The following is a 54,903-nucleotide window of genomic DNA, read 5'->3' on the forward strand; positions in this document are numbered from 1 at the left end:
CGCGCGGCATCACCGAGGGATCGGCCGGCGCGTGGACGGAATAACAGGCGGTACTGCGTTGGGGGAAGGCCCCGGTCTGGGCGGATGCGGACATGATAATAGCGACTTCCTATCCTGGAGGCGAAATGGGCGCGCGTTCCCGGACCTCAAGCGAGGGCCGGGCCCGTAATTCGCCGAATTTCGATCGCCAGGATGGTCAGTCGCTTATTCATGCCCACATCATAAGCCGCTTTTTTCGCCGCGGTCAAGCCGGCGGCATGGCGCCGCTTGTCACGGCAACCCGCCTGTGCCAGCCTGTCCCCAACCGCCCGACGAAACAAAACGGCGTGAGGGAAGCCATGAAGATCAGCGTTGAAAAGGCGCCGCAGGGCGGTGTCACGCTCGCCTTCGACGACACCTGCGTCGCGCTCAACGCCGCCGAAACCAAAACCCTGCTGTTGGAGTTGACCCGGGCCCTGGTGCCGGGCCCGGCCGTCGCCGTCACGGCGCGCAAGCTGGCCGAACGGGTGGCCGACCTGATCAAGGCCGGCGGCGACATCGGCATCCAGCGGCTGCTGCGGGTGGCCGAGCACGACGACCTGCTGGTGCTGCTGAAGTTCGGCGAGGGCGACGCCAGGCTGCTGGCCCGCATCTACGGCAACATGACCGAAAAGTCGCGCCGCATCTACGCCGAGGACTTGGCCTACCGCTTCAAGGACGGGGTGCCCGAGGACCTGCTGGGCCGTGCCGCCAACCGCCTGGCCGTCGCCGTGCGCGACCTTGAGGAAGAAGGCGCGTTTGCCACCGGTCCCCAGCCGAACGGGTGACGACGGCCTTCCGAGCTCAACAAGCTGTCATGGCCGCGACGGATAAATTGGCGTTGAAGCTTAGGCCGCCTCGGTTTCCTTGCGGTCCTTGCCGCTGACGTAGGCCTTGGCGCAATGCTCGGGGCAATAGGGCTTGCTTGGCACCGCCGTCTTGCCGCAGAAACGGAACTCCGCGGTGCCCGGCTCGCCGATCGGCCAGCAGCACATCCCGGCGCGAAGCTCGTTCAGGCGGATGACGCGGGAGATCTCGGGCTTTTTGCGGATGGGCGATTGGCGTTTGGAAAGGCCCATGCGGTGGGCCTTGCCCACCACGGCGTTCTTGGTCGTGCCCAGCAGACGGCCGATTTCGCTGGTCGGGAGCCCTTCGTTCCAAAGGCGGATGAGGTCTTTAATCTGCTCGTTCGTCCACTCGATGGTCATCTTTTTTCAACGTCTTTTCGTGGGCCGGACCGTGCCGGAAATCCGGCACCCCACAGAACTACAATACTTGGCAGAGGGTGGCAAGGGGTGCCCCGGGCCGACCCCGCCCGGCCCTCCGAAATGCTTCGGAAATTCCCCGATTTCGTGGGCCGGCGAAAGATTATTCGCGAGGCCGCCGCAGTCTTCTATACTGGCCCCAGGCAACCCTAGGGAGCGCGGCAATGACGGGTTCCAGCAAGGAAAGGTTGGCGGCGTGGCGCGAGCTGGCGGCCCGCGAGTTGGGCGGGCGGGCGCCCGAGGACCTCGCCTGGATGACCCCCGAGGGCATCGCGGTCAAGCCGCTCTATACCGCCGCCGATCTCGAAGGCATGGCCGATATCGACACCCTGCCCGGCCTCGCCCCTTTTGTGCGAGGGCCCTATGCTACCATGTTCGCCAACCGGCCGTGGACGGTGCGCCAGTACGCCGGCTTCTCGACCCCTGAGGAAACCAACGCCTTCTTCCGCGCCAACCTGGCGGCCGGCCAGAAGGGCCTGTCGGTGGCCTTCGATCTGGCCACCCACCGCGGCTACGATTCCGATCATCCCCGGGTCGAGGGCGACGTCGGCAAGGCTGGCGTGGCCATCGATTCCGTCGAGGACATGAAGATTCTGTTCGACGGCATCCCGCTGGATCGGATGAGCGTGTCGATGACCATGAACGGCGCCGTGCTGCCGGTACTGGCCGGCTTCATCGTCGCCGCCGAGGAACAGGGGGTGCCGGCGGAGAAGCTCACCGGCACCATCCAGAACGACATCCTCAAGGAGTTCATGGTCAGGAACACCTACATCTATCCCCCCGCCCCCAGCATGCGCATCGTCGCCGACATCATCGCCTATACCGCCCGCCACATGCCCCGCTTCAACTCCATCTCGATTTCCGGCTACCACATGCAGGAAGCCGGCGCCACGGCGGTGCAGGAGCTGGCTTTCACGCTGGCCGACGGTCTGGAATACGTGCGGGCCGCCCTTGGGCGCGGGCTCCATGTGGACGCCTTCGCCCCCCGGCTCAGCTTCTTCTTCGCCATCGGCATGAACTTTTTCATGGAGGTCGCCAAGCTGCGCGCCGCGCGGTTGCTGTGGGCCGAGATGATGGCGCCGTTTGCGCCCGCCGACCCGCGTTCCTCGATGCTGCGCACCCATTGCCAGACCTCGGGCGTGTCGCTAGCCGAGCACGACGCCTACAACAACGTCGTGCGCACCACCATCGAGGCGATGGCCGCCGTGCTGGGCGGCACCCAGAGCCTGCACACCAACGCCTTGGACGAGGCGATGGCGCTGCCTACCCCGTTCTCGGCCCGGATTGCCAGGAACACCCAGATCATTCTCGCCGAGGAGACCGGCATCCCCCACGTCATCGATCCCCTGGGCGGCAGCTATTACGTCGAGAGCCTGACCCGCTCGCTGGCCACCGAGGCGAGGAAGCTGATCGCCGAGGTGGAGGCGCTGGGCGGCATGACCAGAGCGGTCGAGGCCGGCATGCCGAAAAGCCGCATCGAGGAGGCGGCGGCACGGCGCCAGGCGCGCATCGACAAGGGGCAAGACGTGGTGGTGGGGGTCAACAGGTACCGCCCCGAGAAGGACGAGCCGATCGCGCTGTTGGAGGTCGACAACACTGCCGTCCGGGAATCCCAGATCGCCCGCCTGAAAAAAGTGCGGGCGGGACGCGACGAGGCGGCCTGCCAAGCGGCGCTGGCCGCCCTGACGGCGGCGGCCGCCTCGGGCGAGGGCAACCTGCTGGCGCTCTCGGTGACGGCGGCCCGGGCGCGGGCCTCGGTGGGGGAGATCTCCGACGCGCTGGAAAAGGTGTTCACCCGCTATCGGGCGCGCGTGCGCTCGGTCTCGGGGGTCTACGGCGCTCTTTTCGAGGACGACGCTGCGTTCGGGGAGATCAGGAGGAGGGTGGCGGAATTCGCCGAGGAGGAGGGAAGACGGCCGCGCATGCTGGTGGTCAAGCTGGGCCAGGACGGCCATGACCGCGGCGCCAAGGTGATCGCCACGGCGTTCGCCGACATCGGCTTCGACGTCGACGTCGGCCCGCTGTTCGAGACGCCGGCCGAGGCGGCGCGCGCAGCAGCCGAGAATGACGTCCACGTCGTCGGCGTCTCGACCCAGGCCGGCGGCCACAGGACTCTGGTGCCGCAACTGATCGCGGAACTGAAGAAGGCCGATGCCGCCGAGATCGCGGTGGTCATCGGCGGCATCGTGCCGCCCCAGGACCACGCGGCGCTGAAAGCGGCGGGCGTCGCCGCCATCTTCGGCCCCGGCACCCACATCCCGACGGCGGCGGCGGAGATTCTGGAGATCCTGCGCAAGCGGGCGGCGGCGTGACGACGGCGCCAAGACCCGATATGCCGAAGGAAATCGGCCCTCACGAAGGCCGGGAATTGGGGCTCATGCTGGCCGGCGAGAAACCGCTCGCCATGTTTTCGGATATCGTTCCATCGAGTTACGAATGGCCGGACGCGTTATTCGAGCCCTATGTTTCGTCCGGCGTCCTGCTGAAAAGGGACAGTAGTCGTGATCTGGCATCGCCGCCATTCACGACCCCCGACACCTACGTCCCAAGTGCAACGGTGGCGTCAGTTGTCGGTTTGACGGAACCATTGGCGTTCCATTTCAGCAAGCCGGTCATGTAACGGATCGGACGAAGGTCTCCCCATCCGTTCCAGCATAACCGTGCGGACGTCGCCCGGTGTCCATTGGGAAACCGGCCGGGTTATGACGTCCGCGGCAGCAGATTTTTGCCGTCTCGACGAAACCGGCAACAGTTCTGCGACCACATCGACCGCCGTCCCCAGGGGTTCCCCCCTGAACCGCACTCGAATGTTGTGGGCGTAGTTGCCTGTGACGAACTGAGTGATCCCCGGGAAAAATGGTTCACGAAGGTTGCCGCCTTCGTCGTAGTAGCGGGCTTGGCATTGGATGGCCGTACCGCCCAGGGGCGTCGCCTCGATCGTCACCAGCAATGGGGTGATCTGATAGGTCAACGTGACCCAAGGCCCGAAAATTCTTGGCCCTGCGTATGCTTTTGCATAGATCTGAGCCATGTTTCCCTCGACTTTGCTCTCGGTATCGACAGATCGTGCGTCTCCATCGGCACGTTCGAAATCGCCCGCGACTAACCTTGAAAAAACACTTCTTATAAGAGATAATAATAACTAACTGTTACTAAAAGTTGTATGCGGAGGCGATCGTGAAGTTCCTCGGTCTCGTCGTGGCGGTCCTGATGTTGACCCCGGGATCGACCAGCGCGGCAGGACAGGATTGCGCCGGCCCCGACGAAACCTCCTGTTTTCTCGAATCCGCTCTCATCCATGCCCGCGTAGCCTCCCTTGACGCGCGGATCAGCACGCTCATCGAAATCGCCGCCCTGCACGCCGCGGCCGGCGACCTGGAAGGGGCCAGGCATCTCTTCGGCGAGGCGCTGGCCGGCCTGCCTGAGGGGGGCGAACCGGTGAGCCGCTTCACCACCCTTCGGCACCTCGCCCGGCGACAGGCCGAGAGCGGCTTCAAGGAGGAGGCCACCACCCGCCTTCGCGAAGCCGCGGCGATCGCCCGCAAGGCTCTGGAAGACTCCAAGGATCCAGCATGGCTGGGCTGGGGACGATCGCTGCAATCCGTCGCCCTTTCCCTCGCCCGGCAGGACGACCGGCACTCCGCAATGGCGGCGTTGCAAACGATCATAGCGACCATCGCGGAGATCGACGATGTGGGTCGGCGCTATACGGAATACGTCGTGCTCGCCGGCCCAGCAGCGAAGCACGGATTGACGGAGGCCGCTACGGCCGCCTTCGCCGCTGCCTGGACCGAGGGAGAGCGGATGACGGATGCCAGGGAGCGCCTGTTTTCGCTGCTTGCCGTTGCCGAGGAGCAGTGGAAGGCGGGTCTCCTGCCGGAGGCTCGACGCAACCTGGAGATCGTGAAATCGCGCGCCTTCACGGAAGACGGTATCACCGACCGGGAAGGCCTGCTGGCCCTGGTCAACCTGAGGCTCTATCAAGTCGCCGCCGGTGTGCGCTTCGACTGACGCTGGCAGCCCCGGTCCCTCACTCATTCTCCTTCCACACCTTCACGCCCTTCTCGACCGAGCGGCCCAGCACGTAGCCGCCGACACCGAGTTTCAGAAGATCCCACATGTCGGGCGGGATGTCGGCCGATGGCGTGCCGAAGAGGGGTACCACCAGGTAGTTGTTGGCAATGATGACGCCGAACAGCAGCATGAGCAGGGGCCGCCAACTGCGGGCGATCCAGCTTTCGGACTGCGCCTCGGCGACGATGATGGCGGCGGCCGATTCGATCTCCTTCATCTGGCCGGTCAGCACCATCTCCTGGAGCCTGGCCTTGATCTTGGCGGCCTCGTCCTTGTCCTCGATGGCTTTGTCGATGACGGCAAAAAGGCCGCCGATCAGCGGCCCCAGGATGGCGGAAAACATGGTCTACTCCACGTCGTTGTAAAAGCTGTGCCGACCGATGACGGCCGAAGGTTCGCGCCCCACAGCCCACAGCGGCGCCCGGCCGTTGGCGTGGTAATGGGTGGCCCCGATGGTGGGGTCGGCCAGCGTGCCAGCCACCGCCCGGCGGGCGATGCGCAGGCAGGTGGCGAAGTTGCGATCCTCGGCGGCAACGGCGAGGATCTTGGCGCGGTTGGGGTCCCCCTCGTTCCAACAGGAAAACTGAAAAGCCTTGAGGCAGACGCCCGCTACCGTGCCGCCCCACCAATAGCCGCCCCGCTCGCGGGCCCGGCGCACCCGGTTGACGACAACGGCGGCCACCGCCTCCTTGCCGCGCACCGGTTCGCCGCGGGCCTCGCCGTAGAGGGTGCGGGCCAAGATGTCGATGGCCTCGTCGCGCACTGCCGGTTGCCAACCCGTCGCCCGCAGGGCTTCGGCCGGCAAGCCAGCCCGCGCCGCCTTGAGCGGCGCGTTCATGCCGCACCCCCACGCCGGGTGCTGACCGCATCCAGCTTGTCCTCGATGCGCAGAAGATGCTCGGTCAGCCGCTTCTCGACCTCCCGCAGATAGGCGATCGAGGCGTAGGACTTGGCGACCTCCAGCTTATAGGCGGCGAGGTTGTCGCGCAGGCGCGCGATGGCCGCCTCGCAGGCGTTGCGCCCGTGATCGACGACAATGTCGAGATCGCGCCGGTTGCGCCAGATCAGCCAGTAGAGCCCGGCCAGCGCCGGGATTTCCACCGCGGTGATCCACCACACCACATCGACGGCCCAGGGATTCCCCATGACCAGATCCTTCCTTGTCTGTGAAACGGAAATGACAGTTGAACGGCCGTCAGGCCGGGCGCCCGGGCCGGGCAGCCGCACCTTCCCAGCCCTCGCCGGTGGCGAGCACGCAGGCAAGACCATCCGGTCGCGTCGCCAGGATGGTGAAGCTGCCCGACGGGGTGGCGAACACCTCGATCAGCAGGCCGCCGGCGGCGAGTCCTCTCGCCACCGGCGTCTCGGCGTAGTCGCGTTCGAGGTTTTCGGCGATCTCGTGGCGCTCGGCGCAGATGGCCGGCGCCTGGGCACGCGCGGGCAATGCCGTCAGGATCAAGGCAACAGCAATCGCCGCGCCCACCAGGCAACGCGTCATGGCGGTCTCCTTCAGGACTTGGAAAAGCCGGCTATGGCCGGCCAGGATCTAAAGCGGAAAGTCGGTGTCGGCGACGAAAGAGCCGGTGCCCGAGCGCCAGCGTCCCGGCTCGTTGAAGCCGGACGGCGGCGGCGCCACGCGCGACAGATGCACCGGTTCACTCAAGAGGCAGCCCGATACGGCGTCCAGGCCGTCGTCGCGGGAACGGCCGCCGGGCCTCCATTCCCGCATCTCGGTGACGAAGGGGGTGTCCCAGACGCCACGGTGGGCATGCAGGCGGCCGGCCGCCAGAACGGCGTCGAAGGCCTCGACGATGCGCAGGTCCTTGCCGCGCCGCGACGTTTTCTCGATCACCGAGCAGGCGAGGCCGGCCGCTGAAATCTCGCGGCGCAGCAGGCCGGGCAGGAAGCGGCCGAGGCCGTTGGTCTCCAGCGCCACCGCAGGCAAATGGTTGCGGGCAAGGAAATCGGCAACCTGGCTGCAGAGCTGCGTCGCCTCGTCGGTTTCCTCCACCCTGGCCGGATCGTGAGTCAGGTAGGCGACCCGGTGCAGCCAGTGATCGCCCCCCTCGTCGGTGAAGATGGCGGCGATGACGCTGGCATCGCCGGTATCCGGCGAGCCGTAGGATGGGTCCCACCAGCAGGACGCCGACACCAGCCGGCGCGATCCCAAGCGCAGCAACGCCTGGCCGTTACCCTCGCTGTAGCTGAGTTCGTCGTCATACAGGCGGAGGCGGTCGGGGTCGAGCCGGCCCTCGGCGGCGTTCACGGGGCGCAGCAGCATCTGGCTCAAGAACTTGTTGGGCCCTGCCCGCCGGCGAGTCGCCTCGATCTTGGCAGCCGAGAAGCGTTCCGGCCAGCGGCTCTGTCCTCGTTCGTCGAGCAGCGGCAGTTCGAGACGTTTGAAGCCATCGAGGAAAGAGACCTCCTCGGCGCCTTCGTGGCGGAGCTCCGCCGCATAGATGCTGTAATAAGTGTGCGGGGTGCCGACATAGAGCTGCAATCCACCCGGCACCAGGACGTAGTCGATCTCGCCCAACCGCTCGCGCAGGTCGGCACGTTTGGGCGCCGTGTCGCAGGTGTTGGGAACCTCGACGTCGTCGCAGACGATGACGTCGGCCCGCGAGCCGGTGATGTTGGCGCCGATGCCGTGGGCCAGCATGGAGGGATCGCGCAGTTCGGCCCGACGCTCGACAGTAAACTGCGCGGCCGCCCACTGATCGCGCCGCGGCGGTTTGAGGCCGGCGGTCTCTGGATGGCGCTCGATGATGCGCTTGACGTTGCGCACCATCTTGCGGGCGAGGGCGAAGTCGGCCGCCAGGACGAGGATGCGCAGGTCGGGGTTTTGATGGAGCAGCCAGGCGCTGAACAACCCTACCAGGGTCGACTTGCCGCTGTCGCGAAAGGCCAGCAGCAGAAGCTCGCGGTCGCCCGCCGCCCAGCGCTCCGCCAGCCAATTGCAGATCTGGCCATGGAGCGGCGGCGTAGCGAGCCCCTGGCTGCCGTTCCAGGCGGTGACGAAACTGGGAAAGTCCACGGGCCGCATCCGCTCTCGGTCACGCTCCGGCGACCGGCCAAGCCGGATGGGTGGCCACGACGACGGCATCCACCGCCGCCCTATCACCGTCCGCCACTGCGGCATCGAGGGCACCCTTGATCACCCACGATGCGGCATAAATGTCGGCGATGTACCGGCGGACCGCCTGACCGACCTGGACCATCTCGGCCGGCGTCAGCTCCCGCGTCATGTTGTCCGCACCGCGGAGAGCCAGGACCGTGCCCGTGACACCCTGACCGTCGAGCACCATCGCCTCCAGGGCGAGGCCGCCGATGTTGGCCTCGTCCCGACCATCTCGGAAATCGACACTCCAGCCGAGACCGGTGTCGATGGCGCCGGGATGACGGCGGCGGTCGCGCTCGGCGTCGACAGCCGACTTCTTCGCTGCGGCCCATTCGGCGAGTGGCGGATCGTATCGTTCCCGGGTGACGATCCACGCTTCGCCGTCAAAGCCTTCGCCGAGTACCCGCTCGAGGGTACCCGCGCCCGCGACAGCATCTCGACAGTCGACCACCCTTTCCATTCCGCGCACGAGACCGGCCTTGGCCGCATGGGTCATGGCTCCGTCCGACCAACGGGCGATTCCACCCGTTACCGCACGGACCTTGGTTCCATTTTCGGTGTTAACGATGACGAGCATTAGCGTGCCCTCCCCTGGGCGACATTCGCACCACCAAAGTAATGCTTGAGAAAAGCGAGATAGATGTAGGTCCCACCATTGGCATTCTGGCCTCCATGCGCGTTCCTGATTTTGAATCCGCTGGCCATAAAGTCCAGAAGGCCGTTGCCGTCAGAAGTTTCAGCGACCGCTTCGTTCGGAAATAGCCGCTGATCTGTGGGATTGAAAGGACTCCTGACGCCGTCCTGCATCGCCCACAAGAAACCTGCCGCATCAGTTCGCTTCGTGATCATCCACAGCGGCTCCCCGCCAAGGTCCACGAACGGACCATCGGCGCTGCCATTACCAATATAGGAGCCGACCCTGATGGCATCGGTGGCAGCGAAGAGATAGGCAATGCAAGGGACGCCAGCATAGTTGGTCATGTAACCGGTGGGGCCGATTGAGAAAATGCTTGAGGTGGGCACTGTATTATTGAAAGCAGCGTGACTCCGGTGCCCTCCGGCATCGTTCAAAAGGACGCAGTAAGCCGCCGAGGGCAGTCCTCTGTGCCAGACTGGCCAATCCGCAGTCGCGGTCAGAGCCTTTATGATCATCATTGCTGGAGCTTGCCCGAGCGAATGTGGGATTGTCGCCCCCGCGACCCCGTTCCCGGTGTATTTGATGATTGAAAAGCCAAGCGCTGCGTCGTAGCGTTCCTCGATGGGGATGATGGTGCCGCCCACCCAACCGGAAGTCTTCTGGGTCAGGCCCCCGACAAACCAACCGACGTAAGTCGTTCCCATCAGGTTTGTGTTCCCGTAACCTCCGCCGGCAAGCGTCAAGCCGTCTGTGTCGAAGCTGATGATGCGGGCCGTCGTTTCTTCTGCGGCGGAAAGGTTGGTCGACAGGTTCTTGTCCAAACCGCGAACCGCGTCCACGAGGTTGTGGTCCCGCGGCGTCGAAGATCGCTGCTTGATCCATGCAAAATCCGGCTGGAAGCCTAACCCTGTCAAAGCTCGTTCACCGCTGGTCCCCGACCACGTCAGCACCCCGATATGGGCTCCTGGCTTCTTCGGTGCTTTGGCTGGAAGGTAGGCACTACAGAGGGGTTCGTAGCCGCCATTCGGCGTTCCCCACCACTCATCGGGCGAGAAATGGGCTTTGACGGTGCGGGCCGACGTGCCATGGACCGTCGCCGTGAAGATGCCGTGTCCGCCGAAGGTTATGCCGTCAGCGGCCGTTAGCTTGCCGCCCTGCGACGTGCGGGCGCTGTTGCTTTGGACAATAAAGAATTCAACTTCGTCGTTCGCGAAATCGACCTCAATGCCGATGCGATTCGAACTCGGCGCGGTTTGGGCGTCAGTGGAGTTGTTGTAGGCCCTCACTCCAGTATCCGAATAATACGCGCCACCGTAGTTGTGGGCGTAGCTTTCCGCCAACCCGCTATTCCAGGCCGCGCGAACAACGCCGGGCCCCGTCGCGCCGGAAGTGCCATCCGTCACGCGGAACTCAGCGTAGTGCCTACCTGGCGAGGCAGCCGTCGTACCGGTGTGCGAGACTACGCCACTTTGTCCGGCAACCTTTGTTGCGGCTTCACTGAATATCGGCTTGTAACTACCGGTCCGACGAAAGAACAGAGAGTTCCATCGGGCGTAATTCCCCGCGTCGGCAGGCGCATTGTCGCCGGGGCTGTCCAGGCATTCGGTAACACCGTTCACTGTCCAGTGATTATCATTTCCGCTCTTGTCGAGCGCCAGGCCGCCGGAAATCTCGCCGTCGAGCCAGAAGCCATTGGCACCCCATGAAGAAACGGAGGGTCTTTTCGGTACCCACACGCCTTCGGCCCCCTCCTCTGCAAAATCGGTGGGAGCCAGGACCTGGCCGTCGACCAAGACGACATCGCTCAAAACGCCGTCGAAATATCGGGCCGACATCCCATTCTGCCCGATATAGTGCGCGACGGCATCGTTCACCTTGCTGTCGGCATTGAGCGCCACCGATGCCGATCCTATGAGTTTGCCATTGTAATAGAGCCGCGTGACCTCCCCGGGGCTGTCGTATTGCCAGACGATGTGCCCAAAAGCGGCAGGATCGCGAAACAGCGCCGTCGTGACGATCCTGGCAACCCCGGCAAGATCAACTTCCAGTGCCGAGTTGACATATTGGAGCGTGTCGGCCGAAGACGCGTCGGCTCCCAGAAAGACTCGCGCGGCCGCGGATACGTCTGCACATTTTCCCCACACCGAAAACGTCCACGTCCTCCGATTGCCAGCGCCTGCCGGCATGCGCGTCAATTGGTCTCCGGCCGTCGCCCCGAATTGCAGAGATCTCCGGGGAGCGTATGCGGCACCGCGCCGGCCGCCCATGAGCCCAGCATCGAACGACATGGTCAGGCTCCCCTCTGGTCGATCGTGAGATCAACCGTCGTGCCGTCACTTTCGAACAGCATGAGATTGACGACATCGTTCATCCCGACGAATGCGCCGCTACCTTCGGTGAGCGTCGCCCCGACGAAGGTGAGCGCGCGCGTTCCAACGTTGGTGGCGCGGATCAGCACCGCTCCCGCCGCCATGGTGGAGACATCGATGGTGCCGTCCACGTCGACCGTCAGTGTCTTGCGGTTGGACCCAGTAATCGCCTTAACCGTCAGGATGTCGTTTGCCATGGCGTCGAGCGAGCCGAGGGGCTGGTAGCCCTGCCCGAAGGCGGCAGCCAGAACATCATCGGTGTCGGCCCTGAGGATGTCGGAGTCATGGGGCTCGACGTTGACACCAATTTCCAGGCCCATCAGCGCACGTGCCACGGCCGTGGTCGCCGCCTGTACTACCGCCTCCATCGGCGCCGAGATCGGCACGCCGGTGATCCCGGATGCCGAAACCAGCCCGCCCGTCTCCGGATCGAACCACAGGAACTTGCCCTTGCGCATCTCCTTGGCGGGCAGTTCCAGGCTGGCATCCGGATCGGTCGCCGGCAGGCGCAGGGTGCGAGCTACGTCATCGGCGATCTGCTGGATGATGGCGGTCTGATAGTCGAGTTCGTCATTGAGAACCCGGGCCCGGAATTCGCCGGACTCCTGGAAGTCGGAGGTGCGCTCGATGGCCAGCCGCCGGCGGATGGTAACGACGCAACTGGCGACGGCGGGGTCGAACACCACGCTTCCCCCTTCCGATGCCCCGGCGCCGAGGACGGCATACCCGGCCAGCCGCCGCTCGCCGTTGACATAGACCTCGACGTCGGCTGCTTTGAAGACCGGGAAGTGGAAAGGAAAGACGCTCTGTCCGGCCTCGGTGACCTGGTACTGCTCCCAGGGTCGCCTATCGCCGATCTGAATGTGGTCCGGCATCTCTGAATGCCTCCCCTATTTCATGTACTGGTTGTATCCTTTGTTCGCCAAGCTGAGCATCGAGTTGAGCTGGCTATAGCGCGCATCGAGCAGGTTGCGTTTTCGGGTGTGGGCGAGGTTGCCGTACACGTCGTCGATCTGCAGCAGGTTCGTCCGGCGTACGTCGTTGAGATCGCGCTCCGTTTCGTTGGAAAGGCCTTGCAGCAGGGCCTCCGACGAGCCGCCCGCATCACCGACGCCGGCAGCACCGGCCCGCGCCCGCTGGGCGGCCAGGTTCCGGATCAATTGCTCCTGGCGGCGGCGTTCCTCGATCGCTTGGCCCTCGCGGATTTGCCGGGCCTGGGCATCCGCCTGGGCCTGGGCCGCTGAGGTCGCCGCCTTGGCCTGGCTTCGCGCCTGCTGCATCGACAGGGCCGTGGAGGCGGCCATAATGACGTAAGGGATAGCTGCGGCTGCCATGACTTGGTCTCCGTGATTGTCGACGTTTCGCCGTCGGTCCTCCGCGGGAAACGCCTTTGAATTTCAGTCGTTGGTGCTGACGAGCGAACTCACCGACAGCAGCGTGAAGGGCAGCGGCGTGTCCTGCGCGATGCGCCAGAGCGGTGCCGTTCCGGTGTTCCGCCAGCCGAAAGCCCGCACCGTCTTGTCGCCCGTGAAGACGGACAGCGAGAAATCCAGGGTGGCGCCGCCAAAACGCTTGAACGGCACTTCGGTATAGCCGCGCCCGGTATCGAGCCTGAGCGCCGAGGTCTCGTGCAGACGGAAAGTCGATTCGACATGGCGGATCCTGCCGCCCTGGCTGGCGCCGCCCACGTCCATCGGGGCCGGCGGCAGCGGCTCGATAACGTGGGCGAAGCCCAGTCCGATCTGGACCGAGCGGGCCGGCGGATCGATGGAAACGGCCCCGGCGCCCACCTCGGCCTCGGCCCGCACCGCCCCGTCGGCCACCACCTTGACGATGCGCCCCTCGAGATGGGCGAGACCGCTCCATTCGTCCTGCGGTTCGCCGGCGATGCCGGTGATCCCGGCGTCGACCGCCAGCGAGGCGTCGAAGACCTCGATGAAAAAGGCGCCGTCCCGTTCGACCAGTACGTAGGTTTCATCGCCCACCACGGCAACCGAGCGGAACGCCCCCTGCGTCTCCTGCACGCTCCAGGCCGTCACTTTTTCGGCCCGGTAGATGGTGACGGTTCCCAGTCGGCCGTCGCCCATAACAACATGCATCAGGCGCCTCGCCTTGTCGAAGTCCTGGTCCCTGGGCGCCGTCACCAGGTGGCGGGCCAGCATCGCCAGGTCGTCGGATTGATAGGCCTGTTCGATGTCGGCGAACACGAACTCGCGCAGGTCGCCGAGGCTTCGCGAAACGAACAGCGTCGCTCCGTCGACGTCGCGCGGCGGAATGGTGCGATCGACCGGCGAGCCCACCCGCGTCTGCCGATTCAACTGGATGTTGGCCGGCGTCAAAGGATCGCCGGTCACCATCCACTCCGCCCCCGAGGTGAAGACCTGCAGGTGCCGGCCGGAGAAGACGGCGCGAATGGCGTTCACCTGGTCCGACAGGATGGCGAACTCGATGGCCTCGTCGTCCAGCCCCTCGCCGAGATCGAAATTGAAAAGGTCTGCCGACTGCGAAAGCCACAGCCGGTTCGGCAGGTCGCGCGAGCCGCCGATGACCATGCGGTCCTGGTGGAACACCACCGATGTCGGCCAACCGCGGAGGGCGGAGAACGCCTGCTCCTCCCATTCCTTGGTGGCACCGGTCGAGGATAGGGTCTCCTTGGTCGCCGCCTGCACCTGGGTCGCCGAGGTGAAGGCGGTGATCTCTACCTCCTTCTCCTGGATGTGCAGGCGCGTTCCGACATGCCCGGCCGCGAACACCGCCGTCGAGGCGGTCAGGGTAATGGCGCCCGAGGTGGCACTGGGCGTTACCGTGACCTCTTCGCCGGCGAACTTGTGGTACGGTTGGAAGATCTTGCCGTCCTTCTCGAAGAAGGCCCAACCGGCGATCGTCCAGGTACCGTCGGCGGTACGCGTAATTTTCCTGGGCGGCACCTCGGGATGAAGCACCAGCAGCGTATCGGCGCTTTGCGTCCAGGTGATCTGGCCGATCTGCGCGGCCGTCCATGGGGTATCGAGGGATCGGTGACCGCCGCTTTCGGGATCGGGATAGATGTCGACCTTGCCGTCGGTAAAGACCAGCAGATAAACCTGCTCGGTATTGAACTCGAAGGCCACCAGCCGCCCGTCGCCGCGCGCCGTTTCCACATAGCGCAGGCCGGGCCGGCGCGACACGCCGCCGGTCGGATGAATGAAGACGTTGCGCAACCGGGCCGCCCCGTTGGCATAGGCCGAAAGATCGCCGCGACCGAGCAGGACGGGGGAAATTTCGCCGCCCGTGAAACTGGTCTTCTGGGTGCGCAGGTTGGGCATCACTGCCTCGCGTCGATCAGCGTGAAGTCGTCAAGGCCGGTCGGCGTGTCCTGCTGGGCGTCGATCAGCTTGGCCCGCCTGAGTTCCATGTCGGCCAGCTTTTCCAGCATTTCGGCCCGGCTGGTGCTTCCCGTCAGGGGAATGCAGAATTCGGCGGCCAGGCGGGCGATCAGCACCTGGTCGAAGAACGGCGGAAAATCCGGCTCCTGCGGCCGGAAGATATAGGTCAGCACCACCTCCGGCGCGTCGGTGTGGAGCCGCCGCTCGGCGATGCGAAACGGGATACCGCGACCCCGCCCTGCCCCGCCGGCCGAAACCGCCCGCAACAGGTCGGAAGGCAACTGGTAGGCGTAGGCGAAATCGGCCACCGGTTCCGCCGTCAGGCGCGCCAACGTCGCCTGTCCGGTTGCGAAGCGCCACGGATGAACGGACAGCAGGGCGTCGCGCGTCGTCGGATACAGGTTGGCGGCGATCTCGGCCTCAGCCGTTCCCTCGTCGAACGAGGTTATGGTGTCGCCGCCGATCTTGAGAAGCGCGCGCGAACTGAGCGCGATGCCGCTGAGAGCCATCACCCATCCCCTTGCCAAAAGGAAAAATAACTGAAATTAAGTGAATTTATGTTACTCCCGATAATTAACTTATAAACAAGTAACTTCGGGGTGGAGAAGCCCCGCGAGCGAGAAAGCCCGCGGGGCGCCCCCGCCGTCAGTCGGTATCGGCGGCACCCACCGCCGTCAGGTCGGCGACGTCGACTACGCCGGCCGCGCTGGCGTTGACCAGGAAGATCCCGGCCGCCGGCGCGCCGCCGGTATTGACGTTGGCCATGAGCATGTCGCCGGCGCGCAGCATGTCGCTGGCCCCATTGAAATAACCCTGGGTATCGACGTCCGCGGCGACATCCGCCGTAGTGTAGTGCCAGAGGGTGAAGCCGTTGGCATAGGCCAGCACGCTCAGGTTCTTGGATTGGAAGGCCATGACGGTTCTCCCCCTAGCTTTCCAGGCAGCGCATGGCGACCACGCCCGAGGGATCGATCAGGCAGGCACCCTGGCTCATCATGTTGTTGACGAAGTGGGCCGCCCGATCGCCGTGCCAGGTGATGTCGGTCTTCACCTCGGCCGCCACCGCGTGGCCGATGGCGGTCTTGTGGTACCAGTAGCAGTGGCGCACCCCGCCCTCGTCCTTGGTCAGGCCGGAATGCGGGATCCACAGGGCACCCAGCCAGCGCTTGGCCTGGGTGCCCTTCCACGGCAGCTGGTCGTCGCCGATATAGTCGGCGTTGGCGAACTCCTCGATCCCCAGAAGGTCGCTCCACTGCTTCCAGCCGACGATGGCGTAGCGTTCGCCGTCGTCCGGCACGTCGGCCTCGCCCAGGATCTCGAAGGCGGCCAGGACCTTGGCCTTGGTTAGACCGTCGGTATCGCCGCCGGCATAGTTGGTACTGGCATCCAACCTGGCGATGACCAGCTCGTCGGTCTTGCGGCCCAGGGCGTAGGCGCCGGCCTTGGCGACCACCTGCTGCTCGTTGATGTTGGTCTTGAGCTCGTCCAACTTGTCCACCCAGTCGCCGGCGTAATAGTCGAACAGCTGGCATTCCACCGGCGTGTGGTCGACGTTCATCACGGGCACCTTGCCGTGCCGCGCCTTGGTGCTCGCCGTGCCCTTGCCCACCTTCTGGAAGGTGGTCGAGGCGCCGACGATGTTGTCCTTGGTCCGCACCGTGTTGCGCAGCTTCGAGCCCATCTGCTGGTACTGCAGGTGGACTTCGGCCTGGAAATGCCGGACGAACGATTCATCAACCGTCGTCGACATGCGTCAGTCTCCTTTCCGAAAAGGATGATGTGAAGGATCGGCCCGCCCTCGCCACAGCCGATGAACGGCCGCATGCGAGCGGGCAGTGCGCCGGCCCGCCGGTTCCGGCGCTGCCGCCGGGGGATGTGCGCGAAAGCCCCGCCGGGCCGTGGGCCACGTCACGGCCCACGGTTGTCCGAGAGGGATGATGAAATCGGGAAAATGAATGAGGGGGCAGAAGCCGAAAAAAGACCGTTCGGCTCTCGTGGAATCGCGGCGCCCCGTCACCGGCCCCAGGAACGCCCGCCGCCCACCGATCCGGGCACACCCGTGGCGTTCACAGGCTTTACTATACAGGTATTTTTGCCAATGTCAAGTATATTTTCCTAGATATACTGTCAATCAACAGTCCAGCCAGCCCGTGAATTGGCCGATGGCGTTTGACGCTCATCGCGTTTACCGACGCCGCTTCCGGCGTGGCTTGCCTCTGGGTGATGCGGGCGGGAACCCCTCGTCGTCCATCATCCAGGACCAGTCGATCTTTTCACCTTGCCAGACCCACCAACGGTTGGGCAGTGGCCAGCCGGCCTGCTCGTACATGCGCACCAGCGGCCAACGGCTGAGGTAGAAATCGTGAGAGAACAAGCGGCCGTAAGGTAGCGAGCAGCCATCATCGAGCTGAAAATACAGATAGCGCGCCCGCACCGCCCGCTCGCCGCCGGCGATGCGATAGAAGGTGTCGATGAACTCGGGCGTGCCCCCGAGCATGGTAAGGGCATCGAAATCACAAACCAAACCCCAGGAGCCGTCACGACTGAAGACGCCCATTGGCTCAAGAGGATCCAAGTGGTCGCTTACATCGATCATCGCCTCCACTGAGGGGTACACCTGCAAACGGCAGTAGTCGGCCTGGCCCCAAAGATCGCCGGAGCGTCGGCTCATGATCCCGTCCACGATCATGTGGTCGATGCCGAATTCCGCCAGCGTCAGGAACAGAGGTTCGTAATAGCTGGCGAAATAGGGCTCGACCGGCGGAAACTCCTTCGAACGCTTTAGGCCGGGACTGTGATTGAGGCAGTAGAGCGGATTGAAGGGTATCGGCAAACTCCGCCACGACGGGTCCGCAAATGGGCTTTCCTCCGCCCCGACCTCGGCGATCGGCTTGATGATGCGATCCCTGATGGGCCGCCAGTCCCGCTCGAATTCCGCGTCCTCGATGATCTTCCATGTACCCATGGTAGCAACATATCATGGGCTAAAGCGCTTTTTAAGCTCAAAGTATTTGCCCGGCCGTTTGACCTGGACGACCAGGGTCGGTTGCCCTTTCGACGAGAACTCCCGCCAGACGACCTTGTGGTCGGTTTGCGGATTCTTGTACGAGTATAGCCGTTTGTCATCTACGATTTTCGGTTTGATATTTGCGGGATCGCCGCCCCAGGCCCTGACGACGCGATCGAACACATCCTTGCCCTCGCCCTTCCCCTCCGTGATATGGGCGCCCCGCCAGTCCGCCTCGTTCTGGATGCCGTCCTGCAGCATCAACTCCTCGACTGGTTGGCGCAATCGGGGCGGCAGCCTGTTCAACTCACGTTGCGTGACCGGGTCCGGGCGTTCCCCGGCACCGAAATCGTTGGGTCGAGCCAGCTTCTTATACGAGACGATATCGGTCATCGGCAATTCGCTGGACTGGTCGGGGAACATTTCGATCTCCGGCTTTCTCGGGCGCTCCGGAAGGGTCTGCGTGCGGTCGGGAAGATCGGTGGGATCGGCCGGCGTCTCGATGCGCCCGGGCATCCTCGGCGACTCAGCCGGGGTTTCGGTATGGCTGGGCAGCGGCCGGTCGATGGCGTCGAAGCCGCGATCATCGGGATCACCGTCCCCGGCTCCGCCAGCCCGACGGAACAGGTGCTCGACGAGGTTGGACAGGCCGCCCGCCCCATAAAGTTGCAACGTCACCTCCGGGGGGAGGGGGGGCATCCCGGACGTTGCCTTTCCGTCAGGCGCTGCCGCCCCTGGCGCCGGCACCTTGCCGTACTTGTCGTAGAGCTGCTTGCCGACGATGCCGGCGCCACCGCCCCCCAAGGCCCCCAAGGCCCACGGAACGAGTACCGCCGGGGCGACAGCCACCTGCGACTCGCCGGGGTTGGGCCGGCGGCCGCCGGATCCGGCGGCCGGCTTGCCGCCTGTCTGCGGATAGCCGACGGGCTCGTCTGCGCGGATCGACGAAGTCGGCACCTTCCGCCAGTCGATGCCAGCGCGGTCCATGGCCTGCAAACCGTCGACAATGCGGGCCACCTGGTCGGCCTGGCGGCTTCCGTCCGCCGGGCGCGGCGCGGTTCCGAACGCCGGCAGTTCGACGCGCGGCGCCGACACGCCGGAGAGAGCCTCGGGTTCGGCGCGCTTCCCCACCCTGTCGCCCAGCGCGCGGATGGTCCCGCCACCGGGATTGAGCACGCCGTCGACGACAAGGTTGTTCTCTGCCTGGAAGCGCTCGATGCCCTTTTTCAGGCGCGCCCCGTAATAGCCGGTGGGACCATCCGTTTCCCCGAGGTCGAGGTGTCCGACGGCCCCCAACAGGCGTTCCACCTTGGCGACGTCCTCCGGTCGGTTGGCGTCGGCCGCGCCGCTGCCCACCGGACCGAAGAGAGTGATGCCGACATCGTCGTCGGGGCGAAATAGCCCGACCTTCCAATCGGGCGTCCGCAGCCGGCCAAAGGGGTCGGGGCGCCGCCCCCAACCTCCTCGTCCCAGGCGGCCCAGGGGATCGGGAATGTAGACATCGCCGTCAGCGCGCCCGGACGGCGTCACGCCGTCCAGCCATGAATGCAGGCTCATCGCGAAACTCTCCGCTATTCGGGAAGCAGATACAAAAAAGCCGCCCCTCGCAGGGCGGCGTTCATCAGGTGCGAGCGGAAGCCCTAGACACCGGCGGGCGGATCGAAATCCAAAAAGGCGACCGGCACCGCCTCGGTCAGCCAGACACCGTTGGCCGAAAGGAAGAAGACGTGTCCGGCGGCATGTATGGCTCCGGCGCGCACCCGCAGGACGACCGGCTTGCCGCGCCGCCCACCGACGTGGACGGCGGTCTCGTAACCGCCGCTCAGATGAACGTGAGACGAGCCATGGCCCGCAATCCCTGGCGCCGGATGCCCTCGACGGCAGTCCTTCGATCAAAAGGGGCGGGTGCCGGGGCCCGGGCCCCGGCACCCTGGGGGAGCGGCGGGAGGAAGGGACCGCGCTCACCCCCGGCCCGGGAACAGCCTTTTGAAGCCGTCCCGGACCTTTCCGACCACCGCCGGATCGCGCTCCCGCCAATAGCGGGGGTCGCGCATCATTTCCTTGATATCCCCTTCCGAGAAGCCGAGGCCGGAGGCATCCCCGCCCGCCCCCAGGAGGGGCTCACCGTGGCCCATCATGCGTTCGAGCGCCAGCACTCCCTCATAGGTGCACGAAAGTGCCTCGAACACCTCGCCCGGCAGTTTTTCGCGGCCCCAGGTGGCAAGCTGGCGGGCGGTCTCGCGCCAGCGCTCGGGCCCGCCGTAATGGCGAACCAAGCGGTCGACCTGATTGCGCGCCTCGAACTCGCCCGCCACTTGGCCGACCAGGGCCGGCAGGTAGGTGTTGGCCAGCTCGTAGACGAGCTGCGCCTGGTCCTGGCTGAAGCCGGCCTCATGGAGGCGGGCGTTGACTTCAGGATCGGGGCCGATGGGGCCTTTGCCGGGATCAATCTCATAGGCCTCGGCGGTGTCGGGAACGCCGCGGCCGGCCAGGCCGCCCAGCTTGCGCTCCAGTTCGCCGTAGGATTTGGCCAGGGCCTCCAGCCGCACTTCGCCGGCTTCCTCGTCCCAAAACTTGTCGGGAATGACGGCGGGCCGCGCCATGCGGATTTCGGCCGCCGCACGGCCAGTCTCGGGAGCTTCTTCCTCGATCGTCGGGGCATCGTTTTCGATGTCGGTCATCGTCGTGTCCTCCTCTCGGTCTGGACGGGGGGTCAACCGGCTTGGCGGCCCCGTTCGATCAGGGCGTTGACATAGGCGACCAACTGGCGCTGGCCCTCGGCGTGGCGGAGCTGCGCATCCGAAGCACCGGGGCCATGCGCGCGGCCGAGCGTGATGGCCCGGAGGTGGTCCATCACCCGGCCGCCGTCGTCGCCGCGAAAGCAGCGGGCGAAGGCCTTCGCCAGATCGGGATCGGCGGGCTCGCCATCGCCGGCCGGCATGGCGCCCGCCGGCTCGAACCAAGCCCAACCGGGATCATGAAGGGACATCCTGGCCTCCCTGCGCCATCGTCACGGGATCGGCCGGCCCGGCCGCTGGCAGCACACTTCCTCCCGCCGCGGCGGCGCCCTGGCCGAAAAGAGCCATGAGCGACGCGGCATCAGGCATTGCGCCGCCGGCCGCGGCAACTTCGCCCTCGGGCCGCAGCAGTTCGGCCGGAACCCCGAAGGCGCGGGCCAGCCAGCGCACGGTTTTCGGCTGATCGATGGCGGGCAGCGCTTCCGGTCCCAAGGCGCGCACCGCATCCAGCCACATCAGGGTGTTCTGGGCGTCCTGCTGGGCCTGGTTGCGGGCGAGCGGCGATTTGTAGCTGAGATCGACCAGGCGGCCATCGACGCGCAGATCCGCAACCTCGCCCCGGCGAACCAGGATGGCCAGTCCCCGCTGTACCAGCGGCGTCAGCAGTTCGGATTGCAGGCGGCCATAGGTGGCACCCAGCACGCGGGCCATTTCAGCCGCCCGCTCGAGCACTTCCGTGGCGGTCATGCGGGGCGATTCGACGGGGCCCAGCTTGTCGACCAGCAGGGCCGAGCGGATGCGGCCGCGCAACTGGTCGAGCACAAGCTCCGACACATCGAAACGTCCCGGAGCCTCCAGCGGCGTCAGGCCGGACGACCCCACCGCCTTGGGGATGATGGTGCCCGGTACCAGCTTGATGGTGGCCGGGTTCAGCACGCCGTCGTCGTCGGCCTGCCAGATGCCGGTCACCGCGATGGAGGCGTTTTTGAGGACCAACTCGACCACCTTGTTGGCGGTCTTGATGTCGGGCAGCGCTTTCATCACCGGCGAACGACCGTAGGCCTCGCCAGGCGCCTTCAGCCAGCGGAAGTTGATGAAGGGCGACTGGTGGAAGCGACCGCGGGCCAGCACCGCCGGCTCGCCGACCGGTGCCGGATCGGTTTCCAGCACCGCCAGGTAGGTATACCCGCCCTTCTCCGGCACCACCGCCTCGATCACCGTGGCCCGCGCTTCAGCGTCCCGCTCCAGGCGTTCGGCCACGGCACCGGGGATCGGCGCCTCGGCGAAGCGGTCGCGCAACTGGGCATGCGTCAGCTCGCTGCGCCGGAAGCTGGTGTCCAGGCGGCCGGCGGCGCCCTCCTCCAGCACCACCTGGGCCAGCGGCACGGCGGTGAAGCGGAAGGCCGAGGGCTCGCCCGGCGGCGCCTCCTCGAACATCAGCGACGCCGTGCCCGCCGTCACCAGGTCGAGGAAGCATTGGTGCATCTCGACGGCGAAGTTGGCGCGGTCGAAGTGCGATTGCAGAATGGTTTCGGCGCGTTCCAGTTCAGCCGCGAGCATGTCCTGGTCTTCGGGGGCGACGTCCTTGCCAACGTCGAAGCCGAACCACCGTGCCCACGGTGGCGTCAGTTGGGCGAGCAGGCTGGCCGCCAGTTGGTCGACGGCATCGGGCGCCGTGCCGTCGAACAGCTTGTCGGTGCGTTTGGCCCCGGGGGTCATCGTCTGCATTAAGCCGCCGCCCCGCTGGGGCAGGGCGAAGTCGTAACACTCCTGCCAATGAGCCTCCCAGACGGCGCGGCGGTCCTTGGCGCGACGGAAACGCTCGATCAGGGCCTTCGGGTCGATCTCGCTCATGGTCATTCCCCCAGAAGGGATTTGCGTTTGGGCGCCCAGTCGGCCGCCGCCAACAGGCCGCGGGGCGAGGTGGCGACGGTGGCTTCCCGTCCGCGGCGGCGGCGCACCAGCGCCTCTATCCTCTCCTGGCGCTCCTTGGCTGCCGTGTCGTCGACCGGCTCCGGCGGCGGAGGCGACGGCGTCGAAGCCGATCCGAAAAGTCCACCCATGGCCGATGTCCTCCTTTCCTCTGCGGCAAACGAAAACCGCCGCCCAAAGGGGGCGGCGGTCGGCGGACATGACTTTCCCGTCCGCAGATCTGTTTGTACTCCTAATAAATCCCTATGTCAAGTTTTTTTTCCTATTATTAAGATAACAGTAGAGTTGCCACGGCGTGAACACCCACGGCACGCGGAGCCCCAGCAGGCGGATCACCGCCTCGACGCAGGAGTGGGGCCGCCACGGGGCCGGGCGGAGGGGAGGACGGCGGGTGCGCGTCACCACCACCGTCAGGCCGCCCCCGCGCAATCCTGCCGCCAGTTGCTCGGCGCCGAAGCCGCCGCAAACCTCGACGTGGGTATAGTGGGACAGCGGGTCGATCACCACCCAGCGGTCGCCGCATTCGAGGGCGACGAAACAGTGACGGAATCCCTTCCTTAACAGGCGCAGCCACGGCAAGCCGACTTCCCCGGAAAAGGCCACCAGGGCGCGCCGTCCCTCGCCCGCCGTTTTCTCCTCCAGAAGGCTCATGAAACGATGGCTTTCCCGCGCAGAACCGTGGTCAGCCGGTCCAGCGATTCCGTCCACAGGCGGGCGGCCTGGATCTCCTCCGGGCTGCGCGCGTCGGGCGGCGTCTCCCGCAGGCCGAAATGGGCGAGCACGCGAAGATGGCCCTGCCCGATGCGGCCGGTTCGCGCCAGATGCCTGACGGCGCGATAGATGTCGTCGGGATCGCACGGCCGAACGGTATCGACCGGTCCGCCCGACAGGCGCGCGCCCTCGCGCCGGACCCGATGGCAGCGGACAAACCAGAACCAGGCCTCCTCGGCGTTTGCGAACGGCACGCTCGACGCCCGGGAAAGGATTTTGGGAACGTAGCGGAACCTTGGCATGGGACCCTCTCGTCGCGCATTTACGGAAAATCAGTCTATTATAGGTATAAAATCTTTCATGCAAAGAGTCAACGGCTGACGTTCCTATTGCAAAAAAACCTGTCTGATATGACCATGTTCCCATGCTGAAGCATGCACAAGTATGGCGGGCGATCGATCGCCTCGCGCAGGAGCATGGTTTTTCCGCGTCCGGACTGGCGCGGCGGGCCGGGCTCGACCCGACGACATTCAACAAAAGCAAGCGCATGACCCGCGAGGGCAAGCTGCGCTGGCCCAGCACGGAAAGCGTGGCGAAGATCCTGGGGGCGACCGGGGCGACGCTGGGCGAGTTCGTGTCCTATATGGAGGAGGGGCCGGACGGCGGTGTCTTCCGCAACATTCCGCTCATCGGCATGGTGCAGGCGGGAGCCGATGGCTATTTCGACGACGCCGGCTATCCGACCGGCGGCGGCTGGGACGAGATCCCCTTTCCCGACGTCGGCGATCCCCACGCCTATGCCCTGGAAATCTCGGGCGACAGCATGGAGCCGGCCTATCGCGACGGCGACGTCGTCATCGTTTCGCCGACCGCCAGCGTGCGCCGCGGCGATCGGGTGATCGTGAAGACCCTGGGCGGCGAAGTGATGGCCAAGGAACTGCGCCGCCGCACCGCCCGCAAGATCGAGCTACAGTCATTCAATCCGGCCCACGGCGAGCGGGTCCTCAACGTCGAGGACATCGAGTGGATCGCCCGCATCGTCTGGGTCAGCCAGTAGCGGCCTGTCGCCGTTTGGACCACAGAGACACAGAGGCACAGGGAATTTCGAAAGCGCGGGTTACACCTGCGCAGGCTTTTCTCCTCTGCGTCTCTGTGGTGACCCTCTTCCTTACTTCCCCAGGTCTTCACCGGCCAGCGCGCGGCGGATCAGGTCGGTCGTTTCCTTCACCCCGTAAAGGGCGATGAATGAGCCCATGCGCGGGCCCTGGCTTTGGCCCAGCAGCACCTCGTAGAGGGCGGTGAACCATGCCTTGAGGTCGGGGAAGGGGTGGCGCTTGCCGATTTCGTAGACCTCGGTCTGCACGGTATCGGGATCGGCCCCGGTCGGCATCTTGGCCAGCGCCTCGGCCAGCTCGGTCAACGCCTTGCGCTCGATGTCGGTCGGTGCCCGGTAGGCCTTGGCCGGCTTGACGAAATCGCGGTAGTAGTTGACGGCGTATTCCACCAGCTTGTCCAGGATCGGCGCCCCGGCCGGCGTGGCGTCCGGCTTGTAGCGGACGATGAAATGCCAGATCACCGCCTTGTCCTCGGTATGACAGACGCTGGCCAGGTTGAGCAGCACGTTGAAGGTGAGGTGTGCGTCTTCCCTGGGCGGGTTGCCGCGGTGGATGTGCCAGACCGGGTTGTCGAGACGCTTGGCGGCGTCCTGCTCCGGGTAGGCGCCGAGGTGGGCCAGGTAGTCGTCCACCGTGCGCGGGATGACGTCGAAATAAAGCCGCTTGGCCGCCTTCGGCTTCTGGAACATGAAGAGGGCCAGGCTTTCCGGCGGCGCGTAGCGCAGCCATTCCTCGACTGCCAGGCCGTTGCCCCGCGACTTGGAGATCTTCTCGCCCTTCTCGTCCAAAAACAGCTCGTAGGTCAGGCTGACCGGCGGATGGCCGCCCAGAACGGAGCAGATCTTCCCGGAAAGCCGCACCGAATCGATGAGGTCCTTGCCCGACATCTCGTAGTCGACGTCGAGCGCCTTCCAGCGCATCGCCCAGTCGGCCTTCCATTGCAGCTTGCAGCGCCCGCCAGTCACCAGCGTCTCAACCTTGGCCCCGTCCTCGTCCTCATAAACGATGGTGCCGGCCTTGGCGTCATGGGCAATCACCGGCACCTGCAGCACGCGCCCGGTCTTCGGGCACACCGGCAGGAATGGGCTGTAGGTGGCTTGGCGCTCGGCCCCCAGTGTCGGCATGATGACCGCCTTCACCGCCTCGTAGTGGGCCAGCACGCCCAGCAGCGCGGCGTCGAAGTCGCCCCGCTGGTAGCACTCGGTGGCGCTGACGAATTCGTACTCGAAACCGAAGGTGTCGAGGAACGAGCGCAGCATGGCGTTGTTGTGGTGCCCGAAACTCTCGAACTTGCCGAACGGATCGGGCACCGAGGTCAACGGCTTGCCGAGGTGCCGGGTCACCATCTCCTTGTTGGGAATGTTGTCTGGCACCTTGCGCAGCCCATCCATGTCGTCGGAAAAAGCGAAGAGGCGCGTCGGGATGTCGGAAAGCAGCCCGAAGGCGTGGCGCACCATCGAGGTGCGCGCCACCTCGCCGAAAGTGCCGATGTGCGGCAACCCCGAGGGGCCGTAGCCGGTCTCGAAGAGGACATAGCCTTTTTTGGGCGTCTGCCCGCCGACCCGTTTCAGAACGCTGCGCGCCTCGGCGAACGGCCAGGCGTTGCTCGTTTCGGCATGGGCGCGGAGATCGGACATTCTGAAACCCTCGTTTTTCATCTTGCTTGCAGGAAAGTGAGGCGCCGGACCCTAAAAGCCCGCCCGCCCGCCGTCAACCGCTGTGATACCTCCCCCCTGAAGGGCGGAGGGTGTGTCTGGGCTGGAGCCGCGTTCGCGGGCGCCGCATTGGTCAGGACAGGCGATGGCGGAGATCGCTGAGGCGGCCATCGCGCTGCGGTGTGTGCATCCAGGCGATTACCGCCGGCAAGCGTGAGCCATCCGTTTTTTTGGGGGCGTACGGTCAAGCGCGCATTCGTGGTATGGTGCCCCCTGCGCAAGACCTTACCGGAACCAACGGGCACCCCATGGCTTTCAAGGTTCGCTTTCAGGTCAGCATCGCGGTCGCGGTTGTGGCCATCGTCGTCGCCTTGACGGCGGCAATCATCAGCAGTCTCTATGTGGTGAGTTCGCGGGTGGCCAAGGAAACGGCCAGCCAGTTGTTCGGCGCGGTGGCGCATGGGCTTTACGAGCGGATCGACAACCAAATGGGCTGGACTCTTACCCTGGCCAAGCTGGGGGCGAGCCAACAGGGGCTGGACGCTGTACGCGGCGACGGGCTGGGCGCTCCGATCCTGCCATTCATGTTTACCGTGCTGGCCGAAAGGCCGTCGCTCTATTCCCTTTACTATGGCCTGGAAGATGGCGACTTCCTCCAGGTGATAGCCCCCCGAGACGAGCCTCTCGTCCTCTCCGCCCACGGCGCGCCCGCCGGAACCCGCTGGATCGTTCGGGCGGTTTCGGTCGAGGGTTCCAACCGCACCGAGAGATGGTCGTTTCTCGACACCTCGCAAGCCATCCTGGGCTCGGTCGTCGAGACAGAGCCCGCGTTTGATCCTCGCCAACGCCCCTGGTACGGGGCGGCCAAGGAGAGCGACGACGCCGAATTGTCCTCCGCCTACGTCTTCCATTCCCTGGCGCGATTGGGCATCACGGCATCCAAACGCTTTGCCAACGGCGTGTTCGGCGTCGACATCACGCTCGACGGGCTCGACGCCTTCGTCAAGGACCAAGTCGTCTCGCCGGGGGGCGGTATGGCGATCTTCGATACCTCGATGCAGGCGCTTGCCATGTCGGCCAGCCTGGCTCCCGCTCGGCGGCCCCTGGCCGCCCTCGGCGAAATTGACCAGCCGATGATCCGGGCGCTTGTCAGGCTCAAGGGAGAAGGCCAAGCCCCGGGTCGGGGCCTGATCGTCACCGAGCAGGACGGCGTTCGGATGATGTTGCATCTGAGCGAATGGCGAACGGGCCTTCACCGGTCGATCGGCATCGCGGTGATGGCGCCGACCGCGGACTTCACGGGCCAGATCCGCACCTTGCAGGTCGAGGTCGTGGTGCTGGCCGTTGCCTGTCTCGCCGCTTTCCTGATCGTCGGCATGATGTTCGCCCGCGGCATGTCTGTTTCCGTGCGGGCCTTGGCCGCCGACGCCCTGCGCATCCGCAACCTCGATTTCTCGGGCAAGGGGCCGCGACCCTCGCATATCATCGAGTTCAATGACCTGAGGGATGCCTTTTCGCTGATGAAGCAGGCCCTTTCGGCCAAGACCCGCGCCCTTGAGGACGCCCAGGAGAAACTCACCCGGCTGGTCGATCTGGGCATCGCCATGTCGGCCGAACGCGATGGTACCCGGCTGATGGAAATGGTGCTGCTGGGGGCCAAGGAACTGACCAACGCCGACGGCGCCACCCTTTATACGCGCGGCGACGACGACCTCATGCATTTCCAGATGCTGCTCAACGACACTCTGGACCTGACCCTCGGCGGAGCCGCGGACAACGCGCTCGTCATGCCGTCGGTCCCGCTGTTCGATGCCAGGGGCCGGCCGAACCACGGCAATGTCGTCAGCTACGCCGTGCATCAGCAGCAGACCGTCCTTATCGATGACGCCTATGATTCCCTGCTCTTCGATTTCTCGGGCACGCGCGCGTTCGACGAGCGCAACGACTATCGCTCGAAGTCGTTCATGACCGTTCCGCTGAAGCCGCGCGGCGGCGATTTCATCGGCGCGCTGCAGCTGATCAACGCCCGCGCGCCCGGTTCCGGCGACATTGTCCCCTTCCCGCCGGGTCTCCAGCGCTTCATCGAGGCGCTGGCGGCGCAGGCGGCCACCGCGCTTTTCAATCGCGACCTGCTGTCGGCGCAGGACCGGCTGGTGGAATCAATGATCCAGCTGGTGGCCAGCGCCATTGACGCCAAGAGCCCCTATACCGGGGGTCACTGCGCGCGCGTGCCCGAACTGGCGATGATGTTAGCCGACGAAGCCGTGAGGACATCCGAAGGACCTTTGGAAGCCTTCCGATTCGATACCGAGGAGGAATGGCGGGAGTTCCGGATCGGCGCCTGGCTGCACGACTGCGGCAAGGTGGTGACGCCCGAGCACATCGTGGATAAGGCCACCAAGCTGGAAACCATCTACAACCGCATCCACGAAGTGCGCATGCGCTACGAAGTCCTGCTGCGCGACGCCGACATCGCCCGGCTGGAAGCGGTGGCGGCGGGCGGCGACCCGGCCACAGCCCAGGCCGCCTGCGAGGCAACCAAGGTGCGGTTGCTGGACGACTTCAGCTTCATCGCCGAATGCAACGTCGGCGGCGAACATCTGCCCCCGGAAAAGGTCGATCGGCTTCGCGAGATCGCCAAGACCACCTGGCTGCGCCACATCGACGACCGCAAGGGCTTGGCCCACGCCGAGGTTCGGCGCCTTGCCGATCATCCGCCGGCGGCTCTTCCAGCCATCGAGTCGGTTCTGGCCGACAAGCCCTGGCACGTCATTCCCCGCGACGGCGGCCTCGCCCATGCCTATGAAAAGCTGGGATTTAAGGTGAACGTGCCGAAGAACCTCTATAACCGGGGGGAAATCTACAACCTGTCGGTCACCTATGGAACGTTGACCGAGGAGGATCGCTTCAAGATCAACGAACACGTCATGCAAACCATCGCCATGCTCGAGCGCCTGGCCTTTCCCAAGCATCTGAAGCGGGTGCCGGAATACGCCGGAACCCATCACGAGGCGCTGACCGGGACCGGTTATCCCCGCAAGCTCGACGCCAGCCAGCTTTCGGTGCCCTCGCGCATCATGGCGATCGCCGACATCTTCGAGGCCCTGACCGCCTCGGATCGCCCCTACAAGCGGTCCAATACGCTCTCAGAGGCGATCCGGATGCTGCATTCCTTCAAGGTCAAGGGGCACATCGATCCCGACCTGTTCGATCTGTTCCTGACGTCGGGGGTGTACAGGCGCTACGGCGAGCGGTTCCTGAAACCCGAGCAGATCGACGCCGTCGCCATCGAGGAGTTCGTCCGCGCGGCGTAATGCACATTCCATTGGAAAGAGAACTCCCCGGGCCCCACCTTGCGGTGAAGAACACCGCCAAAGATTCCACCGTCGACACCTAGCCGCCGGCCCGCCGGCTGGGGCGCACCGACATGGCGACGTCCCTGGCTGGGGCGCCGGCCGAAAGCTGACGCTTGCTTGCCGTTTTGAGCGGCCGGTGCGAGAGTAGCTTGGTTCCCAACGTGTTGCGGGCGCAGAGGAGGCTTCCATGCTCAGGGAGTTCAAGGAATTCGCCCTTAAGGGCAACATGCTCGATCTCGCCATCGGCATCATCATCGGCGCCGCCTTCGGCGCCATCGTCTCGTCGCTGGTTGACGACATCATCATGCCGCCGATCGGCCTTCTCCTAGGCGGCGTCGATTTCTCCCAAATCTTCGTCGTCCTCAAGGGCGAGGGCGACTTCAACACGGTTGCGCAGGCCAAGGAGGCTGGCGCCGTCACCTGGAACATCGGCCTCTTCATCAACGCGGTGATCAAGTTCCTGATCGTCGCCTTCTCCGTCTTCCTGCTGGTCAAGACGATCAACAAGCTGACCCGCAAAGATAAGACGAAGGCGCCTGCGCCACCGCCGCCGGCCGAGGACGTCTTGCTGCTGCGCGAGATCCGCGACCTTCTCGCCAGCCCCAAGCCGCGAGACTGCTGACTTCAGGGAACCCTCGAGGGCTCCTGCCTTCGATCAGGCCGCTTCGACGGCGAGGGAGACGATCCCTTTGCCGATTACAATGGCCTGGGGGCGGCGACCTGCACCGCTTAAGCGACGCCGCTCGGGCCTCATCCTGAAGAGCCGGCGCGGCCGCCGCCTCGAAGGAGGCCATCCCACCCTATTTCCAGATCGGCTTGCCTCCGCCCGGCAGGCCGTAACGGGGCCATTTACGGGTGACTTCCTCGATCACGTCGTCGCTCATGCGGATCCTGCGGCCCCACTCGCGTTTCGTTTCCGGCGGCCATTTGGCGGTGGCGTCGATCCCCATCTTGCTGCCGAGGCCGGATTCCGGCGACGCGAAGTCCAGGTAATCGATCGGCGTGCCCTCGATCAGCGTCACGTCGCGGGCCGGGTCGACGTTGGTCGAGATGGCCCACACCACGTCCTTCCACTCCCGGGCGTCGATGTCCTCGTCCACCACGATGACGAACTTGGTGTACATGAACTGGCGCAGGTAGGACCAGACGCCCATCATCACCCGCTTGGCATGGCCCGGATAGGCCTTCTTCATGGACACCACGGCCACCCGATAGGAACAGCCCTCGGGCGGCAGCCAGAAGTCGACGATTTCCGGGAACTGCTGGCGCAACAGCGGGATGAACACCTCGTTCAGGGCCTCGCCCAGCACCGAGGGCTCGTCCGGCGGCCGGCCGGTGAAGGTCGACAGATAGATCGGCTTCCGGCGCATCGTCATGGCGCTCACCGTGAACACCGGGAAGCGCTCGATGGCGTTGTAATAGCCGGTATGATCGCCGTACGGCCCCTCGTCGCTCTCCTCGTCCGACACGTGGCCCTCCAGCACGATCTCGGCGGTGGCCGGCACCTTCAAGGGCACCGTCTTGCACTCGACCAGATCGACCTTCTGGCCGCGCAACAGGCCGGCGAACTGATATTCCGACAATGTGTCGGGCACCGGCGTGACGGCGGCCAGGATGCACCCCGGATCGGCACCGATGACGGCGGCCACCGGCATCGGCTCCTTGGATTTCTGCTTCCAGCGGGCGAACTGCTGGGCGCCGCCGCGATGGCGCAGCCAGCGCATCAAGGTCGTGTTGCGCCCGGTCACCTGCATGCGATAGACGCCCAAGTTGTAGTCGTCGCGCCTGTCGCCTCCCGGCCGCTCGGCCTCCGGCCCTTTGGTCACCACCAGCGGCCAAGTGATCAGCGGCGCCGGCTCGCCCGGCCAGCACGTCTGCACCGGCAGCCGGCCCAAGTCGACCTCGGCCCCTTGCAGCACCACCTCCTGGCACGGCGCGCGGGTCACCGCCTTGGGCTTCATCGACATCACGGTCTTCAGCATCGGCAGCATACCGAGCGCCTCGCGCCAGCCGCCCGGGGGCTCGGGCTGGCGCAGGAAGGCCAGCATCTCGCCGATCTCCTTGAGCTGGCCGGGCTCGCGGTTCATGCCCCAGGCCACCCGCTCGACGGTGCCGAACAGGTTGACCAGCACCGGCATGTCGAAGGCTTGCCCCCCCGCCTCGCGCACGCTCTCGAACAGCACCGCCGGCCCGCCCTCGGCCAGCAACCGGGTCTGGATCTCGGTCATCTCGAGCACCGGGGACACCGGCTCGCCCACCCGGACCAGCCGCCCGTCCCTTTCCAGGCGCTCAATGAACTCGCGAAGGCTGGCGTAGGCCATACTTCCTCCCCCCAACGACCCACCCATTTGTCCCGCTCCCCTCACGAACGTCAAGGGATTTGGGCAATTGCCGGTCATCGCAGGCCGAGAAGCCGCACGAGCGGCCGTTCTGCATCCGCGGACTTCGCTGGGCGAAGGGAAGCCGCCGACATCAGGCGCCCAGTGGCGTCATAAGGCGCCGGGCCGTCGCCATAGAGCCGGCGGAAGAATTCCCGTTCCCGTGCCGCCATCGCCTGCCGCTCCGCCTCGCTCACGGGCTTGCCGATGCGCGCCGCCATCACCGCCCGCGCGTCGTCCTCAGTCCAGGCGGCTACCGGCTTCGCCATTGCTTCCTCGTGCGGCGCCCCTGGCGCCCGGATACGTCGCCGCGGATCTCCTACCGGCAAACCAGCTTCTTTGATTCCCTCCTGGCGCGAGGGCGGCAATCCCGAAATCCCGGCCTTCCGGCCAGATGAGTAGCCCTTCTGGGCCCCACCTCCTGGACTGCTTCTTCCGTCACGCCCTCCCATGCCGGACATTTCGTCGATGCGGTCGTAGGGGGCCGACAGATCATTGTCAAAACCCGGCAGACCGTACTTCGTTATCGCGGGAGGCAGAGCCTTGCTGGCTTCGATCCGACCGGCCTTCAGAACGGCCCGCGTGACCGAATTGCTGTTCTGATAAACCGGGACAAAGTCGTAATCCATCTGGCCTTCATGGATCCGCTTGGCCTCCTTCATCATGTCTGCCCAAACCTCTTCCTCCGACCGCCCCCCCAAGATCGAGCTTTCTTGACGGACGGGATCCGCGCACTTCATCAGGCGCGTACTTGTCCCTGCTGTGCTCGAGCGGAACGTCGATCTCCACCTTGATGTCGCCACCGCTCGCCGCATCCCACCACGAGTAGGGACCGCCGCGGATGACGCGCTCATTTCCCTTGCCATCCCGGTAAACCAGATAGGAATGCATTTTTCCGTGCGGTGCCGTCGGGTTCGGCAGTGCGGTCGCAACTGGAATTCTTGCAGCCTCCAGATAGATGCCCTTTTCCATTACTGCCACCTCCCGATGATTACAATTTTCAATTGTACATATCAAACAACAATGCTATCATAACAGCGTATTGTGCATTAAGCTGGACGGCGCGGCCGATTTGGCTCGTCGCAAGGGAAAACGGCAATGTCGACGGCAAAAGCGATGGCCGCACCCCTTTTCGGGGCGGTTTTTATTGCCTTTACAATGTATTTGATCGGCACATTGTACGATAATATGCGTACATTTGAATATTTTGATGCAAATATAACGATATATAGATACACGATAATCCCGTTTTTTCTTTTATTCTTGTTGGTTTCTTTTTCAGTTCATCTTACTGTATCTGCATGGAAGTCTGGAAATGAATTTTTGCATTATGTCAGAGGCGTTTCCATTGCGCATTTTGGATTAATCATCCCCACACCGATCATCGTCTTTTCCGGCACGATCTACATTCAGGATATTGCCTTGGATAACAGCGGGATCGCCGCCAGCCTCGGGTTTGCCGCGATGGCAGCGGGATTCGCGTGGGGTGGCGTTCGGCTGTTACGATCTCGTTTTTTCGCGACCGTTGCCGGTCCCCGCCCGTGGGCGTGGGTGCTGCCGACCCTGGTCATGGGAGCGCTCTCCGCGTGGTCTGTCGGGGTTCTGATCTTGATGGGAATTTTTGCCGGAAAATAAAGAGACGCCAGGATTGGCCCCGTCGTTGCGACGGGCGCGCCCCCTCGTTCAGAGGCCAGCATCCTAGACGACTTTTTCCAGCCCGTCAAGGATTTTAAGCATATTATATGTTTTTTGGCCTTTACAGCCCGCTCGCGGACCGGCAAGGCTTGCAGAACAGCCGCGTAGCCGGGTTGCAATCCCCCCCGCTCGACCACACGTTAGCCGGGAGCCGGCAGCGGGGGTGCCTGCCGGCGTGTGGCGTTAACCTTTGCGCAACCATTGTGCGGGATGCTTTTCGCCGCATGGGGGACATGCGGGGCCGCTGGGGTCCCGCCGGCGCGGCAGACTTGGGGGAAGTGGCCATGACCGGCACGGCGGCGACGGCGCAGTCCGTCGCCCGGTTCGAACGGCTGATCGAGATCGGCATCGCGCTGTCGTCGGAGCGCGACCACGACCGCCTGATGGAACGGATACTTCTCGAGGCCAAGGGCCTGTCGAACGCCGACGGCGGCACGCTCTATCTCAAAACCGAGGACAACCGGCTGCGCTTCGAGATCATGCGCACGGATTCTCTGGGCATCGCCATGGGTGGCACCACCGGCAAGACCATCCCGTTCCCGCCGCTGGCCCTTTTCGATGCGGAGGGCGCGCCCAACCACAGGAATGTCGCCACCCACGTGGCCTTGACCGGCGCCGCCATCGAGATCCCCGACGCCTACGCGGCGGCAGACTTTGATTTTTCCGGCACCCGCAAGTTCGACGAGGGCACAGGCTACCGCTCGAAATCCTTTCTCACCGTGCCCCTGAAGAACCACGAGGGCGACGTCATCGGCGTTCTGCAACTGCTCAACGCCCGGCATCCCGGGAGCGGCGCCGTCGTCCCCTTCGGCGGCGACGTGCGCCCGCTGATCGAGGCGCTGGCCTCGCAGGCAGCGGTCGCGCTGGACAACCGCCAACTGATCGACGCCCAGCGCCGTTTGATCGATTCCTTCATCACGCTGATCGCCAAGGCGATCGACGCCAAGTCGCCCTATACCGGCGGCCATTGCCAGCGGGTACCCGAGTTGACCCAGATGCTGACCAAGGCCGCCTGCGAGTCGACCGAGGCGCCGTTCGCCGACTTCGCGCTCACCGAGGAGGAATGGTACGAACTGCACATCGCGGCCTGGCTGCACGACTGCGGCAAAGTGACGACGCCGGAATACGTGGTCGACAAGGCAACCAAGCTCGAGACCATCTACAACCGCCTGCACGAGATCCGCACCCGCTTCGAGGTCATCAAGCGCGACGCCGAGATCGACTGCCTCAAGGCCGTTGCCGCCGGTGGCGACGAGGCGGCACTGCGGGCCGAGCGCGACCGCCGGCTGGCCGAGATCGACGCCGATTTCGCCTTCATCGCCGAGTGCAATATCGGCGGCGAGTTCATGGCCCCCGAGAAGATCGAACGCGTCAGGCGCATCGCCGGCACCAACTGGCGGCGTACGCTGGACGACCGCCTCGGACTGTCGGTGGCCGAGCTGAAACGCCTTTCTTCCATCCCCGCCCGGCCACTGCCGGCCGAGGAGCCGCTGTTGGCCGACCGGCCCGAGCACATCGTGCCGCGCGAGCCGGGCGACATCCTCGATCTCGACAATCTCCACGGCTTCAAGCTCGACATGCCGCCCCACAAGTACAACTTCGGCGAGGTCTACAATCTCTGCGTGGCGCGCGGCACCCTGACCGCCGAGGAACGCTACAAGATCAACGACCACATCGTGCAGACCATCGTCATGCTGAGCGAGTTGCCCTTCCCCAAGCATCTGCGCCGGGTGCCGGAATACGCCGGCGGCCACCACGAAACGATGATCGGCACCGGCTACCCCAAGAAGCTCCGCAAGGACGACATGTCGCTGCCAGCCCGTGCCATGGCCATCGCCGACATCTTCGAGGCCCTCACCGCCTCGGACCGCCCGTACAAGAAAGCGAAATCGTTGAGCGAAAGCCTCAAGATCATGGCCTCGATGCGCGATACCCAGCACATCGATGCCGACCTCTTCGCGCTGTTCCTGAAATCCGGCGCCTACCGCAAATACGCCGAGACCCACCTGAAGCCGGAACAGATCGACGCCGTCGACATCGCCCCGCTGCTGGCGGGCAAGGCCTGAGCACGGCGGCCCATCCCTACCCCACCACCCGCGCCGCAACAACGGTGATAAAGACGATCAGCGCGAAGTCGCGGTTGGATTTGAACTTCTTGAGACAATCCTTGGGGTCGTCGGGATCGACCGTCGCCGCCTGCCAGGCGAGATGCGCCGCTCCCGCCGCCAGGCCGGCGTAATAGGGCCAGGCGAGGCCGGCCGCGAAACCAGCCGCAGCCAGCAGGGCGACGGTCGCGGCAAAGAAGCCGAACAACCACGGCCGGGTGGCCTTCCCTAAGCGCAGCGCCGTCGATTTCACCCCCACCAGCAGGTCGTCCTCTTTGTCCTGGTGGGCGTAGATGGTGTCGTAACCCAGCGTCCAGAAGAAGCCAGCGGCATAGAGGATGAAGGCCGGCGCCGCCAGCCCGCCCGTCACCGCCGCCCAACCCACCAGTGCCCCCCAGTTGAAGGTGAGGCCCAGCCACGCCTGCGGCCAATAGGTGATGCGCTTCATGAAGGGATAGACCGCCACCAGCGGCAGCGAGGCGATGCCGACCCAGATCGCGAAGGCATTGAATTGGATCAGTACGGCGAAGCCGATGGCCAGCAGCAGGCCGAGAAACGCCAAGGCGCCCTTGAGGCCTATGGCGCCGCTGGCCAGCGGCCGGTTGGCGGTGCGCGCCACCCGAGCGTCGAAATCGCGATCTGCCATGTCGTTGACGACACACCCGGCGCCGCGCATGACCACGGCGCCGACGCCGAACAGCGCGATCATGACGGGGTCGGGCCATCCCCCGCTCGCCAGCGCCGCCCCCCACCAGCAGGGGATCAGCAAAAGCCAGGTACCGATGGGGCGATCCAGCCGGGCCAGCCGGAAATAGGGCCTCGCGTCGGCCGGCACGTAGCGGTCGACCCAGTTGCCGAGGGGAATGTCGCTGGCGCCGGGCACGGGGCTCTTCATGGCCCGAAAGATAGCCGGAGCCCCGCCGCCCGGCAATGCCGTCGCCCCCCTCTTGCTCCGGCGGCAGGGGTGCCTATGATGGCGACGAAGCGACCGAGGGGGCATCATGGGGTACGCCAAGCCATCCGCCAGGATATTCACTGCCGGCGACCTCGGCCCCGGGCTCGCGATGGTCCTGGAGCGTCAGCAAAGCCATTACCTGACCCACGTCATGCGCCTGAGAGAGGGCGACGCCGTGGCGCTGTTCAACGGCCGCGATGGCGAGTGGCGGACGGTGATCGCCGCGGCGGCGCGCAGCATCGTTACGCTCCGCTGCGAGACGCAAACCCGCCCGCAGCGGGCCGAGCCCGACGTCTGGCTGGCCTTCGCGCCGCTCAAGAAGACGCCGACCGATTTCCTGATCGAGAAGGCGACCGAGCTGGGGGTGGCCCGCCTGATCCCGGTGTTCACCCGCCACACCGCCGCCGAGCGGGTGAAGGCCGAGCGCCTGCGGGCGCATACCATCGAAGCCGCCGAGCAGTGCGAGCGGCTCTCCGTGCCCGAGGTGGCCGAGGCGGTGATGCTGGAGCGCCTGCTGGCCGAATGGCCGGCCGAACGGCGTCTGCTGGTTCTCGACGAGACCGGCGTCGGTGCGCCCATCGCCACCGTGCTGGCGGAATGGGCGGGCGGCGTTTCTCCCGCTCACGGCCTTCTGATCGGCCCCGAGGGCGGTTTCGCCATCACCGAGCTTGACGCTCTGCGCAAACTCGCCTTTGTTACGCCGGTGGGGGTTGGTCCGCGCATCCTGCGGGCGGAAACGGCGGCCCTCGCCGCGCTCTCCTGTTGGCAGGCGCTGGTGGGGGACTGGCGCTGAGCCGACCGAGCGACCATTTCCTCCTGGAACTTCCGCCCGCCTGAACCTTCACACGACGAGGCCCCCGAATGCCGGCAAGAAAAACCGAACGCGCGGAACCGATCACCGACAAGCGCGTGCTCGTCGAATACCTGGAATCCGGGTGCAAGCCCCGCGAGAAATGGCTGATCGGCACCGAGCACGAGAAGTTCGCCTATACCCTCGACGACCTGCGTCCGCTGGATTACGAGGGCGAGCGGGGCATCCGCGCCATCCTTCAGGGTCTCACCCGCTTCGGCTGGAAGCCCGTGCTCGAAAAGGGCAACGTCATCGCGCTGATCAAGGAGGACGGCAGTTCCGTCACCCTGGAGCCGGCCGGGCAGGTCGAGCTTTCCGGCGCGCCCCTTTCCAACCTCCATCAGACCTGCCGCGAGGTGAACGAGCACCTCGATCAGGTCAAGGCGGTGGCAGCCGAAATGAACGTCGGGCTGATGGGGCTCGGCTACAACCCGAAGTGGCCACGCGCCACCATGCCGTGGATGCCCAAGGGCCGCTACGCTATCATGCGCCGCTATATGCCGACGCGGGGCACGCTGGGCTTGGACATGATGCAGTCGACCTGCACGGTGCAGGTCAACCTCGACTTCGATTCCGAAGCCACCATGATCCGGATGTTCCGCATCGGGCTGGCGCTGCAGCCTATTGCCACCGCGCTATGGGCCAATTCGCCCTTCAAGGAGGGCAAGCCCAACGGGTTTTTGAGCTATCGCAGCCACATCTGGACCGATACCGACCCCGACCGTTGTGGCACGCTGCCCTTCGTCTTCGAGGAGGGCTTCGGCTTCGAGCGCTACGTCGACTACCTGCTCGACGTGCCGATGTATTTCGTCTATCGCGACGGCATCTACATCGACGCCGCCGGGCAGTCCTTCCGCGACTTCATGAAGGGCAAGCTGCCGGCCTTCCCCGGCGAGTACCCGACGATGGCCGACTGGCAGGACCAGACGACGGTGGCCTTCCCCGAGGTGCGGCTCAAGCGCTACCTCGAAATGCGCGGCGCCGACGGCGGCCCGTGGAGCCGGCTGTGCGCGCTGCCGGCCTTCTGGGTGGGGCTGCTCTATGACGACGAGGCCAGAAGGGCGGCGGCCGATCTCATCGCCGACTGGACGGCCGAGGAACACGCCATGCTGCGCCGCGACGTGCCGCGCCTGGCGTTGAACACGCCTTTCCGCGGCGGCCTGCTCAACGACGTCGCCCGCCAGGTGCTGGCCATCTCGCGGGCCGGCCTGATCCGCCGCGCCGCCGCCGACGGCGCCGACGCCAACGAGGCCTCGTTCCTGCTGCCGCTGTTCCTGATCGCCGAGGCCGGGGTGACGCCTGCCGAGGAAATGCTGGCCGCCTACAAAGGCCGCTGGAAAGGCAGCGTCGACCCGATCTTCGCGGAGTGCGCGTATTAGGAGGTGGCGGAACCGCCCCCCATCCCTATCCTCCCCCACAAAGGGGGGGAGGGCCGTTGCTGGGGTGAAGCGCCGCCGCGTCGAACTTCAGACCGCTGTGCCGCCGACGGTCAGGCTGTCGACTTTGAGCGTCGGCTGGCCGACGCCGACCGGCACACTCTGGCCATCCTTGCCGCAGGTGCCGATGCCCTGGTCGAGCGCCATGTCGTTGCCGACCATGGAAACGCGGGTCAGCGCGTCGGGGCCGTTGCCGATCAGCGTCGCCCCCTTGACCGGGGCGCCAACCTTACCATTCTCGATCCGGTAGGCCTCGGTGCAGGAAAAGACGAACTTGCCCGAGGTGATGTCGACCTGACCGCCGCCGAAGTTGACCGCATAGAGCCCCTTCTTGACCGACGCCAGGATTTCGGCGGGCTCGTGCACCCCGCCCAGCATGCAGGTGTTGGTCATGCGCGGCATCGGGGCGTGGGCGTAACTCTGCCGGCGGCCGTTGCCGGTCGGCTTCACCCCCATCAAGCGGGCGTTCAGACGATCCTGGATGAAGCCCTTGAGGATGCCGTCCTCGATCAGCACGTTGCGGGCCGAGGGTGTGCCCTCGTCGTCGACGCTGATGGACCCCCGGCGGTCGGCGATGGTGCCGTCATCGATCACCGTCACCCCCGGAGCCGCCACCCGCTGGCCGAGCAGGCCGGCGAACGCCGACGTACCCTTGCGGTTGAAGTCGCCTTCGAGCCCGTGGCCCACCGCCTCGTGCAGCAGGATGCCCGGCCAGCCCGGCCCCAGCACCACCGGCATCTCGCCCGCGGGGGCGGGCACCGATTCCAGGTTGACCAGGGCCCGGCGCAGCGCCTCGTCGACCGCCGATTTCCAGCTTTCCGGGGTCAGGAAGCGTTCGTAGGTGACCCGGCCGCCGGCCCCGAAGGCGCCGCTTTCCATGCGCTCGCCCCTGGCGGCGACGATCATCACGTTGAAGCGCACCAGCGGGCGCACGTCGGCAGTGCGCTCGCCGCCGGGGCGCACGATCTGCACCGCCTGCCATTCGCCCGACAGCGTCGCCATCACCTGGCGCACCCGCTCGTCCCTGGCCCGCGCGTAGGCGTCGACCTCGGCCAGGAAGGCCAGCTTCTTCTCGAAGGGGATGCCGGGCAGCGGGTTCACGTCGGCATAGAGGCTGCGGTTGGTTTTCTGCGGCGGCTCGGCCAGGGTGCCGCCGCCGGCGCCCAAGACGCTGCGCACCGTCGCCGCGGCCCGCCCGATCGCTGCCTCGGAAACCTCGGAGGCGTGCGAATAGCCGGTGGTCTCGCCGCTGACGGCGCGCAGGCCGAAGCCCTGGGCGGTGTCGAAGCTGGCGCTTTTGAGGCGGCCGTCATCGAAGATGAGCCCTTCGGACTGGCGGTATTCGAGAAAGAGCTCGCCGTCGTCGGCGCCTTTCAGGGCGTTCCCGACGATGCCCTCGACGCGCGAGCGGTCAAGCCCCGCCCGCTTGAAAAACAGCTCGTCGGTGATGGAAAGATCGCTCACGGGAAACTCCTCTGTCGTGGGCCGGCGCCACCCCCATAGAAAGGCGCTGAACGCCCCAAGATCAAGCGCCGATCACTCGCGCCTCTCACTTTCCTGCCATCCGTACCGTCTTGACGGTTCGGCCAGGACGTCCTATCTGCCCCTCATACGTGGTGATTTGCCCGGCCGGCTTGCGACCACGCTAAACAAACCGCTAAAAGGTCGGAGCTCGCGGAGCCCTGACCCCGGCGGATCGGGGTTTTTTTATGGCCGGGCCGATGGAAGAGGACAGGGGGAAATGACCAGGGACAAGGGCGGACAGGGCCGGTGGCGCGAGGCCACACGATTGGTGCGCGGCGGGCTTTCCCGCACGGCCTTTTCGGAAACCAGCGAGGCGCTGTTCATGACCTCGGGCTACGTCTATCAGACGGCCGAGGAAGCCGAGCAGACCTTCAAGGGCGACATCAAGCGCTACATCTATTCGCGCTACGCCAATCCGACGCTCACCACCTTCGAGAGCCGCCTGGCGCTCGTCGAGGGCGCCAGGTTCTGCCACGGCACCGCCAGCGGCATGGCTGCCGTCTTCGCCGCCCTGCTCGCCCCCTTGAAGGCCGGCGACCGGGTGGTGGCGGCCCGCGCCCTCTTCGGTTCTTGCTATTACATCGTGGCCGACCTGTTGCCGCGTTACGGCATCCAGACCGAATTCGTCGACGGCACCGACCTCGAACAATGGAAAACCGCGCTCAGCCGTCCGGCCAACGCAGTGTTCCTCGAAACCCCCTCCAACCCGACGCTCGAAGTTGTCGATCTCGCCGCCATCTCGACGCTGGCCCACGCCGCCGGCGCCCGTGTCGTCGTCGACAACGTCTTCGCCACGCCGATCCTCCAAAAACCCTTGCAGCTCGGCGCCGACCTCGTCGTCTATTCGACCACCAAGCACATCGACGGCCAGGGCCGAAGCCTCGGCGGCGCCATCCTCGCCAACGACGAGGCGCTGATCGAAGAGCAGATCTTCCCGTTCCTGCGCCACACCGGCCCGGCCTTGAGCCCGTTCAACGCCTGGCTCCTGATCAAGGGACTGGAAACCTTGGACCTCCGGGTCCGTCGTCAGGCCGAGAACGCCCGCGTGGTCGCCGACTTCCTGACCGGCCAGGATTGCATTGCGCGCGTCCTCTACCCGGGCCGCGCCGACCACCCGCAGCACGACCTCGCCCAGCGCCAGATGCCAGGTGGCGGCACCATGGTCGCCTTCGACGTCAAGGGCCGGCGCGAGGGCTCCTTCCGCTTCATGAACGCGCTCAACCTCATTGACATCTCCAACAACCTGGGCGACGCCAAGAGCCTGATCACCCACCCCGCCACCACCACCCACGAGCGCATCGGGGCGGAGGAGCGTGCCCGCATGGGCATTGGCGACGGCCTGCTGCGCCTGTCGGTCGGCCTGGAAGATCCCGCCGACCTCTGCGAGGACCTGGCGCTTGCCTGCCAGGCGGCGCGGAACGGCTAGAAAAGCGGCCGCAGCAAGTGGCCATGACGGGAAAAAGCATTCTAGAATGGGCGGCGACGGCGCGCCCGGCGCCAGACCAAAGGAAGGACCACGAGGCCATGACCCAACCCGAGCAGTTCTTGGACCGGCTTCAAGACCTCATCGGCAAAGCCCGCGCCGCCGGGGCCGACGCCGCCGACGCCGTGCTGATCTCCGGCACCTCCCTCTCGGTGGCGCGCCGGCTCGGGAAACCCGAGCACCTGGAGCGCTCGGAAGAAGCCGACGTCGGCCTGCGCGTCTTCATCGGCCGCCGGCAGGCCATCGTTTCCTCCTCCGACCTTTCGGACGCGGGCCTGGCCGAGCTGCCGGCACGCGCCGTCGCCATGGCCCGCTCGGTCCCCGAGGACCCCTACTGCGGACTGGCCGAGCCCGGGCTGCTGGCCGGCGACGTGCCCGATCTCGACATGTGCGACGCCGCCGAGCCCGACGCCGAGGCGCTGTTCGCGCTGACCGCCGAGGCCGAGGAGGCCGCCGTGGCGGTCCCCGGCGTCACCAATTCCGAGGGCGCCCAGGCCGGCTGGAGCCTGGCCTCGGTGGCGCTCGCCGCCTCCAACGGCATGGCCCGGGCTTATAAGCGCTCCGGCTTCAGCCTGTCGGCGGCGGTGGTGGCCGGCGAGGGCACGGCCATGGAGCGCGACTACGATTATTCGAGCGCAGTGCATCTTTCCGACCTGCGCGCGGCAGCCGATATCGGCCGCTCGGCCGGCGAGCGGACGGTGCGCCGTCTCAACCCCCGCCGCGCCGCCTCGGCCGAGGTCTCGGTGGTCTTCGATCCCCGCGTGTCGGCCAGCCTGCTCGGCCACCTGGCCGGCGCCATCAACGGCGCCACGGTGGCGCGCGGCACCTCGTTCCTCAAGGACAGGATGGACGAGAAGGTCTTCGCCGACGGCATCACCATCGTCGACGACCCCCTGCGCCGGCGCGGCCTGCGCTCCAAACCCTTCGACGCCGAGGGGGTGGCGACGATACGGCGCAACGTCATCGAGGACGGCCGCCTGACCACCTGGATCCTCGATCTGCGCTCGTCCCGCCAGTTGGGCACGCAAACCACCGGCCACGCCACCCGCGGCCCGTCCTCGCCGCCGTCGCCGTCCCCGACCAACTTCTACCTCGCCCCCGGCCGCCAATCTCCCGCCGGGCTGATGGCCGACATCACGTCCGGCCTCTACGTCACCGAGCTGATCGGCATGGGGGTCAACGGCGTCACCGGCGACTACAGCCGCGGCGCCGCCGGCTTCTGGATCGAGAATGGCGAGTTGGCCTATCCGGTCAGCGAGATCACCATCGCCGGCAACCTGAAAGACATGTTCGCCCGCATGAGCGCCGCCGACGACCTCGAATTCCGCTTCGGCACCGACGCCCCCACCGTGCGCATCGACGCCATGGCGCTGGCGGGAAGATAGGGGGCCCCCCCGGCCCCCCCTCCCTGCCCTCCCCCACAAGGGGGGAGGGAAGCGCCGCGCCGCCTCACTTTCTTCCCCCTCCCCCTCGATGGGGGAGGGCCGGGGCGGGGGTGAGCCGCCGTCATTCTCCCTGCGGCGCGATCACCGGCAGGGTCTTTTCCGCCAGCCCGGCCGTCAGCGGCACGCGGGCGATGATGTCGCCGTCACCCTGCACCGGATCGCCTTCCGGACCCTCGATGGTCACCTGCCGGCCGGGCAGGATCAGCACGTCGTCCAGCCGCTCCAGCCGGCCCAGCACCAGCCATAGCCCATAGCGCAGCGCGCGCAGCGGCCCGGGCCTCAGGAACAGGCAGACGTAGAGCAGCGGCTCGCCGAGGCGGGCCAGCGGCGCGCAGGTGTGCCTCCCGGCGTAGAGATGGCCGTTGGCAATGACCGCCGAGGCCGCCCCATGGGCCTCGCCGTCGACGATCACCCGGTAGCGGCTGCGCGAGAACTTGAACAGCCCGGCCAGGAACATCAGCACATAGGCGCCCCGGCCGAGGACCCGCTTGACGCCGGCCGGCATCGCCTCGACCACCCCGGCGTCGAAGCCGACCCCGGCCATCATGACGAAGAGCCTTCCGTTGGCCTGCCCCAGGTGGATGTCCTGGACGGGCGCCCCGGCGATCACTCCGGCAATGGCTTCGGGGTCGCCCGGCATGCAGAGCTCCGCCGCCACCACGTTGGCGGTGCCCAGCGGGATCACCGCCAGCGGCACGCCCCGGCCGTAGAGGCCGTTGACCGCCTCGTTGATGGTGCCGTCGCCACCCGCCACAGCGATCACGTCCCAACCTTCGGAGGCAGCCTCGCCGGCCAGGGCCTCGGCATCGCCCGGAGCATTGGTGGGACGCACGGTGGCCTGGCAGTCGGCCCGTTCCAGATGCCGGAGCACCGCCGCCAGTTTGCGCCGGCGCCGTCGGCCGGCGGTCGGGTTGAAGATGACGAGCACCTTGCGGCCCGCCGCCGATGTCTTTCCCGCGCTCATGTCAGATTAATGACAGCCATTATTACCAATATGTTTCACTTATATTACGCAGCCTTTAAATGTAGGGCGGGGTTATATACAAAAACAAGGCCATTTACTAGGATCAACAACAAGATATTAACCCTCTGCAATCGAGTTGAATTGGAGTCTCGTTGAACGCCATCCGACCCCTGCCCCGGCGCTACCGCGCCATCTGGATTTCGGATATCCATCTGGGTACCCGCGGCTGCAATGCCGAGCTTCTTCTCGATTTCCTGAAGCAGACCGACTCCGACTTCCTCTACCTGGTGGGCGACATCCTCGATGGCTGGCGCCTGAGGCGTACCTGGTACTGGCACCAGACCCACAACGACGTCATCCAGAAATTATTGCGCAAGGCCCGTAAGGGAACCCGCATCGTCTACATCCCCGGCAATCACGACGAGAATTTCCGCGACTTCGCCTTCCGCCGCTTCGGGCGCGTCGTCATCCAGAACCAAGCCATCCACGTCACCGCCGACGGCCGCCGCCTGCTGGTCCTGCACGGCGACCAGTTCGACGGGGTGGTGCGCCACGCCCGCTGGCTGGCCTTCGCCGGCGATCGGGCCTACCAGGCGGCGCTTTCCGTCAACACCGCCGTCAACTGGGTCCGGCGCAAGCTGGGGTTCCGATACTGGTCGCTGTCGGCCTACCTCAAGCACAAGGTCAAGAAGGCGGTCGAATACGTCAGCCGCTTCGAGGCCGCCGTCGTTGCCGAGGCGCGACGGCGGGGCGCCGACGGTGTGGTGTGCGGCCACGTCCACACCGCCGAGATGCGCACGGTGGACGGCATCCTCTACTGCAACGACGGCGACTGGGTCGAAAGCTGCACGGCCCTGGTCGAACACGCCGACGGCCGCCTGGAAATCCTGCGCTGGGCCGATCTCCACGGAAGCGCCCTCATCGGAAGCACCGCATGCGAATCCTCATCGTCACCGACGCCTGGTTCCCCCAGATCAATGGCGTCGTCCGCACCCTCGATACGCTGAGGGGCGAACTGGAAAGGCTGGACCACCGGGTCTACCTCATCACGCCGCAGGATTTCCGCACCCTTCCCTGCCCCTCCTACCCCGAGATCCGCCTAGCCGTCGGCGCCAGGCGCAAGCTGGCTCGCATGCTCGACGATTTCCAGCCGAGCGCCATCCACATCGCCACCGAAGGCCCGCTGGGCCTGGCCGCCCGCCGCCACTGCCTCAGGCGCGGCTATGAATTCACCACCGCCTATCACACCCGCTTTCCCGAATACATCCAGGCCCGCTGGCGGATACCGCTGGCGCTCACCTACCGCTTTGTGCGCTGGTTCCACGCGCCCTCCAGCGGCGTCATGGTGGCCACCCCGGCCATGGAGGCGGTGCTGCGCGGACGCGGGTTCGCCAATCTCAAGCGCTGGTCGCGCGGCGTCGACACCGCCCTGTTTAAGCCGCGCTCCAAGCGTTTCCTCCCCTACCCGCGGCCGATCGCGCTCTATGTCGGGCGCGTCGCCGTGGAAAAGAACATCGAGGCCTTCCTCGCCCTCGATCTGCCGGGAACCAAGGTGGTAATCGGCGACGGCCCGCAGCAGGCGCAATTGCGCAAGCGCTACCCCGAGGTGCGCTTCCTGGGCGCGCGCACCGGCGACGATCTGGCCCGCCACTATGCCGCCGCCGACGTTTTCGTCTTCCCCAGCCGTACCGACACCTTCGGATTGGTGCTGCTGGAGGCCCTGGCCTCGGGCGTGCCGGTGGCCGCCTATCCGGTGGAAGGCCCGCTCGACGTGATCGACGGCTCGGGGGCCGGCTGCCTGGACTGGGATCTCGCCACGGCGGTCGAGCGCGCGCTCGCCGTCGCGCCGGAGACCTGCCGGGCCCACGCGCTCACCTTTTCGTGGGAGGCCTCGGCCCAACAGTTCCTCGCCAACCTGCACCGCCTCGACCTCGACGCGGTCCAGGCGGTTGCCCCCGTCCCCGCGCCCGTCGAGATGGCGAGGGGCGGACGCGTCCGGCGCTTCCTCCGCCGCCAGGCCTGACAATCGGCCGCGCGCCCCTCCCTATCCTCCCCCACAAAGGGGGAAGGGAAGTGCCGCCGGCTCCACCTTCTTCCCCCTCCCCCTCGACCTGCCTGCGCGAAGCCGAAGCGGCTTCGCTTCGGCGAAGGCAGGTGGGGGAGGGCCGGGGCGGGGGTGAGCGGCCCGGGCAATGGGGGTTTCGCCCGGGCCTACGGCGTCATCGCTCGTTTACGGCTTCGCGACGTGCCACACGCCGTTGACGCCGTCGCCGGTCGTGTCGCCGGCCTTGGCATCCTTGACCCACAGATAGAGCGGCTTGCCTTCGTAGGCCCATTGCATGGCGCCATCCTTGCGGGCGACGACCGAGAACTTGCCGCTGGGCATGACGCCCGAGGCGGCCATCAGCGGCGGCCAGTTCGTCGCGCAGGCGTCATAGCAGGCGGATACGCCGGCGGTGTCCTTGTCGAAGGTGTAGAGCGTCATGTTCTTCTCGTTGACCAGGATCTTGCCGGCACCGCCGGCCATTTCCATGGCTGAATCGGCCGCCGCCGGGCCGGAAACGGCCATCAGGCCGACGCTCGCCAGAACCAGGCTCTTGATCGTGATGTTCATTCAATCCCTCCGCTGAAAAATAAAAAACGCGTCGCAGTCGCAAATCCTTGGGCGCTGCTGGAGGAACTAACAGCCGCCGTGCCGGGAAAATCCCCCGCCTTAAAAAATCACGCTTGCCGCCGCCCCTGCTCTGCTAGTCTGCCCCGGTCGGTTCCACGTTCGTCGAGGTCAGGACATGGCATCCCTTACCCGCACCCCCGAATGGCAGGCCCTTGCCGCCCATCATCGCCAGACGGCGTCCTCTTCTATGCGCGAGATGTTCGCCGCCGATCCCCAGCGCTTCGCCAAGTTCTCGCTGCGCCTGGGCGACCTGCTGCTCGACTATTCCAAGAACCGGGTGACCGAAGAAACCCTGCGCCTGCTTTTGGATCTCGCACGGGCCGCCGACGTCGAGGGCTGGCGGGAGCGCATGTTCAAGGGCGACGCCATCAACTTCACCGAGGGGCGCGCCGTGCTGCACGTGGCGCTGCGCGCGCCCGCCGACCAGGCGTTCGTCGTCGACGGCGAGAACGTCATGCCCAAGATCACCGCCGTCAGGGCGCAAATGCGCGCCTTCACCGAGGCGGTGCGCAGAGGAGACTGGAAGGGCGCCGGCGGTCGGCCGATCAGCGACATCGTGAACATCGGCATCGGCGGCTCCGACCTCGGCCCCGCCATGGCGACCGAGGCGCTGACGCCCTATCACCCGGCCGGCATGCGCTTTCATTTCGTCTCCAACGTCGACGGCACCCACATCGTCGAAACCCTGAAGCCGCTCGATCCGGCGACCACGCTTTTCATCGTCGCGTCCAAAACCTTCACCACCCAGGAGACGCTGACCAACGCGATGACGGCGCGCGACTGGCTGACCACCAGCCTGAGCGAGAGCGCGGTGGCCAAGCACTTTGTGGCCCTTTCCACCAACGCCAAGGCGGTCGCCGCCTTCGGCATCGACACCGCCAACATGTTCCAGTTCTGGGACTGGGTAGGCGGCCGCTATTCACTGTGGTCGGCCATCGGACTGCCCATCGCCTTGGCCGTCGGCATGGACCGCTTCGAGGAAATGCTGACCGGCGCCCACGCCATGGACGAGCACTTCCGCACGGCGCCCTTGGCCGCCAACATGCCGGTCGTCCTGGGCCTGCTCGGTGTCTGGTACGCCAATTTCTTCGGCGCCGAGACCCACGCCGTGCTGCCCTACGACCAGTATCTGCGCCGGCTGCCCGCCTACCTCCAGCAGCTCGACATGGAAAGCAACGGCAAGTCGGTGGACCGCGATGGCAAAGCCCTCGGGTACGCCAGCGGCCCGGTGATTTTCGGCGAACCCGGCACCAACGGCCAGCACGCCTTCTACCAGCTGATCCACCAGGGCACCCGCCTGGTGCCGGCCGATTTCATCGCGCCGGCGCTCAGCCACAATCCGGTGGACGGGCATCACGCCATCTTCCTCTCCAACTTCTTCGCCCAGACCGAGGCGCTGATGATGGGCAAGACCGAGGACGAGGCCAAGGCCGAGCTGGAAGCCGCTGGGATGTCGGGCGAGGCCTTGAAAAAGGTCCTGTCGCACAAGATCTTTTCCGGCAACCGGCCGACCAATTCCGTCCTGGTGCGCCAGCTCGACCCCTTCACGCTGGGTATGTTGATCGCCCTTTACGAACACAAGGTCTTCGTGCAGGGCATCGTCTGGCGGATCAATTCCTTCGACCAGTGGGGGGTGGAACTGGGCAAGCAGCTGGCCAAGGCCATCCTGCCCGAACTCGAGGGCGCGGCCCCGGCCACCACCCACGACGCCTCGACCAACGGGCTGATCAATACCTTCAAGGGGATGCGCGATGGCAAAGCTCAAAAAACGTGACAAGGCGTGCTCCGAGGGCGACGCCTGCTGCATGACCAAGCCCTGCCAGCGCGAGGACGAGAAGGAAAAGGGCAAGAAAAAGAAGGATAAGAAAAAGAAAAAATAGGACTGAACCAGGAAAGTTCGCATTCGCCATGCCCATCCGTCTGTTGCCCGAGAACCTTGTCAACCGCATCGCCGCCGGCGAGGTGGTGGAAAGGCCCGCCTCGGTGGTCAAGGAGCTGGTCGAGAACAGCATCGACGCCGGGGCTCGCCAGATCGACGTCGTGGTGCGCGACGGCGGCCGCACGTTTCTCTCGGTCGCCGACGACGGCTGCGGCATGGGTCCCGACGAACTGGCCCTCGCGGTCGAGCGCCACGCCACCTCCAAGCTCCCCGACGACGACCTCACCCACATCGCCACCCTGGGCTTTCGGGGCGAGGCCTTACCCTCCATCGGCGCCGTCAGCCGCCTCACCCTGACCAGCCGGCCGCGCGGCGCCGATTCTGCCTGGACGCTCGTCGTCGAGGGCGGCAGCAAAGACGGCCCCCGCCCGGCCGCGCAACCGCCAGGCACCCGCATCGAGGTGCGCGACCTCTTCTTCGCCACCCCGGCCCGCCTCAAGTTCTTGAAAGTGGAGCGCACCGAATTCGGCCACGTGCTGGAAACGCTCCAGCGCCTGGCCATGGCTCACCCCGAAATCGGCTTCTCGCTTTCCGACGGCAGCCGCCGGGCGCTGAACCTCGCCGCCGAGACGGGGGATCTGTTCGCCAGCCGCCTCGGACGCCTGGGCGCCATCATGGGCCGCGACTTCGCCGAGAACGCGCTGCCCGTCGAGGCCGAGCGCGAAGGGATCCAGCTCTCCGGCCACGTCGGGCTGCCGACGCTCAACCGTTCCACCGCGACGATGCAATTCCTGTTCGTCAACGGCCGGCCGGTCCGGGACAAGCTGTTCTTTGGTGCCGTGCGCGGCGCCTATCGCGACTTCCTGGTTTCCGACCGCCACCCGCTTCTCGCCCTCTTCCTGGAGGTGCCGCCCGAGGCCGTCGACGTCAACGTCCATCCGGCCAAAACCGAGGTGCGCTTCCGCGATTCCGGCCTGGTGCGCGGCCTCATCGTCGGGGCCCTGAAGCACGCCCTGGCCGCGGCCGGGCATCGCGCCGCCACTACGGTGGCGACCGCCGCACTGGGCGCCGCCCGGCCGCAGGGGGGCTCCTCCCTGTCCTACGCCTTCCGCCCGTCGGCGCCGCCGCGCGGCCTCTCCGAACGCGCCGCCACTTACCATGCGCCGCTGCCCGAGCTTGACGCCCCGCCCGCCGCCCGCCCGGCCGGCGAGACCGCCCCCGCAGGCAACCTAGCCGAGGATTATCCGCTGGGGGTGGCGCGCGGCCAGTTGCATGCCACCTACATCGTCTCGCAGACCGCCGACGGCATCGTCATCGTCGATCAGCACGCCGCCCACGAGCGACTGGTCCACGAGCGCATCATGAAGGCTTTAGCCGGAGCCGGCGTCGCCCGCCAGGGCCTGTTGATCCCCGAGGTGGTGGAGCTGGACGAGGCCGCCGCCGGCCGGCTGCTGGCCCGCGCCGACGAACTGGCCGAACTGGGCCTCGTCATCGACGGCTTCGGACCGGGCGCCCTGGTGGTGCGCGAGACGCCTGCGCTGCTGGGCGAGGTCGACATCCAGGGCCTGATCCGCGACCTCGCCGCCGAGTTGGCCGAGATGGAGGAAACGCTGTCCTTGAAGGACCGGCTGGCCGAGGTGTGCGCCACCATGGCCTGCCACGGCAGCATCCGGGCCGGGCGGTCGCTCAACGGGGCCGAGATGAACGCGCTGCTGCGCGAGATGGAGCGCACCCCCCATTCCGGCCAGTGCAGCCACGGCCGCCCGACCTACGTCGAGCTCAAGATCGCCGACATCGAAAAACTGTTCGGCCGGCGGTAAAAAAGCAGAAAGTCGTGGATGGCCGGAACAAGTCCGGCCATGATGAGGGTTTCTCCTTTCCGTCATGCCCGGACTTGGTCCGGGCATCCACGTCTTTTTTGACGACCCCACACAAGGCGGCGCCATGCTTGCCGAATGCCTCACCTTCCTGACCACCCCATGCCCCCGGCCGCTACGCCGCCTGGGCTATCTGGGGCAAGTCATTGGCACCCAGTCCCGCTTCCGCCGATGCCGCTCGGCCTGGGCCCCGCATCTCGAGAACTGCCGCCAGGCGATCCTCGAAGCCGCCCGATCCGTTGCCGACCACCGCAAGGCCACCGTCCTCGGATCCGGCCTGCTGCTCGACGTGCCGTTGGCCGAACTGGCGGCAACATTCGAGGAGGTGGCGCTCGTCGACGTCCTGCACATGCGCTCGGCCCGTCGCGCCGCCGCCCGCTTCCCTAACGTTCGGCTTGTCGAGGCCGATGTCAGCGGCGTGATCGCCCGGCTTGCCGACCCCTCCGGCACACCGCCTTCGCTGGACCTGCCGGAAGGCGACGCCGACTTCGTGGTGTCGGCCAATTTGCTGACCCAGCTGCCCTACCTGCCCTGCCGCTGGCTGCGCCGGCGGAAGGTGATATCGCCCGACGGCATCGACGCCTTCGGGCGCGCGCTGATGCGCCAGCATCTGCAGTCCCTGGCCCGCTTGGCCGGCCGGGTCTGCCTGATCACGGAGGTCGAGCACCGCCTTTGCGACGGCCCCGACACCGTCCAGACCTTTGATCCGCTCCGTGGCCTCAAAATAGGCCTGCCGACCCGGGAATGGCTGTGGGATATCGCGCCGCGGCCCGAGATCCATCGGCGTTATGACGTGCGCTTTCGGGTCGTGGCAACGGCGGGAATGGCCGCCGGCTGAGGATCTATCAGCCCTTTTCCAGGAACACCACGCGCGCCGCGCCGTAGCGGCGGTCATCCAGGGTCTCGAAGCCGTCCGGCGCCTTGAAGGCCTCCTTGGCTCCCATCTCGACCACGCAAATCGCCCCCGGGCCAATCCAGCCGCGCGCCGCCAGGCTGGCCAGCGTCGGCGCCACCAGGCCGGAACCGTAGGGCGGGTCGAGGAAGGCCAGCCCGCACGGAGCTTCCGCCACCAAGGGCGGCGGCGGCAGGCGGGTGGCGTCGAGCTTGAGCACGGTGATGGTGCTGGCTGCGCCGACCAGCCCGGCGTTCTCGCGGATGCAATGGATCGCCGCCCCGTTGTTGTCGATGAAGGTGGCGTGCGCGGCACCCCTGGAAAGCGCCTCCAGCCCGACCGCCCCGGTGCCGGCGAAGACGTCGAGCACGCTCAGCGCCTCCCACTCGACGGCGAGCCCGTGGACCAGGATGTTGAACACCGCCTCGCGCGCCCGGTCCGAAGTCGGGCGGATGTCCTTGCCCTCGGGCACCGTCAGGCGCCGTCCCCTGAACTCGCCGCCGACAATCCTCATTTCGATGTCTCCTTGCGCCGCCGCACCCCTTGCGAGGCGCGCAGATCAAGGTGCTCGACCCCGACACCCAACTGCTCGCGCAGCACCTTGGCCGGCACCTCGTAGGCCTCGCCGGGTTCCAGCTTGCCCAGTTGGAAGGGGCCGTAGGTGGTGCGTATCAGCCGCGTCACCGCCAGGCCCAGGTACTCCATGATCTTGCGGATCTCGCGGTTCTTGCCTTCGCGCAGGCCGACCGTCAGCCAGGCGTTGGAGCCCTGGACCTTGTCCAGATGGGCCTGGATCGGCTCGTAGCGGATGCCGCTGATGGTGACGCCCTTTTCCAGCGCCGCCAGTTGCGCCTCGTCGACCTTGCCGTGGACCCGTACCCGGTAGCGCCGCGTCCAGCCGGTGGCCGGAAGTTCCAGGCGGCGGGCCAACTCGCCGTCGTTGGTGAGAAGCAGCAGGCCCTCCGAGTTGAGGTCGAGCCTGCCGACCGAGATGACCCGGCCGATGGAGGTCGGCAGCGCGGCGAAGATGGTCGGCCGGCCCTGCGGATCGGAATGGCTGGTCACCAAGCCCGTCGGCTTGTGATAGCGCCACAGCCGGGTGACGTCGGCCTTCGGCAGCGGCTTGCCGTCGACCATGATGGTGTCGGCGCCCGTCACCGTGACGGCCGGGGTGGCCAGCACGTTGCCGTTGACCGCGACGCGCCCATCGGCGATCCAGCGCTCGGCCTCGCGGCGCGAGCAGACGCCGGCCCGGGCCAGCACCTTGGCGATACGTTCGGCCTTTTCCTCGCTCATGGCTTCCCGCCCTCGCTGGCCGCCGCGACGAAGGCGGCGATGAGTTTCACGTCGCCCTCGCTGATGGCGAATTCGGGGTGCCACTGCACGCCGAAACAAAAACGCCGCCCCGGCGCCTCGATGCCCTCGATGACACCGTCGGGCGCCACCGCATTGACCACAATGCCGGCCGGCTCGTCCGCGGCCGCCTGATGATGCGCGCTGTTGACCGCCAGGCTGTCGGCGCCGACGATCTGGCGCAGCCGGCTGCCCGCCTTGATCGCCACCGTGTGGCCGGGCTCGTTGCGCGGGTTCGCCTGCTCGTGGGCCAACGCGCCCTTGATGGTGTCGGGGATATGCTGGATCAGGGTGCCGCCCAGCGCCACGTGCAAAAGCTGCTGGCCGCCGCAGATGCCTAGAATCGGCAGATCTTGCGTGAGCGCGCCCCGCGTCATCGCCAGTTCGAAGGCGGTACGCCGATCCTTGGTATGGACGGTCGGATGGCGATCGCCCGCCCCGAACAGGGCCGGGTCGACATCGAAATTGCCGCCCGTGATGATCAGCCCGTCGATCGCCGCCAGATAGCGGTCGGCAAGTTCGGTTTCGTGGGGCAGCAGCAGCGGCACGCCGCCGGCGCGGGCAACGGCGCCGCAATAATTCTCGCGCGCCGCGTACCACGGAAACTTCGAATAGCCGCCAGGTTGCTCGCTATCGAGCGTGATGCCGATGAGGGGTTTTTTCATGGCCGGCACTCTACGGCCCGCGTCCGCCCCGGGCAAGCGCCTCTCTTGACCGCCGCCGCCAAAGCCCGCAAGCTTGGCCGATGGCGAAACCTCCCTACATGGAACATGCGTTGCGCGAGGCCCAGGCCGCCGGCGTGCGCGGCGAGGTGCCTGTGGGCGCCGTGCTGGTGGATTCGGTGTCGGGCGCCATCATCGCCGTGGCCGGCAACCGGGTCGAGGAGCGCGGCGACCCGACGGCCCATGCCGAGATGGAAGTGATCCGCGATGGCGCGCGCCTGTTCGGCCGTCCCCGCCTGGTGGCCTGCGATTTGTACGTGACGCTGGAACCCTGCCCGATGTGCGCCGCGGCGCTGTCGTTCGCGCGCATCCGGCGCCTTTATTTCGGCGCCTACGACCCCAAGGGCGGCGGCGTCGAGCATGGACCCCGGATCTTTCAGCAGACCACCTGTCATCATCGGCCGGAAGTGGTGGGCGGACTCGAAGAAACCCGCTGCGCCGACCTGCTCCAGGTCTTCTTCCGCGAACTGCGCTGAAACGCCTGCGGCCGGCATCCCCGGTCACGATTTCGTGAGCGTCCTGAATCGCTCCCGCCCCCCTCCCATCTCTTCTGGGCCGGGCGGCAGCGCCGTCGCGCCGTCGCCGAGGCTCTGGGAAACGATTGGGACGGGGTATGCGATGAATCAGGACATCATCCGGCTTTACGACGAATACACCCATGCGCCGCTGCCGCGCCGCGTCTTCCTCGAGCGGCTGTCGGTGCTGGCCGGCAGCAGCGCCGCCGCCGCCGCGCTGTTGCCCGTGCTGGAGAACAACTACGCCCACGCCGCCATGGTGGCCGAGACCGACCCGCGCATCGAGGTGGAAAAGGTCTCCTGGGACGCCACGGGTCAGGCCATCAACGGCTACCTGGCCAAACCGAAGAGCGGCACGAAGCTGGGGGCGGTCATCGTCATCCACGAGAACCGCGGCCTCAACCCGCACATCCAGGACGTCGCCCGGCGCATGGCCGCCGAGGGCTTCCTGGCGCTCGCCCCCGACATGCTGTCCCCGGTGGGCGGCACCCCCGCCGACGAGGATGCGGCGCGCGACATGATCGGCAAGCTCGACCGCGAGAAGACCGTCGCCGGCCTGGTCGCCGCTGTGCCTTACATGGCCAAGCGCCCCGAGGCGGCGGGCAAGGTCGGCTGCGTCGGCTTCTGCTGGGGCGGCGCCATGGCCAACATGATGGCCGTGCGCTCGCCGGAGCTGGCCGCCGCCGTCGCCTATTACGGCAGCCAGCCCACGGCCGCGGACGCGGCCAAGATCAAGGCCCGGGTGATGCTGCACTACGCCGGCCTGGACGAGCGCATCAACGCCGGCATCCCAGCC

Annotated in this window: 56 protein-coding genes and 1 riboswitch (2 of these 57 only partly in view); of the genes, 20 read left to right on the forward strand and 36 right to left on the reverse strand. The window is 66.3% G+C overall.

Annotated features, from left to right (window positions below; translation table 11 throughout):
- Positions 1-94, reverse strand: partial view of a hypothetical protein gene (locus ODR01_RS14295; RefSeq protein WP_316978351.1) — the start only. Its footprint begins 218 nt before the window's first position; only the first 94 of its 312 coding nucleotides appear in the window; it begins with the start codon at positions 92-94; its stop codon lies off the left edge, out of view.
- 244 nt (positions 95-338) lie between these two features.
- Between ODR01_RS14295 and ODR01_RS14300 the strand changes: the two genes are divergently transcribed.
- Positions 339-806, forward strand: a complete 468-nt coding sequence (locus tag ODR01_RS14300; protein WP_316978352.1) for a FliG C-terminal domain-containing protein — start codon at positions 339-341, stop codon at positions 804-806.
- A 60-nt stretch (positions 807-866) separates the two neighbouring features.
- Here the strand turns inward: ODR01_RS14300 and ODR01_RS14305 are convergent, their stop codons facing one another.
- A complete protein-coding gene (locus ODR01_RS14305) occupies positions 867-1,226 on the reverse strand; it encodes a GcrA family cell cycle regulator (RefSeq protein WP_316978353.1) in 360 nt (119 codons plus the stop codon).
- A 221-nt stretch (positions 1,227-1,447) separates the two neighbouring features.
- On the opposite strand from ODR01_RS14305, the gene scpA reads away from it, so the two are divergent.
- Positions 1,448-3,595, forward strand: coding sequence for a methylmalonyl-CoA mutase (gene scpA / locus ODR01_RS14310; RefSeq protein WP_316978354.1), 2,148 nt, complete (start codon positions 1,448-1,450; stop codon positions 3,593-3,595).
- Positions 3,596-3,846: 251 nt separating this feature from the next.
- Here scpA and ODR01_RS14315 read toward each other — a convergent pair whose 3' ends face one another.
- On the reverse strand, positions 3,847-4,314 hold the full coding sequence (locus ODR01_RS14315; RefSeq protein WP_316978355.1) for a hypothetical protein: 468 nt from the start codon (positions 4,312-4,314) through the stop codon (positions 3,847-3,849).
- A 146-nt stretch (positions 4,315-4,460) separates the two neighbouring features.
- Here ODR01_RS14315 and ODR01_RS14320 point away from each other — a divergent pair, with 146 nt between their 5' ends.
- Entirely contained in the window at positions 4,461-5,294 is an 834-nt protein-coding gene (locus ODR01_RS14320) for a tetratricopeptide repeat protein (protein WP_316978356.1), read from the forward strand.
- A gap of 19 nt (positions 5,295-5,313) precedes the next feature.
- Here ODR01_RS14320 and ODR01_RS14325 read toward each other — a convergent pair whose 3' ends face one another.
- From ODR01_RS14325 to ODR01_RS14425, 22 genes are all read right to left on the reverse strand, one after another.
- Positions 5,314-5,700, reverse strand: coding sequence for a 3TM-type holin (locus ODR01_RS14325; RefSeq protein ID WP_316978357.1), 387 nt, complete (start codon positions 5,698-5,700; stop codon positions 5,314-5,316).
- 3 nt (positions 5,701-5,703) lie between these two features.
- On the reverse strand, positions 5,704-6,195 hold the full coding sequence (locus ODR01_RS14330) for a cell wall hydrolase (RefSeq protein WP_316978358.1): 492 nt from the start codon (positions 6,193-6,195) through the stop codon (positions 5,704-5,706).
- Positions 6,192-6,503 (reverse strand): hypothetical protein, encoded by a 312-nt coding sequence (locus tag ODR01_RS14335; protein WP_316978359.1) that lies wholly within the window; start codon positions 6,501-6,503, stop codon positions 6,192-6,194. Before ODR01_RS14335 ends, ODR01_RS14330 begins: the two co-directional genes overlap by 4 nt.
- Before the next feature lie 49 nt (positions 6,504-6,552).
- Complete coding sequence (locus ODR01_RS14340; RefSeq protein ID WP_316978360.1) at positions 6,553-6,855, reverse strand: hypothetical protein; 303 nt, start codon at positions 6,853-6,855, stop codon at positions 6,553-6,555.
- A 48-nt stretch (positions 6,856-6,903) separates the two neighbouring features.
- Positions 6,904-8,400 carry a phage terminase large subunit gene (gene terL / locus ODR01_RS14345; protein WP_316978361.1) on the reverse strand — a complete coding sequence of 499 codons (1,497 nt, stop codon included), beginning with the start codon at positions 8,398-8,400 and terminating at the stop codon, positions 6,904-6,906.
- A gap of 10 nt (positions 8,401-8,410) precedes the next feature.
- Positions 8,411-9,052, reverse strand: coding sequence for a DUF4376 domain-containing protein (locus tag ODR01_RS14350; RefSeq protein ID WP_316978362.1), 642 nt, complete (start codon positions 9,050-9,052; stop codon positions 8,411-8,413).
- Positions 9,052-11,298 (reverse strand): DUF7483 domain-containing protein, encoded by a 2,247-nt coding sequence (locus tag ODR01_RS14355; RefSeq protein ID WP_316978503.1) that lies wholly within the window; start codon positions 11,296-11,298, stop codon positions 9,052-9,054. The genes ODR01_RS14350 and ODR01_RS14355 overlap by 1 nt, the downstream gene beginning before the upstream one ends.
- Before the next feature lie 104 nt (positions 11,299-11,402).
- Positions 11,403-12,356: a hypothetical protein gene (locus ODR01_RS14360; RefSeq protein ID WP_316978363.1), complete on the reverse strand. Its 954-nt coding sequence runs from the start codon at positions 12,354-12,356 to the stop codon at positions 11,403-11,405.
- Positions 12,357-12,371: 15 nt separating this feature from the next.
- A complete protein-coding gene (locus tag ODR01_RS14365; protein ID WP_316978364.1) occupies positions 12,372-12,815 on the reverse strand; it encodes a hypothetical protein in 444 nt (147 codons plus the stop codon).
- A 63-nt stretch (positions 12,816-12,878) separates the two neighbouring features.
- Positions 12,879-14,786: a hypothetical protein gene (locus ODR01_RS14370; protein ID WP_316978365.1), complete on the reverse strand. Its 1,908-nt coding sequence runs from the start codon at positions 14,784-14,786 to the stop codon at positions 12,879-12,881.
- Positions 14,786-15,355, reverse strand: coding sequence for a hypothetical protein (locus ODR01_RS14375; RefSeq protein WP_316978366.1), 570 nt, complete (start codon positions 15,353-15,355; stop codon positions 14,786-14,788). Before ODR01_RS14375 ends, ODR01_RS14370 begins: the two co-directional genes overlap by 1 nt.
- 136 nt (positions 15,356-15,491) lie before the next feature.
- Complete coding sequence (locus ODR01_RS14380) at positions 15,492-15,761, reverse strand: hypothetical protein (protein WP_316978367.1); 270 nt, start codon at positions 15,759-15,761, stop codon at positions 15,492-15,494.
- 13 nt (positions 15,762-15,774) lie between these two features.
- Positions 15,775-16,596 (reverse strand): phage capsid protein, encoded by an 822-nt coding sequence (locus tag ODR01_RS14385; RefSeq protein WP_316978368.1) that lies wholly within the window; start codon positions 16,594-16,596, stop codon positions 15,775-15,777.
- A gap of 435 nt (positions 16,597-17,031) precedes the next feature.
- Entirely contained in the window at positions 17,032-17,811 is a 780-nt protein-coding gene (locus tag ODR01_RS14390; RefSeq protein ID WP_316978369.1) for a hypothetical protein, read from the reverse strand.
- A gap of 12 nt (positions 17,812-17,823) precedes the next feature.
- Positions 17,824-19,410 carry a peptidoglycan-binding domain-containing protein gene (locus tag ODR01_RS14395; RefSeq protein ID WP_316978370.1) on the reverse strand — a complete coding sequence of 529 codons (1,587 nt, stop codon included), beginning with the start codon at positions 19,408-19,410 and terminating at the stop codon, positions 17,824-17,826.
- Positions 19,411-19,493: 83 nt separating this feature from the next.
- The gene (locus ODR01_RS25255; protein ID WP_394356837.1) at positions 19,494-19,709 is read right to left on the reverse strand and encodes an RNA 2'-phosphotransferase; all 216 of its coding nucleotides are present in this window, start codon (positions 19,707-19,709) and stop codon (positions 19,494-19,496) included.
- 105 nt (positions 19,710-19,814) lie between these two features.
- Positions 19,815-20,534 carry a capsid assembly protein gene (locus tag ODR01_RS14400; RefSeq protein WP_316978371.1) on the reverse strand — a complete coding sequence of 240 codons (720 nt, stop codon included), beginning with the start codon at positions 20,532-20,534 and terminating at the stop codon, positions 19,815-19,817.
- Between the two features lie 32 nt (positions 20,535-20,566).
- Positions 20,567-20,842: a Bbp19 family protein gene (locus tag ODR01_RS14405; RefSeq protein WP_316978372.1), complete on the reverse strand. Its 276-nt coding sequence runs from the start codon at positions 20,840-20,842 to the stop codon at positions 20,567-20,569.
- Entirely contained in the window at positions 20,829-22,445 is a 1,617-nt protein-coding gene (locus tag ODR01_RS14410; protein ID WP_316978373.1) for a portal protein, read from the reverse strand. The genes ODR01_RS14405 and ODR01_RS14410 overlap by 14 nt, the downstream gene beginning before the upstream one ends.
- A 2-nt stretch (positions 22,446-22,447) precedes the next feature.
- Positions 22,448-22,654 carry a hypothetical protein gene (locus ODR01_RS14415; protein WP_316978374.1) on the reverse strand — a complete coding sequence of 69 codons (207 nt, stop codon included), beginning with the start codon at positions 22,652-22,654 and terminating at the stop codon, positions 22,448-22,450.
- Positions 22,655-22,766: 112 nt separating this feature from the next.
- Positions 22,767-23,174, reverse strand: a complete 408-nt coding sequence (locus ODR01_RS14420; RefSeq protein ID WP_316978375.1) for a hypothetical protein — start codon at positions 23,172-23,174, stop codon at positions 22,767-22,769.
- Positions 23,171-23,536, reverse strand: coding sequence for a hypothetical protein (locus ODR01_RS14425; protein ID WP_316978376.1), 366 nt, complete (start codon positions 23,534-23,536; stop codon positions 23,171-23,173). Before ODR01_RS14425 ends, ODR01_RS14420 begins: the two co-directional genes overlap by 4 nt.
- Positions 23,537-23,658: 122 nt before the next feature.
- Here ODR01_RS14425 and ODR01_RS14430 point away from each other — a divergent pair, with 122 nt between their 5' ends.
- Positions 23,659-24,291, forward strand: a complete 633-nt coding sequence (locus ODR01_RS14430) for a helix-turn-helix transcriptional regulator (RefSeq protein WP_316978377.1) — start codon at positions 23,659-23,661, stop codon at positions 24,289-24,291.
- A gap of 111 nt (positions 24,292-24,402) precedes the next feature.
- Here the strand turns inward: ODR01_RS14430 and ODR01_RS14435 are convergent, their stop codons facing one another.
- Positions 24,403-25,986: a lysine--tRNA ligase gene (locus ODR01_RS14435; RefSeq protein ID WP_316978378.1), complete on the reverse strand. Its 1,584-nt coding sequence runs from the start codon at positions 25,984-25,986 to the stop codon at positions 24,403-24,405.
- A 326-nt stretch (positions 25,987-26,312) separates the two neighbouring features.
- Here ODR01_RS14435 and ODR01_RS14440 point away from each other — a divergent pair, with 326 nt between their 5' ends.
- Together ODR01_RS14440 and mscL are read left to right on the forward strand one after the other, a co-directional pair.
- Positions 26,313-29,318, forward strand: coding sequence for an HD domain-containing phosphohydrolase (locus ODR01_RS14440; RefSeq protein WP_316978379.1), 3,006 nt, complete (start codon positions 26,313-26,315; stop codon positions 29,316-29,318).
- 229 nt (positions 29,319-29,547) lie between these two features.
- Positions 29,548-29,982: a large conductance mechanosensitive channel protein MscL gene (gene mscL, locus ODR01_RS14445; RefSeq protein WP_316978380.1), complete on the forward strand. Its 435-nt coding sequence runs from the start codon at positions 29,548-29,550 to the stop codon at positions 29,980-29,982.
- A 178-nt stretch (positions 29,983-30,160) separates the two neighbouring features.
- On the opposite strand, the gene ODR01_RS14450 is transcribed toward mscL, so the two are convergent.
- The 3 genes from ODR01_RS14450 to ODR01_RS14460 all read right to left on the reverse strand — a co-directional run bounded on the left by ODR01_RS14450 (position 30,161) and on the right by ODR01_RS14460 (position 32,710).
- Positions 30,161-31,681: a UbiD family decarboxylase gene (locus ODR01_RS14450; protein WP_316978381.1), complete on the reverse strand. Its 1,521-nt coding sequence runs from the start codon at positions 31,679-31,681 to the stop codon at positions 30,161-30,163.
- A gap of 74 nt (positions 31,682-31,755) precedes the next feature.
- A complete protein-coding gene (locus ODR01_RS14455; protein ID WP_316978382.1) occupies positions 31,756-32,403 on the reverse strand; it encodes a hypothetical protein in 648 nt (215 codons plus the stop codon).
- Positions 32,375-32,710 (reverse strand): hypothetical protein, encoded by a 336-nt coding sequence (locus ODR01_RS14460; RefSeq protein WP_316978383.1) that lies wholly within the window; start codon positions 32,708-32,710, stop codon positions 32,375-32,377. Before ODR01_RS14460 ends, ODR01_RS14455 begins: the two co-directional genes overlap by 29 nt.
- Before the next feature lie 126 nt (positions 32,711-32,836).
- On the opposite strand from ODR01_RS14460, the gene ODR01_RS14465 reads away from it, so the two are divergent.
- Both ODR01_RS14465 and ODR01_RS14470 read left to right on the forward strand, forming a co-directional pair.
- A complete protein-coding gene (locus tag ODR01_RS14465; protein WP_316978384.1) occupies positions 32,837-33,373 on the forward strand; it encodes a hypothetical protein in 537 nt (178 codons plus the stop codon).
- A gap of 344 nt (positions 33,374-33,717) precedes the next feature.
- On the forward strand, positions 33,718-35,499 hold the full coding sequence (locus ODR01_RS14470; RefSeq protein WP_316978385.1) for an HD domain-containing phosphohydrolase: 1,782 nt from the start codon (positions 33,718-33,720) through the stop codon (positions 35,497-35,499).
- A 16-nt stretch (positions 35,500-35,515) separates the two neighbouring features.
- Here the strand turns inward: ODR01_RS14470 and ubiA are convergent, their stop codons facing one another.
- Positions 35,516-36,433 (reverse strand): 4-hydroxybenzoate octaprenyltransferase, encoded by a 918-nt coding sequence (ubiA, locus tag ODR01_RS14475; protein WP_316978386.1) that lies wholly within the window; start codon positions 36,431-36,433, stop codon positions 35,516-35,518.
- 106 nt (positions 36,434-36,539) lie between these two features.
- On the opposite strand from ubiA, the gene ODR01_RS14480 reads away from it, so the two are divergent.
- Positions 36,540-37,286 (forward strand): 16S rRNA (uracil(1498)-N(3))-methyltransferase, encoded by a 747-nt coding sequence (locus ODR01_RS14480; RefSeq protein ID WP_316978387.1) that lies wholly within the window; start codon positions 36,540-36,542, stop codon positions 37,284-37,286.
- A gap of 68 nt (positions 37,287-37,354) precedes the next feature.
- Positions 37,355-38,722, forward strand: coding sequence for a glutamate--cysteine ligase (locus ODR01_RS14485; RefSeq protein WP_316978388.1), 1,368 nt, complete (start codon positions 37,355-37,357; stop codon positions 38,720-38,722).
- Between the two features lie 87 nt (positions 38,723-38,809).
- Here ODR01_RS14485 and tldD read toward each other — a convergent pair whose 3' ends face one another.
- Positions 38,810-40,243, reverse strand: a complete 1,434-nt coding sequence (gene tldD, locus ODR01_RS14490; protein ID WP_316978389.1) for a metalloprotease TldD — start codon at positions 40,241-40,243, stop codon at positions 38,810-38,812.
- A gap of 139 nt (positions 40,244-40,382) precedes the next feature.
- A riboswitch (SAM riboswitch) is annotated at positions 40,383-40,460 on the forward strand.
- Positions 40,461-40,520: 60 nt separating this feature from the next.
- Here tldD and metZ point away from each other — a divergent pair.
- Positions 40,521-41,729 (forward strand): O-succinylhomoserine sulfhydrylase, encoded by a 1,209-nt coding sequence (metZ, locus tag ODR01_RS14495; RefSeq protein WP_316978390.1) that lies wholly within the window; start codon positions 40,521-40,523, stop codon positions 41,727-41,729.
- A gap of 98 nt (positions 41,730-41,827) precedes the next feature.
- Positions 41,828-43,171, forward strand: a complete 1,344-nt coding sequence (locus ODR01_RS14500; RefSeq protein WP_316978391.1) for a TldD/PmbA family protein — start codon at positions 41,828-41,830, stop codon at positions 43,169-43,171.
- A gap of 121 nt (positions 43,172-43,292) precedes the next feature.
- On the opposite strand, the gene ODR01_RS14505 is transcribed toward ODR01_RS14500, so the two are convergent.
- Positions 43,293-44,195, reverse strand: coding sequence for a diacylglycerol/lipid kinase family protein (locus ODR01_RS14505; protein ID WP_316978392.1), 903 nt, complete (start codon positions 44,193-44,195; stop codon positions 43,293-43,295).
- A gap of 152 nt (positions 44,196-44,347) precedes the next feature.
- Here ODR01_RS14505 and ODR01_RS14510 point away from each other — a divergent pair, with 152 nt between their 5' ends.
- Positions 44,348-45,202: a UDP-2,3-diacylglucosamine diphosphatase gene (locus ODR01_RS14510; protein WP_316978393.1), complete on the forward strand. Its 855-nt coding sequence runs from the start codon at positions 44,348-44,350 to the stop codon at positions 45,200-45,202.
- Positions 45,130-46,218, forward strand: a complete 1,089-nt coding sequence (locus ODR01_RS14515) for a glycosyltransferase family 4 protein (RefSeq protein ID WP_316978394.1) — start codon at positions 45,130-45,132, stop codon at positions 46,216-46,218. Before ODR01_RS14510 ends, ODR01_RS14515 begins: the two co-directional genes overlap by 73 nt.
- Before the next feature lie 207 nt (positions 46,219-46,425).
- Here ODR01_RS14515 and ODR01_RS14520 read toward each other — a convergent pair whose 3' ends face one another.
- A complete protein-coding gene (locus ODR01_RS14520) occupies positions 46,426-46,809 on the reverse strand; it encodes a COG4315 family predicted lipoprotein (protein ID WP_316978395.1) in 384 nt (127 codons plus the stop codon).
- A gap of 175 nt (positions 46,810-46,984) precedes the next feature.
- Here ODR01_RS14520 and pgi point away from each other — a divergent pair, with 175 nt between their 5' ends.
- The 4 genes from pgi (at position 46,985) to ODR01_RS14540 (ending at position 51,463) form a co-directional block, all read left to right on the forward strand.
- Entirely contained in the window at positions 46,985-48,643 is a 1,659-nt protein-coding gene (gene pgi / locus ODR01_RS14525) for a glucose-6-phosphate isomerase (protein ID WP_316978396.1), read from the forward strand.
- Positions 48,621-48,749, forward strand: a complete 129-nt coding sequence (locus ODR01_RS14530; protein ID WP_316978397.1) for a hypothetical protein — start codon at positions 48,621-48,623, stop codon at positions 48,747-48,749. Before pgi ends, ODR01_RS14530 begins: the two co-directional genes overlap by 23 nt.
- Before the next feature lie 28 nt (positions 48,750-48,777).
- Positions 48,778-50,568, forward strand: coding sequence for a DNA mismatch repair endonuclease MutL (gene mutL / locus ODR01_RS14535; protein WP_316978398.1), 1,791 nt, complete (start codon positions 48,778-48,780; stop codon positions 50,566-50,568).
- Positions 50,569-50,692: 124 nt separating this feature from the next.
- A complete protein-coding gene (locus ODR01_RS14540; RefSeq protein ID WP_316978399.1) occupies positions 50,693-51,463 on the forward strand; it encodes a hypothetical protein in 771 nt (256 codons plus the stop codon).
- Positions 51,464-51,470: 7 nt separating this feature from the next.
- On the opposite strand, the gene rsmD is transcribed toward ODR01_RS14540, so the two are convergent.
- The 3 genes from rsmD to ODR01_RS14555 are packed head-to-tail and all read right to left on the reverse strand — an operon-like array spanning position 51,471 to position 53,535.
- Positions 51,471-52,031, reverse strand: coding sequence for a 16S rRNA (guanine(966)-N(2))-methyltransferase RsmD (gene rsmD / locus ODR01_RS14545; RefSeq protein ID WP_316978400.1), 561 nt, complete (start codon positions 52,029-52,031; stop codon positions 51,471-51,473).
- The gene (locus ODR01_RS14550; RefSeq protein WP_316978401.1) at positions 52,028-52,813 is read right to left on the reverse strand and encodes a pseudouridine synthase; all 786 of its coding nucleotides are present in this window, start codon (positions 52,811-52,813) and stop codon (positions 52,028-52,030) included. The genes rsmD and ODR01_RS14550 overlap by 4 nt, the downstream gene beginning before the upstream one ends.
- Positions 52,810-53,535 (reverse strand): gamma-glutamyl-gamma-aminobutyrate hydrolase family protein, encoded by a 726-nt coding sequence (locus tag ODR01_RS14555; protein ID WP_316978402.1) that lies wholly within the window; start codon positions 53,533-53,535, stop codon positions 52,810-52,812. The genes ODR01_RS14550 and ODR01_RS14555 overlap by 4 nt, the downstream gene beginning before the upstream one ends.
- 80 nt (positions 53,536-53,615) lie before the next feature.
- Between ODR01_RS14555 and ODR01_RS14560 the strand changes: the two genes are divergently transcribed.
- Both ODR01_RS14560 and ODR01_RS14565 read left to right on the forward strand, forming a co-directional pair.
- Positions 53,616-54,068, forward strand: a complete 453-nt coding sequence (locus tag ODR01_RS14560) for a nucleoside deaminase (protein ID WP_316978403.1) — start codon at positions 53,616-53,618, stop codon at positions 54,066-54,068.
- 142 nt (positions 54,069-54,210) lie between these two features.
- Positions 54,211-54,903, forward strand: partial view of a dienelactone hydrolase family protein gene (locus ODR01_RS14565; RefSeq protein WP_316978404.1) — the 5' portion only. The gene runs 168 nt beyond the window's last position; 693 of the gene's 861 nt are visible here — the first part of the coding sequence; it begins with the start codon at positions 54,211-54,213; its stop codon lies beyond the right edge, outside the window.

It is taken from the genome of Shumkonia mesophila (assembly GCF_026163695.1).
Classification (GTDB): Bacteria; Pseudomonadota; Alphaproteobacteria; order Rhodospirillales; family Shumkoniaceae; genus Shumkonia; species Shumkonia mesophila.

Excerpts from the sequence above, each read along its gene's own strand:
- ODR01_RS14300 (WP_316978352.1), top strand. The coding sequence starts at position 339 with ATGAAGATCAGCGTTGAAAAGGCGCCGCAGGGCGGTGTCACGCTCGCC.
- ODR01_RS14305 (WP_316978353.1), bottom strand. The coding sequence starts at position 1,226 with ATGACCATCGAGTGGACGAACGAGCAGATTAAAGACCTCATCCGCCTT.
- scpA (WP_316978354.1), top strand. The coding sequence starts at position 1,448 with ATGACGGGTTCCAGCAAGGAAAGGTTGGCGGCGTGGCGCGAGCTGGCG.
- ODR01_RS14315 (WP_316978355.1), bottom strand. The coding sequence starts at position 4,314 with ATGGCTCAGATCTATGCAAAAGCATACGCAGGGCCAAGAATTTTCGGG.
- ODR01_RS14325 (WP_316978357.1), bottom strand. The coding sequence starts at position 5,700 with ATGTTTTCCGCCATCCTGGGGCCGCTGATCGGCGGCCTTTTTGCCGTC.
- ODR01_RS14330 (WP_316978358.1), bottom strand. The coding sequence starts at position 6,195 with ATGAACGCGCCGCTCAAGGCGGCGCGGGCTGGCTTGCCGGCCGAAGCC.
- ODR01_RS14335 (WP_316978359.1), bottom strand. The coding sequence starts at position 6,503 with ATGGGGAATCCCTGGGCCGTCGATGTGGTGTGGTGGATCACCGCGGTG.
- ODR01_RS14340 (WP_316978360.1), bottom strand. The coding sequence starts at position 6,855 with ATGACGCGTTGCCTGGTGGGCGCGGCGATTGCTGTTGCCTTGATCCTG.
- terL (WP_316978361.1), bottom strand. The coding sequence starts at position 8,400 with ATGCGGCCCGTGGACTTTCCCAGTTTCGTCACCGCCTGGAACGGCAGC.
- ODR01_RS14350 (WP_316978362.1), bottom strand. The coding sequence starts at position 9,052 with ATGCTCGTCATCGTTAACACCGAAAATGGAACCAAGGTCCGTGCGGTA.
- ODR01_RS14355 (WP_316978503.1), bottom strand. The coding sequence starts at position 11,298 with ATGCCGGCAGGCGCTGGCAATCGGAGGACGTGGACGTTTTCGGTGTGG.
- ODR01_RS14360 (WP_316978363.1), bottom strand. The coding sequence starts at position 12,356 with ATGCCGGACCACATTCAGATCGGCGATAGGCGACCCTGGGAGCAGTAC.
- ODR01_RS14365 (WP_316978364.1), bottom strand. The coding sequence starts at position 12,815 with ATGGCAGCCGCAGCTATCCCTTACGTCATTATGGCCGCCTCCACGGCC.
- ODR01_RS14370 (WP_316978365.1), bottom strand. The coding sequence starts at position 14,786 with ATGCCCAACCTGCGCACCCAGAAGACCAGTTTCACGGGCGGCGAAATT.
- ODR01_RS14375 (WP_316978366.1), bottom strand. The coding sequence starts at position 15,355 with ATGGCTCTCAGCGGCATCGCGCTCAGTTCGCGCGCGCTTCTCAAGATC.
- ODR01_RS14380 (WP_316978367.1), bottom strand. The coding sequence starts at position 15,761 with ATGGCCTTCCAATCCAAGAACCTGAGCGTGCTGGCCTATGCCAACGGC.
- ODR01_RS14385 (WP_316978368.1), bottom strand. The coding sequence starts at position 16,596 with ATGTCGACGACGGTTGATGAATCGTTCGTCCGGCATTTCCAGGCCGAA.
- ODR01_RS14390 (WP_316978369.1), bottom strand. The coding sequence starts at position 17,811 with ATGGGTACATGGAAGATCATCGAGGACGCGGAATTCGAGCGGGACTGG.
- ODR01_RS14395 (WP_316978370.1), bottom strand. The coding sequence starts at position 19,410 with ATGAGCCTGCATTCATGGCTGGACGGCGTGACGCCGTCCGGGCGCGCT.
- ODR01_RS14400 (WP_316978371.1), bottom strand. The coding sequence starts at position 20,534 with ATGACCGACATCGAAAACGATGCCCCGACGATCGAGGAAGAAGCTCCC.
- ODR01_RS14405 (WP_316978372.1), bottom strand. The coding sequence starts at position 20,842 with ATGTCCCTTCATGATCCCGGTTGGGCTTGGTTCGAGCCGGCGGGCGCC.
- ODR01_RS14410 (WP_316978373.1), bottom strand. The coding sequence starts at position 22,445 with ATGAGCGAGATCGACCCGAAGGCCCTGATCGAGCGTTTCCGTCGCGCC.
- ODR01_RS14415 (WP_316978374.1), bottom strand. The coding sequence starts at position 22,654 with ATGGGTGGACTTTTCGGATCGGCTTCGACGCCGTCGCCTCCGCCGCCG.
- ODR01_RS14420 (WP_316978375.1), bottom strand. The coding sequence starts at position 23,174 with ATGAGCCTTCTGGAGGAGAAAACGGCGGGCGAGGGACGGCGCGCCCTG.
- ODR01_RS14425 (WP_316978376.1), bottom strand. The coding sequence starts at position 23,536 with ATGCCAAGGTTCCGCTACGTTCCCAAAATCCTTTCCCGGGCGTCGAGC.
- ODR01_RS14430 (WP_316978377.1), top strand. The coding sequence starts at position 23,659 with ATGCTGAAGCATGCACAAGTATGGCGGGCGATCGATCGCCTCGCGCAG.
- ODR01_RS14435 (WP_316978378.1), bottom strand. The coding sequence starts at position 25,986 with ATGTCCGATCTCCGCGCCCATGCCGAAACGAGCAACGCCTGGCCGTTC.
- ODR01_RS14440 (WP_316978379.1), top strand. The coding sequence starts at position 26,313 with ATGGCTTTCAAGGTTCGCTTTCAGGTCAGCATCGCGGTCGCGGTTGTG.
- mscL (WP_316978380.1), top strand. The coding sequence starts at position 29,548 with ATGCTCAGGGAGTTCAAGGAATTCGCCCTTAAGGGCAACATGCTCGAT.
- ODR01_RS14450 (WP_316978381.1), bottom strand. The coding sequence starts at position 31,681 with ATGGCCTACGCCAGCCTTCGCGAGTTCATTGAGCGCCTGGAAAGGGAC.
- ODR01_RS14455 (WP_316978382.1), bottom strand. The coding sequence starts at position 32,403 with ATGATGAAGGAGGCCAAGCGGATCCATGAAGGCCAGATGGATTACGAC.
- ODR01_RS14460 (WP_316978383.1), bottom strand. The coding sequence starts at position 32,710 with ATGGAAAAGGGCATCTATCTGGAGGCTGCAAGAATTCCAGTTGCGACC.
- ODR01_RS14465 (WP_316978384.1), top strand. The coding sequence starts at position 32,837 with ATGTCGACGGCAAAAGCGATGGCCGCACCCCTTTTCGGGGCGGTTTTT.
- ODR01_RS14470 (WP_316978385.1), top strand. The coding sequence starts at position 33,718 with ATGACCGGCACGGCGGCGACGGCGCAGTCCGTCGCCCGGTTCGAACGG.
- ubiA (WP_316978386.1), bottom strand. The coding sequence starts at position 36,433 with ATGAAGAGCCCCGTGCCCGGCGCCAGCGACATTCCCCTCGGCAACTGG.
- ODR01_RS14480 (WP_316978387.1), top strand. The coding sequence starts at position 36,540 with ATGGGGTACGCCAAGCCATCCGCCAGGATATTCACTGCCGGCGACCTC.
- ODR01_RS14485 (WP_316978388.1), top strand. The coding sequence starts at position 37,355 with ATGCCGGCAAGAAAAACCGAACGCGCGGAACCGATCACCGACAAGCGC.
- metZ (WP_316978390.1), top strand. The coding sequence starts at position 40,521 with ATGACCAGGGACAAGGGCGGACAGGGCCGGTGGCGCGAGGCCACACGA.
- ODR01_RS14500 (WP_316978391.1), top strand. The coding sequence starts at position 41,828 with ATGACCCAACCCGAGCAGTTCTTGGACCGGCTTCAAGACCTCATCGGC.
- ODR01_RS14505 (WP_316978392.1), bottom strand. The coding sequence starts at position 44,195 with ATGAGCGCGGGAAAGACATCGGCGGCGGGCCGCAAGGTGCTCGTCATC.
- ODR01_RS14515 (WP_316978394.1), top strand. The coding sequence starts at position 45,130 with ATGCGAATCCTCATCGTCACCGACGCCTGGTTCCCCCAGATCAATGGC.
- ODR01_RS14520 (WP_316978395.1), bottom strand. The coding sequence starts at position 46,809 with ATGAACATCACGATCAAGAGCCTGGTTCTGGCGAGCGTCGGCCTGATG.
- pgi (WP_316978396.1), top strand. The coding sequence starts at position 46,985 with ATGGCATCCCTTACCCGCACCCCCGAATGGCAGGCCCTTGCCGCCCAT.
- ODR01_RS14530 (WP_316978397.1), top strand. The coding sequence starts at position 48,621 with ATGGCAAAGCTCAAAAAACGTGACAAGGCGTGCTCCGAGGGCGACGCC.
- mutL (WP_316978398.1), top strand. The coding sequence starts at position 48,778 with ATGCCCATCCGTCTGTTGCCCGAGAACCTTGTCAACCGCATCGCCGCC.
- ODR01_RS14540 (WP_316978399.1), top strand. The coding sequence starts at position 50,693 with ATGCTTGCCGAATGCCTCACCTTCCTGACCACCCCATGCCCCCGGCCG.
- rsmD (WP_316978400.1), bottom strand. The coding sequence starts at position 52,031 with ATGAGGATTGTCGGCGGCGAGTTCAGGGGACGGCGCCTGACGGTGCCC.
- ODR01_RS14550 (WP_316978401.1), bottom strand. The coding sequence starts at position 52,813 with ATGAGCGAGGAAAAGGCCGAACGTATCGCCAAGGTGCTGGCCCGGGCC.
- ODR01_RS14555 (WP_316978402.1), bottom strand. The coding sequence starts at position 53,535 with ATGAAAAAACCCCTCATCGGCATCACGCTCGATAGCGAGCAACCTGGC.
- ODR01_RS14560 (WP_316978403.1), top strand. The coding sequence starts at position 53,616 with ATGGCGAAACCTCCCTACATGGAACATGCGTTGCGCGAGGCCCAGGCC.